This window comes from Streptomyces flavochromogenes (genome assembly GCF_000717595.1).
Taxonomy (GTDB): domain Bacteria; phylum Actinomycetota; class Actinomycetes; order Streptomycetales; family Streptomycetaceae; genus Streptomyces; species Streptomyces flavochromogenes.
Window position 1 is genome coordinate 226,367 of the sequence record NZ_JNZO01000008.1, and the last position, 55,846, is coordinate 282,212.

Consider the following 55,846-nt stretch of genomic DNA (forward strand, 5'->3'; position numbering starts at 1 on the left):
CCCGAACAGGTACAGGACGTTGTGGGTGTCGAGCGAGATCCGGCCGAAGTCGAAGGCCACCGTGGTGGCCGACTTGGCGGCGACCCCGGCGGTGTCGTCGACGGTCTCGCCCGCCTGCGTCATCGTCTCCTCGGTGTTCAGCGGACGGATCTCGCTGACCGAGCGGACGAGGGTGGTCTTGCCGACTCCGAATCCGCCGACGACGACGATCTTCAATCCGTTGTCGGCGGTGCTGTGCAGGGTCTGGCGCTGTTCAGAGGTTACGGAGTCCAACGAGCACCTGCTCCAGGATGTCGTGATCGGGAAGGCGGTACGACGCACGGGGATGCCGGGCGCTGATCCGGCCGGTGTCGTGCAGGTCGGCCAGGAGGATCCGGGTGATCGACACCGGCAGACCGAGCCCGGCCGCGACCTCCACCACCGCGGTGGGGTACCTGCACATACGCAGGATCGCGGCGTGCTCCGACTGCATGCCGGGGACCGGGTCGCTCTCGGAGACCACCAGCGTGACCAGGTCGAAGGCGTCGGACCCGGCGCGGCTGCGGCCGCCGGTCAGGGTGTAGAGCCGGTCGGGGGAGTCGTCCCGGCCCGGCCTGCCGCGGCTCATCCCCGGGGCCTCGCGACCAGGTGCTCACCCAACTGCTCCACCAGCTCCGACATGTTGTGGCCCACGAGGCCTGCGTCGGCGTCCTCGTCGGCGACGACGGCGAGGTGGGCACCCTCGCCGGCCTCCACGATGAAGAGGATGCCGCCGTAGAACTCGGCGATCGCGGAGCGGACCCCGCCGGTGCCGTCGCCGAACTCCACGGAGGCACCGTGCGACAGGCTCTGGATGCCGGCGGCGATCGCGGCGAGCTGGTCGGCCTGGTCGACGGAGAGCTCGGGGGTGCGGCAGAGCTTCAGGCCGTCACGGGAGAGCACCAGGGCGTGCCGGGTGCCCGGGGTGCGTTCCAGCAGGCCCTCGAGGAGCCAGCTGAGCTTCTCGTCGGTGGTGGAGCCGGTCATTACGAGGTGCCTTCCGGGTACGGGGGGTTCGAGGTCGGTGACGGCGTCCGCGGAGCGGACGTCGGGCCGGCGGGATCGGTGGGTACGGAGGGGGAGCCGGGACGGTCGTCGCCGGCGGACGCGTCGGGGGCGGACGCGATCTCCGGCGCGGGGCCGCCCTCAGGCTCGCCGTCCGGCCGGTCGGTGGTGCCGCGGACCGCGCGGCGGAAGGTGCCGAAGCGGTTCGCCGCACCGGCGGCCGCGCCGGTGCGCGGCCCTTCGGCGGGCGCCTTCGCGGCGGCTTGCGGCCCCTCGGGGTGGGCGGCGGCCATGGCCCGGCCGCGGCGGCGCTGGGGCAGGCCGCTCTCACCGAAGCGCGGGTGCTCGCCGGTGCTCTCGGCCGCGCTGTCGTGCACGGTCTCGGGCTCGCGGGCCGTGGCCGGGGCGCCGGTCGTGGCGGGCACGGACAGGCCGCGGCCCGAGACCGGAGGCAGCGTGTCGGCGGGCGTGGCCGCCGGCTCCGCGGGTGCGTGGCTGATCAGCTCCTGCGGCAGCATCAGCAGGGCGCCGGTGCCGCCGCGCGCGGAGGGACGGAACGACACGGTGAGGCCGTGCTTGCGCGCCAGCCGGCCGACGACCGCGAGGCCGAGGCGGGTGCCGGAGAGGCCGGCCAGGTCCTGCGGGGCGGAGCCGACGGCGGCCTCCGCGCGGCGCTGCTGCACGTCGCTCATCACGAGGCCGCTGTCCTCGATGGCGATGATGACGCCGGCCGGGACCTCCTCGACGTAGACGTGCACCTCGGCGGTGGGCGGCGAGAAGTTCGCGGCGTTGTCCATGAGTTCGGCCAGGGCGTGCATGACGCCCTCGGCCGCGTGCCCGGCGACGGCCGCGTCGCTGCTGGAGTGCAGCCGCACCCGCTGGTAGCCGCTGATCCGGCCCATGGCGCCGCGGAGGATCGACTCCATGACGATGGGGCGGGCCCAGCGCCGGCCGGACCTGGCCCCGCTGAGCACGGCGACGGAGTCGGCGAGCCGGCCCGCCTGCGCGGTGCGGTGGTCGAGGTGGAGCAGGTCGGTGAGGACGTCCTCGTCGGCGTGCCGGTTCTCCATCTCCCGGAGGTCGGCGAGCATGCTCGTCGCGAGGGCCTGCATGCGTCCGGCGGCGTTGGCCGCGGCGGCCATGGCGGCGGACCGGCCGGACTCGGCGCGCCGCAGCCGGGTTTCGAGCCGCGCGGTCTCCGCGGAGTGTTCCCGAACCAGTACGGCGACCTCGGCCGCGTGGGACCGGGCGATCTCCTCGGCCTGGGCGGCGTGCGCCGCACGGGAGGCGCCGGTCTCCGCGTCGTGGCGGTCCTTGAGGACGGCCGCCTCGCGTTCGGCGGTGGCCTGGAATCCGGCGAGGTACGCGTCCTTGGAGGCGACTTCGGCGGCGAGGGTCTCGGACCTCCGGGCGAGTACGCGCGCGGTTCGCCCGTACCAGGTCACGGCGAAGGCCGCGGCCGAGAGCAGGAGGACGCCGCAGGCGGCGAACCAGCCGAGCGGCTCACGGACTTCGCCGGGTGCCGCGGCGACTGCGGCCGCGGCGAGGGCACCGCCCGCGGCGGCGGTCAGCAGCGAGGCGGTCAGGGCAGGACGGAAGGGGGTGGGTGACGCCGACATCAACCAGACTCTCGGGAGCGGGCACACGGGGAAGGGAGTCGCAACGACGGCACTATAGATGTGTTGTTGATCAGTTCGGAACTCTTGTGATCGGATCGGCATTCATGGGCGAGCATACTTTTCCCGTACTGCGCCCAAGAAGGTCCGAACTTGTTGGCCCCGCAGGAAGTACCGCGGGGTAAGCGCTTCCTGACTTTCCCTCGGTTCCGCACTCCGCCCTACACGCCCCGGCGCTGCGGATGGTGGGGCTTCGCGCGTACTCGGCACCGTCATCGCGGTCGTCTCTCACGACGCCACAGCAGCGGCGACGCTGCGATGCGCGGGGCGAGACGGCCGTCCGGGCGGCCCGGTCCCAGCATCGAGGTGGCAGGATGACGCGGTGTCCGACTCCCTGCATGAACCGTGGCTGCGCGGCATCGCCTTCAATCCGGCGGCGCCCTCCGACGTCCTGATACGCCTGGTGGACCCGGCGTCCGGTGAGACCGGCCTTTCGATGTGCGAAGGTCGTGACCTACCTGACGCCGTCATCGACGCGGCCCTCCACCACCCGGCCGAGAAGATCCGCCGCGCGCTCGCCCGCAACCGGCACGTCGACCCGGCGCGGCTCGCCCCCCTGGCGACGGACCCGTCCGGGCTCGTCCGCGGGTGGCTCGCAGCCGGCCCCCGTCACTTCCCCCGACGGGTCCGACCGCTGCCGGACGACGTCATCGTGACCCTCCTGACCGCCCGGGACGGTGGCGAGGACGGCATGCTCACCGAGAACGAGATCAGTGCGGAGCTCGACTCGTCCCGGCAGATCCCCCGGTCCTTCCACCACTCCATGGCCGCCAGCGAGCACCCCGAACTCCGGATACGGGCCACCCGGAGGTGGCAGTCGCTCACCCCGGCGCAGCGGGAGGCCCTCCTCGACGACCCGGACCCCGAGGTCCGTCAAGCGGCGCAGGACGGGAGCTGGGAGCTGGACCCGGAACGGGTGGAGGCCCAGCTGCCGTCCATCGGCTCGCTCAGCAAACCGCACACGCTCGGCACGTGCGTCCTGTCGCCCGCGCTCGTCGAGCAGTGCTTCACCGACGGCACGGTGCAGCCCCTGACCTGGAACCGGCACACCCCTGCCGACGCCGTCGCGCGACTCGCCCGCCACCCCGAGGCGAAGGTCCGCGCGATGGTCGCCGCGCGGCCCGACGTGGGACCGGACCTCGTGGCGGAGCTGAGGGACGACCCGGACGCGTACGTGCGGATGCGCGCACGACTCCACCCCTTCCCCCGCACCTGGGCCGAGTACGGGGAGATCCGCCGGGTCCTCGGCCACGGTCCGGACTGCACCTGCCCGATCCCTGAGCCGGCCACCGACCCGTCCCCCGACTGGTTCGCCGCCTGCGCGGTGTCCGAGGAACCGGTGCTCCGCCGGGTAGCGGCGAGCCGGCCCGGCCTGCCCGCAGAACTCGTCGCGACACTCGCACAGGACGAGGACGAGGAGGTACGGATCCGGCTGGCCTGCCACCACCCGCTCGCCCCGCCACACCTCCTCCTGGACGTCTTCGTCACCCGCCCGGCCCACCGTCCGCACCTGCTGACCCTGCCCGACTTCCCGCGCACCGGCCTCACCCACCTCGTAGACCACCCGGATCCCGAGGTACGGGCTCTGGCCGCAGCCGATCCCATCCTGCCCGTGCCCCCGGTGGAAGACCCCGACGAGTCGGTGTGCAGGGCAGCCGCCGCCAACCCGAGCCTGACACCGGAGGCTCTGGAGGCCCTCCTCGCCGACCCGCGCACCGCGGAGGGCGCCGCGGCCAACCCGTCCCTTCCCGTCCCCCGCATGCACGCACTCCTCGACCGCTGTCTCAGCGAAGCCGCCAACTGAGCGCCCACAAGGCGACGACGCATCAACGTCTGCCGCAGCGACCGGTCGAGCCCCAACGGGCTCACTGCCAAGTCCGTGTCGACGAGCTCACGCCTGCCGCGACGACCAGCCCGCCTCCGCTCGCCCCAGGGAGTGTGGGCGTGGAATCGGCGGGACAGAGGCCCGGACCAGGGACTTTTGACGGGCGGCGACTACCATCCCGTACGTCCGGGACCGCCGCGCGGCCTCTCGGGCCGTCTGTCGTACCTCCGAGCATGGGGAAGCGTGTGTCCGATCTGTTGGCTGACGACCCGAGGACCGCTGCAGCCGCGTCGGGCGAGAGCATCTCCCTCTCCGACAGTCACAAGAAAGTCCTGCTGCAGGAGCTCGGGGCGGGTGAGGTCGTCCGGTCCGTCTATCACGACGGTTGGGGCTACGCCGTGCTCACCGGGAAGGGGCTCATCCTTTTCCGGAACCTTCTGGCGCCGAAGGCGAGCCGTGTGGCCGGACCGCTGCGGATCCTGCGGAGCGCGTACGGGATGTTCGACTCCGTCGAGATCCTGGTGGACGGCAAACCACACAAGCTGCACGGCTCGAAGCTCGATCCGAAGGGAGAGTTCCTGGAAGCGTCGGGAACGCTTCTGCCCCCGGACTCGCCCCTGCGTCCCGGCGGCGGCAGGCGGACCTCCGCATGGATACGGCGGCACCCGGTCTCGGTGGTCGCGGGGGCCGTCGCGGTGCTGGTCGCCGGGCTGAGCGGGCCCGGGCAGCCCGATGCCGTGGCACAGGTCGGGACGGACCACGCGCCGGCCGTGCCCGACTTCCGCGGGGCCTCCCTGGCCGCCGCCGCTGCGACGGCGCGCCGCGGGGCATGGCGGGTGGGGGCTGCCGACGCCTCGTCCGCGTACCGGTCGGTGACGGCCTCTCAGGCCGGCTGGCGTGTCTGCTTCCAGAACCCTTCCCCTGGCGAACGGCCCGACGGGTACCACGGGACTCTGACGCTCTACGCCGTTCCGGAGGCGGAACTGTGTCCCTCGCAACTGGACGGCACTCGGCGTGTGCTGATGCCGGACCTCGTCGGCGAACGGCTCGATGCCGCGTCGCGGGCGCTCGCCACGCTCGACCTCGACCGCGTCACGCGCTTCCACGCGCACACCGGGCAGCGTCTGGACGACCGGAGCCAGGGCCTGGCGGACTGGCGGGTCTGCCGGCAGCAGCCGGAGGCGGGCATCGAGGTGCCCCTCACCACACAGGTCGACCTGTGGCTGATCGGCCCGAGCGTCCCCTGCACCGCACCCAGCCCGACCCCGGCCCCGAAGCCCAAGCCCAAGCCCAAGCCGAAGCCGAAGCCCGAGTCGGGTTCGCAGGCGACCTCGCACCCCAAGCCACGTGCGCAGCCGTCCCGTGACTCCGCCTCGGACGGCGGTACGTCGGGAGGGAGCGGCGACGAGTCGCGGGACGACGGCTCCTCCGGAGGCTCGGACGGCACGAGCGGCGGCTCCGGCACCGGCTCCGGCGTTGGATTCGGACAGTTCTGCTCCCCCGTGGGTGCCACTGCCACGACGTCCGACGGGCGTCCGGCGAAGTGCTTCATGGGCAAGGACGGAGCGGCCCGGTGGGGGTACCGCTCCGGCTGAGCGCGTCACCAGGGCGCCCGTCCGGGCGGGCGCCGTCGGAGCTCATCAACGCGTCGCGGTCCCATCAGGAGCGGCGCGAGGGATCGGCTGTGGGGTCGACGGTCAGCGGCGTTCGTAGGCCGTGAAGGGCCTGCTCCGTGCCGGGTACGAGTCGTGGTGGCGCCGATGGGTCGGCATCCGTACACGAAGATCGTGCCCACCGGAACGTCCACGGCGTGCAGCTCGCTCTGCGTGAGCAGGACGGCGACGCCGCTCCCGACGGACACCGGAGAGGGCCGGAGGCGATGGAGCCCGGACTCGCCGGCGGCCGGAGGGACCTGCCAGATCTCGCGGCCGTTCTTCATGTGGATCGCGACGGCGGTGGCGCAGGCTCCCCCTTGGCCGCGTAGGGAGCGCCGTCCCCATCGCGGGTGAGGACCAGGACCGAGTCGCCCCTGTCGGCGGGACCGTGGCAGACCGCCGAGCGGCCGGGTGGCACGTACTCCCAACTCCGTTCGCCCGTACGGGCGTCGTAGCCGCACTGCGTCGAATCGGCTGTGGACCAGCGTATCGCCGGACAGCCAGGCCCCGTTGCCCTGCTGTTCGGCCTTGCGGTTCGCAGGAGTGACCCAGACGACGCCCAGGTCCTCGGGCCAGGCTCGGGCTCGGGCTCGGGCTCGGAGGAGCATCCGGCGATGTGCGCACAGGGCGGACCAAGGGACTTATCGCGTTCTCGGCGGCGATCATCATGGAGAGCCGGTCTGCCCAGGCGGAATACGCCTCCGCTGCTGGTCAAGAATGTGGCCCATGGTTCGCACTGCCGAGCAGGGACGACTCCGCAGAGAGCGACGCGGGCGTGGGCGGCCGTACTCTCCGTTCGGCAGGTAACGCCCCTGCACGCCGGTCCGTACCCGGCGCAGGGGGTCCGTCGATCACCTGCCGGTGATCCCGCCGCCTGCCGCAACGACGTTCGGCTGACCGGAAGGCCGGCCGTAGCCGTCCCACTCGGAACCGTCACATCAATGCCGCACGAACGGCAGATCCGTCGGCTTCACGTGCTCCCGCGGCCCCGCTGCCCGCAGAACCACGTCCAGCACCCGCGCCGGGTCAGCGGCGTACGCGTGGGAGAACCACGCCATATTGGCTTCCACCACAGCCCACCGATGGCCCGGGCGGTAGGTGTCGAGCAGCTGTCCGACATCCACGACGACGGCGCTCGGCAGGGCGGGCCCGGCCGCAGCGACCAGGCGGTCGACGAACTCGGCGATCTCCGCGGCGATGGGCCCGTGCCTGTCGAGCGGGTGTGGGTCGAGCCGGCCGAACACCGCGTATCGACTGCCCGCGGCGATCTGTCCGTCGAGCAGGAACAGCCGGTACTCGGCGGCGAAGGTCACCACATCGGAGAGCAGCACCGGCGTGCCAGGGTCCAGATCGGCGGGCAGCCGGGAACCGTCTGCGTAGACGTCCGCCGGGAAGGACTTGTCCCGTGGCGGCTTGACGAACGTCGGCCGCTCGATCGCCCAAGCATCCAGGACGGTCGCGGCACGGACCTCCCGTCCGGTGAACTCCTCCGGCAGCTCGGAAAGCCAGTCGTCCGCCGGTTCGAGCAGCGCGAACCCCAGCCGCCCGGCCAACCGCGCGCCTGCCACCGGCCCCCCGTACCAGTACGCGGGTCCCGGCGCCGGAGAGACCTCCTCAGCGGCGGCGACCACCATCCCCCGCCCCGCCGCCTCAACGGCCAGCAGCTCCATCGTCGACGTCCGCCGCCCAGGCATGACCAGCACCGCAACTCTCCTTCGCGACGTGCAAAGACGCCAGCCTAGACCCGACCCGGTCCCGGCCGCCTGCCGTTTGAAGGGGCAGGACTGGCGGGGCGCGTGGGCCCGAGGAACTGCAACCCAACGCTGATACGGGCTTCGCGGCCGACGGGCGACGATGCCGTTGAGCGGGACCGTGCCGGGCTCGCGCCCAGGCCTGTTGCGAATGTGGATCTCTCTCTACAGTGATCACGGCGTAGCGCGAGGGGACATGGCAGACCGGAATGAAGCAAGAGCCGAAGGCGTGGTACAGCGTCAGAACCTTCTACAGATGGCTGACCTGGGAGAACCGCCCCTACGAGGAGCGTGTCGTCCTGTTCCGAGCACAGTCCCTCGACGATGCCCTCACCCTGGCTGAGCGGGAGTCGGCCGAGTATGCACGGGAGGGCGACTTCGTCGTCCTCGACATGATGCAGGCATACCGGATCTCCGACCTCGACGAGGAGCTGGGCGCGGGGACGGAGGTGTTCTCCCAACTCCATGCGCTCGACCTCACGTCGAGCGAGTTCCTCGACCGCTACGACTCAGGACCGGCACACACCCAGATCGGTGAGTGATGTCCTTCGGGCCGGCAGCGGGACGAGCCGTTGGCGCTCGGCGTCCTCGCCTTTCACCGACTAGGGTGCATTGCGAAAGTACTGGTCGGAGCCACCCTCGTAACAAACGGCGAGTTCGTCGTCATGTGGCCGCGGGCGGCTGCCTCTTGAGGCGGCTGATCCCGCACTCGACCGCCTGGCGTGGGCAGCAGCAATGGCCCGCCGGCCACCGAAGGTCCTCTGCTGTGAGCCAGAGGGCTATGCGGCCTTGCGCGGCTTCCTCCTGCGGGTTCGTGGGGATGACATCGGCCATGCGCGTCACCCTGTCCAGGTCCGAAGCGTCCACGACGCGGAGCGATGCGGGTGGGTCGCGTAGTCGCTGGCGAGGCGACGGTGGCTCATGCACCACCGACGCCTGGCCCGCGACTACGAAGCCCTGCCCTCCCGTTCCGAAGGCATGATCCGATCGTGATGATCGATCTGCTGAGCCGTCGCCTCACCCGAGAAGCCGCACTGGACTTGCGCGGTACATGGCTCACCCGGACGGGCCGCAACGAAAGGGCATCAGCCCTCGTCGAAGCCGCGGAAGGTTCCTGATTCATCAGCGGCGTCGGCGAACTCCGCGAAGTCCATGTTGGCGATGCTGAGGTTGGTCGAGATATCAGGGAACCAGCGAGCGGGGACCCTGAACGTCCGCCCAGGCTCGTCCGAGAGGTCCACGGCCAGGAGTGGGTGACCCGGATCCTTCATCGCGGCTGCGTCCGCCAGAAACATGTAGACGATCTGCTCGTCTTCGTGGGCAGCAGCCTCTTCAGCCATCAAGGCCTGGACCCCCACGCCGGCAAAGCGAAGCTCGCTGACACACGTGGCATGGGGGTAATCGCCCGCCGCGTCGAGCGCGACTCGAAGCGATTTCCAGGCCTTCTCGTCACCGAAGTCGGTACGCAGAACCAGCGAGGTCAGATCATCGGGCTGAGGCAGAGGCATCTCGCGATCCTCTCATCCGCCGCTGACTCGGCTGTCCGGACCTGGTAGCCACCGCACCGGCGGAACTCCTCAAGCAACCCGGCGATACCAGACGCCCCAGCCGGGATAAGGCGCTCTGTGAGGACTCCTCGAAAAAGTGGTGGGCTTGACCTGGTCATGGGCCACTGTCGCGCACGAGGCTGCCCAGGTAGCGGAACGCGGTCAGCTGCGTCATCGCACGCGATAAAGCCGGCGACGTCGGCGATCACCTCCGGAATACTGATCGCCCATGGATGAGGTCGAGGTCGTCGTCGCCCATTCCGAGCGTGCGACCCTGCGCGTGGGCGACGTGTTCCTGAAGGTGGACGCCGACCAGGCGCGTATCGACGTCGAGGTCGAGGCGATGTCCCTCGCGCCCGTCCCCACCCCGGAAGTCCTGTGGCGTAAGCCGCCCGTGCTCGCGATCGCCGCACTCCCGGGGACGACGCTCGGCCGTCTCGGCAGACCGTCGACCGGCACGCCGGCGGCGTGGGCCGCGGCGGGCGCTGTCATCCGTACGCTGCACGACGCGCCGCTGCCGCCCCGGTCCGGCCGGGCCGGCCAAAGCATCGTCGCGCTGGCGGCGGAACTCGACGCCGAGTGCGAGTCGCTCGTCACGAACGGCCTCCTGCCCGCCGACCTGGTCACCCGTAACCGCCAGGTCGCCGAGGCCGCGCTCCGGCCGTGGACTCCGGCGTTCACCCACGGCGACCTGCAGATCGCGCACGTCTTCGTCGAAGGCGACGAGGTCACCGGCATCATCGATTGGTCCGAGGCGGGCCAGGGCGATGCCTTGTACGACCTCGCCACCTTCACGCTCGGGTACGAGGAGCACCTCGACGACGTCCTCGCCGGCTATGGCACCGACATCGACCTCGACGTGATCCACGCGTGGTGGTCGTTGCGAAGCCTGCTGGCAGTTCGCTGGCTGATCGAGCACGGCTTCGACCCGTTCGCGCCAGGCTGTGAGGTCGACGTGCTGAGATCCCGGATGTGAGGCTACGCGGGCCCGACTGCTACGAGTGCCTCGGACGCCCCCCGGCCCTCGCTCTCAACAAAGCGTGGTGCGGAGACGTCTCCGGCAGGTGGCGGCGCAGTCAAGGGTGACGAACGCGTGGTGGATGTCGTCGCGGATACCGCGATCAGACACAGTTCAAGATCCACTTTCCGTACACGCCCTAGTGGGCCAGGCCTCCGTTCGGGCACCATGAGCCGGTCGGGGCCCCGGGTCGTACGCGCGGTCGGGGGACCGTTGTTCGAGGACCGGGGGAGTTGGTCGTGGGCAGGTTCAGGCGGGGTGGGCCGACCATCGAGACGGATGCTCAACGGCGGGTGCGGCGCAGCCCGTTGCTCTTCACGATGCCCATCGTGCTGCTCGTCCTGCTGACTGCGGTGCTCGGTTGGGAGGCCGTCCGGGCCAACCTGACGGCGGAGGCCCGGGCCGAATGGCCGTGGCGGCTGCAGCTGCTCGACATGGAGCCGCTCGGCAGCCTGCTCGCCGTCGCGGCCGGCGCGGTCCTCGCCAGGGCCCAGTACGCCCGTACCGTACGGCCGATGCTGGGCTGGCGCGCCGACTGGACGACCGGGCACCTTCGGGGCGGCGTACCCGAGTGGCAGGTCGGGCTGCTCAACGGAGGCTCGCACACCGTCGTGATCGAGGCCTACGAGTGCCGGGCCGTCCTGCGCGGCGAGGACCCGCAGCACGCCGCCCCGTGGACCGACATCCAGGGTGTGGCCGAGGTGCTGACCGGGGCCGGGCTCACCGTCGGGGAGGACTTCCAGCTGATCACCATGGGGAGATTCCCCCTGGTGGGCACCGGCTCCTACGAGACGACGATGCTCGGCGCCTTCTCCCAGCGCTTCGTCGACGAGGTAGAGGCGCTCCACATCAGGGTCCGCGTCGGCGATGTCGTCGGGGACAGCCACGAGCGGATCCTCGACGCCTTGAAGGGCGCCCGCTCGACCTCGTATCAGCGCCCCGCGCCCTGACCGTCCAGCCAGCGCAGCACATCAGGCAGCGCCCACTGGGCGGCGAAGTGACCGGCTTCCGGTACGAGCACGAGCTCGGCGCCGGGGATCCGTCCGGCCAGCCAACGGGTGTGCGTCACAGGCGAGAAGGCGTCGTCGAGGCCGTGCCACAGCAGCACGGGTGAGGTGACGGAGGAGACGTCGAAGCCCCACGGGCGGACGAAGGCCAGGCAGTCGTCGAGCCAGCCGTGATGCGAGACCCGCAGGGCCTCCTCGTAGGTGCGCAGCAGCACCGCCCGTACCCGCGGGTCTTCGACGACCGGCAGGTCATGGGGGGAGAGATCGGCACGCAGGTCGTCGAGGAGACGCACCGGGTCCTGCCGGATGGCGACGGCCCGGGCGGCCAGGTCCCGTTCGAGCCCATCGGGGTCCCGCCCGTCCAGATGCGCACGGGCCAGGCCGTACTCGTGCACGTTGAACGGGGTCATGCCCGCGTACCAGTCCAGACCGGCCGCGTCCGGGGGAGCGAGCCCGACGAGTACGGCGGCCGCCCGGACCCGCTCCGGCAGCAGCGCCGCGCAGGCGAGCGCGTGCGGGCCTCCGCCGGACCGGCCGACCACCGCGAACCGCTCGACGCCGAAGGCATCGGCGACGGCCGCCACATCCCGGGCCGCGTCGGCGACCCGGCGGCCCGGGGCGCGCTCGGACTCCCCGTAGCCGGGACGGTCGTAGGCAAGGAAGCGGAACCCGGGATGCTGCGCGGCGAGCCCGGGCAGCAGGGTGCCGAGACGGGTACCGGGCGTCCCGTGGAGGAGAACCACCGGGGTGCCCGAAGGATCGCCCCATTCCTCGGCCACCAGAAGCCGGCCGTCGTCGGTGCGCACAGGGTGTCCCATGGGAGGGAGCCTAAGGCTTGTCCCGTAAACGATCTCTGACCCCGTGCGGATGCGCGTGGGTCGTGGGCCGAAGTTGAGAAGGGGCTCGACACGTTCTTGTGCACCGCGGGAGCGTCGCGTGAGTTCACCCAGGTGCGACTGATCGGATACTGCTACAACGAGACCTTCGACGTGGGCTGAGGCTGATCATCTTGAGCGAATACGACATCTACGCCGGCTTCCGGGGGCCGCAGGCCCCTGGGGCCACCCTCGCGGAGGCCCTGCGGGCCGACCTCGAAGTGGCCTTCGGCATCGAGTTCTTCTGTGACACCGATGGGCAATCCCCCTCCTTCACCTGGGGGGACAACGAGCACTGGCTGAGCTGCTGGGTCGCCGTGCCGCCAGACCTGGACGAGCCGTACCATTCCCACCCGGCCCGGGTCACTGCCAATCAGCCGGACTCGGACGCCTGGGCCCACCGGGTCTTCGAAGCCCTGGACGCAACGGGCCGGTACTCGCTGTTCATGATCGAGGACGACGAGGACCTGGTCCGGACGAACATGGAGCTCGCCCGCACCCAGTGGGAAGAGCGCTGATCCCCTGACCCGCAGCCAAGGATCTGTGCCTGTCCAGGAAGTGATCAGCGCGGCAGTACCGACGGGAACCGTGTGAGGAGCTCGCCGTGACTGGTGTGATCACGGCGTCGCAGCCGTCCTGGATAGCCCCGTTCACCGGGCTGAGCGCGCGGCAGTTCGGCCAGCTGATCACCGCGCTGCGGCGCGAGGGCGCTGATCCGGTCCGCGAGGGCCGGCCCCGGAGCCTGCCCCTGGAGGACCGGGTCCTGCTGGTCGCCGCGTACTGGCGCACCAACCTCACCCTGCGCCAGCTCGCCCCGCTGTTCGGGGTGTCGAAGGCGGCCGCCGACCGCATCATCGACCATCTCGGGCCGTTGCTCGCGCTGAACCAGCGCCGGCAGTTCCGCAAGGACACCGTCCTGATCGTGGACGGCACCCTGGTCCCCACCCGCGGCCACAGCGTCGCCGAGCAGTCGAAGAACTACCGGTACTCCACCAACCACCCACCGGCCCGGTCATCCCACACCGCTGCGAACCCGGCCAGCCCGAGCTCCTGGCCTGGAAAGAGGAGCACAACGCCTCCCACCGCATGGTTCGAGCCCGCGTCGAGCACACCTTCGCCCGCATGAAGACCTGGAAGATTCTCCGCGACTGCCGCCTCCAAGGCGACGGCGTCCACCACGCCATGCTCGGCGTCGCCCGCCTGCACAGCTTCGCCCTCGCCGGGTGACGGAAGGAGGCGCAGGCCATCCAGCAGGCGATCCCACTCATGTGTAGGTGACCGTCACCCGCTCGAAGCCGAGGCCGAGCAGGAGCTTCTGGAGCATCTCGGTCGTGTTCCGCTCCGCCCGCGACGTCAGGCCGGACTCGCGGGCGGCGTCGCTGATCCGCTGGGCGGCGAGGACGTTGACAGCCTGCTCGCTCGCCGGATTGTCCGAGAAGAGATCGCCCAGCCGGTCGAGCAGGCCGCGCTGCTTGGAAACGGCGTACGAGCGCCCGGGATCGAGCGCGGGAGCGGCCAGCCGGGCGTGTGGCAGACGCAGGGTGGCCTCGGTCCGGTCCGCGTCGACGGTCACGGCGTCGTTCCCGAGGCCGCCCAGTTCGACGTAGGCGCCGACGCTGCCGTTCGCCACGTAGAGCGTGCGGGTTCCGCGGATCGCGTCCGGCAGGAACCGCGCGTCGCGCTCCAGGTCGACCACGACCTGGTAGGTCCCTGCCGCGCCCTCGTACCGGCTCAGGTCCTGGACGGACTGCAGGACGGCGGGACCGGAGCGGTCCTTCACCTGCGTCCCGAAGACGTCCAGACCGGGGAGCCTGAGGAACTGACCGATCAGCATGAGGGCGACGGCGAGCACGAGCAGAGCGCCGGTGACGAGGCGCCACTTTCCTCCGGATCGCCGCCAGGTCCGGTGGGGCGGTGAGGGGCTGTTCTCGGTGTCTTCTCCCATGGTCGCCTCGTGCCCGCGTCTACGTATCCCATTCCCAACTCCGCTGATAATGCGACGGGTTGATGCTCCTGAGGAGGGTGTGCCGGACGTGCGGACCCGATGAACCACGCGGCATACCGCACGTGGTCGCGGGTACGCGGGGTCTGTCCGCAGGTGGTGATCCGGAGGAGGAAGAGGGGCATGATCGATTGGAGAGCGGTGCGGAGACAGGCCGGAGGGCTGCGAGGCAGGGCGGCGCGGCCCGGCGAGACGAAATCGGCAAAGGTGAGGCCGGGCGGGGGAGCAGGAGCCGACTCCGAGCCGGCCGACACCGGCGGGGGAGGCGCCGAGCCGGCCGATGCGGGGCCAGGCGGGGCGGGGCCGGGGACCCGAGCGACGAAGGCGAAGGCAGCGGTCCCGGTCCGGCGGGGCCCGGGGCGGTTCGTGCGGGCGCTGGTCACGCTGACGGCCCTCGCGGGCATGGTGGCGTTCGCCGTGGTCCTGGCCAGACTCACCCTTGAGGCCTCGCCGGCATCCGTGCCCCTCACCCACAGCAATCTGACACCGGGCCGGTCGATCGAGAACTACCTCAACCAGCCCGGCTTCGTGGACACCGTCAAGCAGCTCGGGGGGAACATCGCCCTCGGTGTCCCCTTCGGAATCCTGCTGCCGCTCCTGTCGCTCAAGGCGCGCGGATTCCTTCGGGTCGCGCTCATCACCGCGGTGACCATGCTGCTCGTGGAACTGGTGCAGGGCGCGCTCGTCACGGGTCGTGCCTTCGACATCGACGACGTCTTCCTCAACACGACGGGAGCGCTCCTCGGCTACGTGCTCGTCGGCCGTCGGCTGGGTCGTATCGTCCGCCCGCGCACTCGCCCCCGCTGGTGGCAGCGGCGCGCGCACACCCCGTCCCACTGACGCCGTGGCGGGGAGGCGGCGCGGTCGGCGGGCCGTCGTGCCTGGCGGCGCCTTGTACATGTGCGGCTACGTGCGACGCGACCGGCCGCCGTTCCGCATCCACTTGCCGCCGGTCGCCGCGCCGGAGGGCCCCGCGGCCCGCGCCCGTGGAGGTGAGCCGGCCGGCACGTCGGGCCCCACCCGGACCGGCTGCGGATGCGTGCACGGGGGCAGAGTGTCGAGGGCTCGATCTTCCCCGGACCTGTCGGCCGCCCAGAGGCACGTCCAGCACTCGCCGGAGTCCGGGACGTCCTGCATTCCGACGGCCCACCAGAGCCAGTCCCAGCCCGCACGAAGCACCGCGAGCGCGTTGGTCGCTCTCCCGGTTCACCGATGACGCTGATGTGCCGGGACGTGTGAAGCGCGCGAGCCTCATCGCTCGATCCGGGGCGACAGGCCGTTGCGGAGCAGTCGGATCAGAACGGCTCAAAGCTGGGCGTGACCGGGCCGATCTCACCGCGCTCCGCCAGTTCGTTCAGGTCTTCCGGCTCGAGGAACTCCAGGGCGTCCGGGTCTATCCCGTAGTGCGGGTCCACATCGCGCATGCGCTCGGCGAAGGCGAGCACGAAGTCGGAGAACGGTCCGTCGAAGACCTCGGGGTCGACCCCGTCGCTGTTCGTGACGATCTTCCAGCGGTCCGGGTCCGGGTCGCATGGCCAGAAGAAGTGCTCGTCGCCGAAATAGTCGTAACCCCAGGAGATGAGGCCGTCCGGGTCGGGGTGAAACCGGAACGGGTACTCGTCCGAGTCGCGGCGCCATGACCGGCCGAACGTTTCGTGGACCTGCCGCATACGTTCCAGCAGCGGGCTGGGCCCGCTGGGGTGGAAGACGACCAGCTCTCCGCTGATCACTCCGGTGCCGTAGGCGTCGAGGAACGCCTTGAAGTCGCGGGGCAGCGCTGAGCCGATATAGCTCTCCACCTCGGCCCAGTCGTCCGGGGACGACTCCCGGACCGGTGGTGGGCCGAACAACTGCACCAGGTCGCCCACACTCGCCATACGCCCCACCTGCCTGATCGTCGATTCTCAGCGGGCAAACCCAGTCACACGCGGCGGCGAGGATCAAGGGCGGACCCGGGCCGGTGACTGCCTTCCGCCGAGACCTCTCGCCACATTGATCGCTGCGGTACGACCAAGAGGTTACGCATCGCTCACGCCGCCCCGCCACCAAGACCCAGCAGCGGCAGCGGCTCAGCGGTCTGCATCGGGTTTCGCCGGTATCAGCTGTTCGCGGCCTCGAACGTATGCACCGCGGTCCGGAAGGTTCCCTGCGTGGACTGAGCGGGGTTGATCAGCACCACGAAGTCCGGCAGGGCTCCCGGAGCGGGCCGCCCGGCCTCGTCCTGACCGCCGGCTTCGGCCTGCCAGTCGATCAAGTGGACGACCACGGCATGCCGGCCTTCCGGCGTGGGGTGCTCGACGGAGCCGTCCGAGGCGTCTCCGCCGACGTCTTCGATGCCACCCATGAGCGCGCGACCTCGGGAGACGAAGAGGTAGGGCTGGGAAACGATCAGCTGATGGGCTGCCTCCCGTTCGGTCAACCGGGCCGGCGCGGCCTCGGTGCCCGACCGGATCAGAACCCCGAACGCGCCGTCTCCGCCTACGTTGAGCGGGACAAGAGCACCCGCCTGGATGTGCCGGACGATGTCGTCCTCCTCCAGGAGTTCGTCCTCCCAGCTGTCGTCGTCGACGACGGTCTCGAACCGCTGCGGATCCCACAGAGCGAGCATTCCGGCTTCCGTGGCCACCGTCACCGGAACCTCGTCACGGGGCTGCTGAGCAGTCACTCATTCCTCCGGTCGTCTCGCTCGCCGCGTTCGTATCGGCTGCTCCCAGGACAGGACGACGAGCAGCCTCTTGGACAGAGTCTCATCCGACCATCGGTCGACGCGCACCCCCTCCAGGGTTCGTCGCCGCGTCGGTCTCGGCGGCCGTCTCCTCCGCCCAGCGGCGGCTCCAGGCGTCGAGTGGACGGAGCACCTCGACGAGGTTCCGGCCCAGCGGGGTGAGCCGGTACGTGTCGTCGTCCTCCGTGAGCAGCCGGGCCTCGGTCATGCAGGCTCCGCTGCCGTACCTGGAGCAGGGGCGCCCCCGGCGGCAAGCCCGGCCGGGACGCGGTTGAGCCGCTCTCCAGGGCCGTGGACGACGCCCAGACGCAGGATGCCGTCGTCGCCCGCCGCGATGTCGGAGGCCACGCGGGCCGTGTGGTCGGCGGCGGCGAGCACCGCGCGCCTCCGGCAGCATCCGTTCCCCCGCCGCGGAGAGCCGCACGCGCCGGGTCGTGCGATCGAAGAGCACCACGCCCCAAGCGCGCTCCAGCCTGGCGATCTGCTGACCGACTGCCGCCGGCACCATGCCGAGTCGCTCGGCGGCCGGGCCGAAGCCGCCCTCCTCCGGGACGGTCACGAAGGAGCGGAGCCGACTCGGTTCCATGCCATCCCTCCCCGGTGGTTCGTCACGAACAGTGAGCGGGCCAGGAGGGGGAGCGGTCGAATGTGTCACCGCGAAGGTCGTACGAGGGGTCCGGCACCGCCGAGGAGGCCGCCTCGACAGTGCCGATCGCCCGCGGCGGCAGAACCGCCCCCGAGAGCCGGTACGTCGTCAGTACGCCCCGAACGACCAGAAGACGCCCACCTCGTCGTCGGTCACCGCGATCAGACCCAGGTCTTCGAGGAGATCGAGGCCGTTGATGTACTCAGAGGTGAGGAAGCCGTGGGATCGAGTCCCCTGGAGGCCTGCCGCGAGGAAGTCCGGAGCGGGGGCAGAGGCGGCGGCCGTCGCGTTGGTCCAGTAGCGCGCGGCGGGCCCGTACCGGTCGAGCAGGGTCCGGGCATCCGTCAGCACGGCGTTCCGGTCCGGGCGGGAGCGGACGGGGGCGTGTTCCGACTGCCATTCCTCGGCCATGACGGCGAGCGCGGCGACCGCCGCCTCGGCCTCGAGGGCGTACAGGCGACGGCGCAACTCTGCGGAGTCCGGCGGGTCGAAGGGGTACGCGGGCACCGTGTGGCGGGCGGTGTTGGCGCGGTCCCCGTCCAGTCGTACCCAGCCCCGGGGGTCGGGGACCGACCGATGCAGCACGGCGCGGACGTCGTGCGCCCAGTCCTCGTACCGCCGCGGGCCGGTGGCGGCGAAGGTGTACGTGGCGCCGAGCAGCCGCAGCGCCGCCGCGTTCCAGGGACAGCGGCGGGAGCGGAACTCTTCCAGAAGACTGCCGACGCGACGGGCGAAGGCGTCCTTCGGCTCGCTGGGAAGGCGCCGGAGCCGGTCCAGGGCCCAGCGGACCAGCTCGTCCCCTTCCTCCGCGGCAAGGAGGACCGGCCCCTCCAGCAGTGGGGGGTCCGTTCCGTCCCCCAGTGCCTCCAGGTGCGCATCGAGCAGGTCCAGGGCGGGCTGGTCCGCGGATGAGGGCATTGCGTCACTGTAGGCCGTCTCTTCCGGATGCTCTGCGGACGAGAGGGAGCAGCGGTGCCGGCGAAGACCAAGGCCGGGCGGGCGCCGATTCTCGTACGGGCTCATCCGATAGGTCGGATCTTCCGGTGGTCACGCTGGGCGCGGCAGGGCTGAGGTTATGGATGCGTCACCGGAACATCCATGAACATCAACCGCAGGAGCCCCTTCATGCGCCCCATCAGAGCAGTCTGTCTCGGAACGGCCACTGCGCTGGTCGGCCTTCTCGCCGGTGCCCCGGTCGCGGCCGCTGCCGCGACCGACGCCGGTTCGGCCCACGGCAAGGTCATCACACTCACCGGCCGGCTCGCGGAGCAGACGCGCTTCCCCGTCAACCCCGGCGGTGCCCCCGCTCAGGGCGATCGGACCGTCTTCCGTTCGATCCTCTTCGACCAGGAGGGCAAGCAGGTCGGCGAGACCGGCGGTACCTGCGACACCACCCGGGTCGACAACGGCGGAGCGGAGGTGTGCGTCGTGACCTACACCCTTCCGGGCGGCCAGCTCTCGGTGCAGGGGATGGTCTTCGGCATTCTCAACCCGGGCCCTCCCCCTGCGTTCGACAACGGGATCACCGGCGGCACCGGGATCTACGACCGGGCTCGGGGTTCCGTCCACGCCGAAACGATCGCTCCGGGCACGAGGCGCTTCACGATCGACCTCGAATGAAACACGGGTGCCACCAGGTCCGTTCAGGGTGGCACGGTCACTGACACGCCGTGGTGGTGAGCTTGTCTCCTCGCGCGCCTGTGGCCTCCCGTGGGGAGCCGGGAGGCGGGCGCGGCCATCGACTGCCGCGGACGACGCGGAGCACGGCCGGCGGCCGGGTCCGCGGGGGAGCGGTGCGGAGGGCCGCTTGCAGGTCACCCTGCCACCGGGCCGGTCGGGTACGCCAGAGTCGTGCACGAACCGGCCTCCGCCACGGGTGTCAGGGGCGAGCGGCGGTCGTCGGGCCCGTGGTCGTCGTACGAACCGTTCGTGGATGTCACCGCGGGTCTACGAGCGCGGTGAACGTACACACGACGGACGTCCCTGCGGTTGGCGGACTCCATGCCGGGGAGCCGGTGATGAGCCGGCCTCCGCCGGATCCGCCGGTTGGACCCGCTGGCCTGCACTGACGCGCGGTCGATGTTCAAGAGCACCCACTGAGCCCGCCGCGCCAGGGAAATCGCCTCGTCAGCCACCACCATGGCGGGTACGTTCACCCTGTGTGTCTCTACGCCGAGAAGTCCTACAAGCTGCATCACGTGTGCGTGCCCTGCCGCGTCGCGTTCAAGCGACACCCGGGACCCGGCGGGCACCGATGCCCCTGTTGCTCCGGGCCGATGGTCTGTGCCGGCCATGACTTTGCGGCACCGCGGCGCCGGGACGTCAAGGCGTGGACCGTCGTGGGAGTCGTGCTGGACGCCGGGCTGCGCTACGAGGGCCGCGAAACCTGTGGCTGCGGGAAGGACCCCGCGTTTCGACCCCGTACCCGGGCCCAGGTGCGAGAACGCCGCATCGCAGCGGCACGAACCGGGGCACCGCTCGCCGACGTGCTGGGACGCGTGGATCCGCAGAATCCCGCTTGAGCCGCCCGGTGAAGCTGCGCGTCGCATGATCCGCCGTGCCGTTCCGCTCCGGGCCGGCGCCGACCCGGAGACCTCGTCACGACCGGCGCCGCCCCCTTCGCGCGCAGGCCCGAGTATGGGACGGTGAAGACATGCCCATCCCCGTGATCCTCGACTGCGATCCCGGTCATGACGACGCCTTCAACATCCTGCTGGCCGCCGCGCACCCCGCCATCGAGCTGCTCGCCATCACCACCGTCGCGGGCAACCAGACCCTGGAGAAGACCACGCTCAACGCCCGCCGGGTGTGTGCGGTCGCCGGGATCCGGGGCGTACCGATCGCGGCGGGAAGGGAGCGACCGCTCCACGGGCCGATCCGGGTCGCCGAGAACATCCACGGCACCTCCGGCCTGGACGGGCCCGGCTTCGGAGAGAGCGAGCCTGAGGTACCGCAGGACCCGCGTGACGCACTCACCGTCATGCGGGAGACCCTGCTCGCCTCCCCGGCGCCGGTGACGCTGGTGCCGACCGGACCGCTCACCAACATCGCGGTCCTCCTGCTCGCCCACCCCGAGCTCGCGTCGCGGATCGAGCGGATCGTGCTCATGGGCGGCTCGACGGAGCGCGGCAACACCACGCCCGCGGCCGAATTCAACATCCTCTGCGACCCGGAAGCCGCGGACATCGTCTTCCGCAGCGGGCTGCCGGTGACGATGTTCGGTCTCAACGCCACCCACCAGGTGCGGGCCACCCCCGAGGTGGTCGCCCGGATCGCCGGGCTCGGCACCCCGCTGAGCGGGCTCTGCGTCGACCTTCTCACCTACTTCGCGTCCACCTACCGCGAGGTCTACGGCTTCGACGCGCCGCCGCTGCACGACCCGCTCACCGTGGCCCACCTGATCAACCCCTCACTGGTCAGCCTGGTGCGGGCGGCGGTGACGGTGGAGCTGACCGGCACCCACACACGGGGCGCGACGGTGGTGGACCTGCACGGTGTGACCGGCAGGCCGGCCGTCACCGAGGTCGGGATGGAGGTCGACACGGACGGGTTCTGGGAGCTGATCGTGGAGGCCGTGCGGGTGCTTGGCAGCAGGTGAAGGTACGAACCTCTGCGGGCGTTCCGCCGCAGGGCCGTGACCGCTGTACACCCGCCTTCGGACAGGTCGCCGGAGCGAGTCCCGCGGCCCTCTGTCACTTCTGCCGTCGTCGACCGCCCGTACCCCCGGGGACCGTCAACGACGAGCATCCCAACCAGCACGGGCGGTTTGGGGATGGCGCCCACACGGCTCAGCTCACGAGATCGGGCGCACGCAACATCTCGGGCGGGATGCCCCACGCGTCGACGAGGTCGACCGCGAGGGGCCGGACCTTGCGGCAGAGGTCGTTCACCTCACGGCTGATCGCCTTGGAACGCTGCACGGTCAGTCGACCGTGCTCCATGAACCAGGCCCGGTCCGCTTCGATCGTCGACAGGGCGAACAGGTCGCACAGCAATGCCAGCGCGACCTTCTCGTCGCCCTCGGGCATGGCGCGTACCTTGTCGACGAAGGCCTCCGTCACCAGCCGTTCGACGTGGGCGCGGGCGAGCGCGACGACGTGGTCCTGCACCTGTGAGAAGACGACACCGGGATCGCGCTTCTGGTCGATCCCGCGTTTGATCCGGCGGGCCAGGCCGGCCAGCATGTGCTCCTCCCGGAAGCGGACCATGGCGAGCTGGTACTCCGAGTCGAGGAGACCGGCTTCGCGGTCCCACTCGTCGCCGCCGGGCAGCAGGTCGCGTACTCGCTCGAGCATCTTGTGTACGGAGGCCCGCTCGAGGAGCGTCTCGAGAGCGAGGCCGGTGACGTAGCGGACCATGCCGGCCTGGTCGAGGTCCTCGAACGCGCTCGCCTGATCGGTGAGCAGTCCCTTGGCGACGAGCTGCAGCAGGACGTGGTTGTCGCCCTCGAAGGTGGTGAAGACATCGCTGTCGCCCTTGAGCGCGGCGAACCGGTTGACGGTGAGATAGCCGGCGCCGCCGCACGCCTCGCGGCACTCCTGGACGACCCGGGTGGCGTGCCAGGTGGCGAGCGCCTTCATGCCCGCGGCCCGCGACTCGAGCCGACGCCGCGCCCCCGCGTCGTCCGCGATGCCGGAGAACACGTCGTGCAGGTGCGAGCGGACGACGTCCTGCGCGAAGTGCAGCGCGTAGGTCCGGGCGATCAGCGGCAACAACCGGCGCTGATGCAGGCCGTAATCGAGCAGCACCTGCTCCTCGGCGTCAGGGGCCGCCTCGAACTGCCGCCGCCGTACGGCGTACTTGGTGGCGACCGCCAGGGCGACCTTGGAGACGCTGATTCCGGCGCCGCCGACGCTGACCCTGCCCTGCACGAGCGTGCCGAGCATGGTGAAGAACCGCCGGTGGGGGTTGTCGATCGAGCTCTCGTAGACGCCTTCCGGGCTGACGTCGGCGAACCTGTCGAGCAGCGCCTCGCGCGGCACCCGCACCTCGTCGAACCAGATGCGGCCGTTGTCCACGCCGTTGAGCCCCATCTTGCGGCCGTCGTCCTCGATGCGGACGCCTGGCGCCGGTGCGCCGCCGACCCGGACGGGCACGACGAAGGCGTGCACGCCGTGGGACTTCCCGGCCACTTCCAGCTGGGCGAAGACGACCGCCAGTTCTGCGTGGCGGGCCGCGTTGCCGATGTAGTCCTTACGCGCCTGATCATCGGGGGTGGTGAGGACGAACTCCTGATGTGCGGCGTCGTACCGTGCGACGGTGCCGAGGGCCTGGACGTTGGAGCCGTGCCCTGTCTCGGTCATCGCGAAGCAGCCCATCAGCTCGCCGCTGATCAGGCCCGGCAGATAGGCGTCGTGGTGGCGTTCGGTGCCGAGATGCAGGATCGCGCCGCCGAAGAGACCGAACTGCACACCGACCTTCACCAGGACCGACAGGTCACCGAAGGCCAGCGTCTCGAACGCGGCGATCGAGGCCCCGACGTCGCCGCCACCGCCGTACGCGGCCGGGAAACCCATGCCGGTCTGGCCCGTCGCGGCCATCCCGACCACGACCTCACGCACCCGATCGCGGAACGCGTCGATGTCGAGTTCCTCAGCCTCTTCGAAGAGGGAGGCGTACGTCGTCAGGTTGGTCCGGACGAGGTCGCGGATCTCGGCGTACTCGCCGTCGAGCACCGCGGACAGTGCCCGGACGTCGATGTCGGGCTGTACGTAGCCGGTCGTCGCGGTGGTGGATGTGTTGTCGTGGGCCATGCGGCTTGGCTACCCCGCCGCGGAAGGATCAACCAGCCCGTCGATCTCCGCCCGGCCACGGCCGACGTGCTCACCAGGGCCCGAATGCGCCCGGCTGCCACGTCCCGGTTCCCGACCTCGCCCCTGAGGATGCCCGCGGAAATCGTCGGCCCCTCGTTCCCTCAGGAGCCGGTCAGCGCCGTTACGCACGCCGTTGCGCGGCGGCGGTCGGGAGGCGTTCGACGACCTCGTCGCCCAGGCGTTCGAACTCGGCCCTGAGGAAGGGTGTGGCGAGCCTCGCCAGCCCCTTGAACCGCAGTGACGCCCGGTAGGTCAACCGGGTGAGCGAGGCGGACTCGGCCTTGAAACCAAGGTCGTCCGTTGCGGTGACCGTCTTGTTCTCCCCGACGAACATCAGACGGGAGGGCTCGCGCGTCACCAGCCGGTACTCGAGACGGGTGGTGCGGCCACGAAAGCGCGAGGTGTTGCGCCACCGCGCCCCGGGCAGCACCGGCCCCTCGTCCAGACGTACACAGCGCACGGTCCCGGGATCCCACTCCTCCGTGCGGCTGAAGTCCTCCAGATACGTGACGAGCTCGTCGAGCGGCAGCCCGACGACGAAGCTCCGTTCCACCGTGATCACCGTGCCGACCTCCGTCTTCTCCTGACCGGACGAGCGCTTGCGGCGCAAACCCGCCTCGATTGACTTCCCGGTCCGGGGCAGCGACGGATGCACCCCTGTCGATCGTGCGCCGAGCCGAGAAGCCTCGGAGGTCAAGATCGGGCGCCGTCTCTCCTGTCGGCCAGGACCTCTCGCGCGGCCCGGGTGCCCGAGGCGAGAGCGCCTTGAAGGGAACCCGTGGCGCGGTGGTCACCGCATACGTACCGGCCCGGTGCGACGCGAGTGGTCAGCGACAGGGGGTGGGGGGCGGGCATCGCGGGCAGGGCGTCATGAACGGTGACCCGGTGGACGAGGTCCCACGAGCCCGCGTCCGTGTCGTACACCTCGCTCAGAGCACGTACGACGGCGGTCACGGCCTGGTCATCGGGCGCACCGAGGATCGAGGTGGACACCAGTGCCCTGCCGTCGGGGGAGTAGTGAGGGTGGACGGCGGTGAGGACGCAGCTGTTGAGGAACCGGCGTTGTGAGTCGATGACGAGGACGGGCTCGGACAGGGGCGGATCTGCGGGTGCGTGGTAGAGCGTGGTGACGGTCCGTCCCCGCGGTACGGCGAGCCCCGGAAGGAGTTCGGCGGCGGCCCGTTGTCCGGTCGCGACGACGACGACGGGGGAGCGGACCTCGGCGCCGTCGGTGAGCGTCACCCCATGCGGATTGAGGGCGGCCACGGGGGTCTCGGTCCGCAGCACGTCCGGGGGAAGTCGGGAGGCCAGTTGAGCGGGGACGGCACCGATGCCGTCGGCGGGGAGGCACAGCGTGCCGCGCAGCATGGTGCGCCACACGAGATGGAAGAAGCGGGCCGACGTCTCCAGGTCGTCCTCGAGGAAGACTCCGGAGAGGAAGGGCCGGAAGAACGTCTCCACGAAGTCGGCGGACACCCCGGCGTCGGCCAGGGCTGTGAGGGTCGTGCCGTCGGGGCGCGCACGCAGCCGGGCGGCCGGTGCGAGCACGTCATGTGCCGTCAGCGCACCGAGGGCAAGCAGGTCACGGCCGGATGCCAGCCGTCCGGGCAGGAGGTCACCGCTCTCGCGGAAGCGCCGACTGGGATCGGTGAACCGGCGCATCCCGTCCTCGGTGTACACGAGGACGCCGGGCGTGAACGGCCGCAGCCGCAGCGCCCGCAGGTCGAGGCGGCGCTTCACTTGCGGGTACGCCGTGTTGAAGACCTGGAATCCTCGATCGACGGTGAAACCCGCGACCCGGTCGGTACGCATCCGCCCGCCCACGGTGTCGTCGGCTTCCAGCAGCCGCACACGCAACCCGCCGGCGGACAGGTCCGTAGCGCAGGCGAGCCCGGCGGCCCCGGCGCCGACGACCGTCACGTCGTAGGGCTTGTCGTCCGTCGTCGCCATGCCGACCGTCACTCCTCGTCCCTCGTCCCTCGTCCCTCGTCCCGGGTTCCGCCGGCCGTCCAGGACCGTCCCGGGGCCCGCCACGTTACGCGGGGAGGGCCGCCGCCGAACCGGGGCGCGCCGCACCGACCGCTGTCGTCGGAGAGGTCCTCGCGCCGGTCCGCCGGGTCCGTCAGTGCAGGTCGAGTCGCATCAGGACCCGGGGGTGACCGGCCAGCACCGAAGTGGTGTCGGCGGCGTGGGTGAACCCGGCGCGTTCGAAGTTCTTCCGGATCCCGGCGTACGCCATCGTCATGTCGACCCTGGCGTCGCCGTTGTCGACCGGGTACGCCTCGATCGCCGGTGCGCCGTGGCTGCGGGCGAACTCGACCGCGCCGGCGATCAGGGCGTGCGAGATTCCCTTCTTGCGATGCCCGGGGCGCACGCGGATGCACCACAGCGACCAGACCGGCAGCTCGTCGACGTGCGGGATCTTGCGGCTGTGCGCGAAGGAGGTGGCCGAGCGCGGTGCCACGGCGGCCCATCCGACCGGTTCGTCACCGTCGTAGGCGAGCACCCCCGGAGGGGTTGCCGCCCGGCACAGCTCGGCCACGTACTCACCGCGGGCGGGTCCACGGAGCTCGTTGTTGAGCTTGGACGGGATCCGGTAGCTCAGGCACCAGCACACGTTGGCCCCGGGCGACTTCGGGCCGACCAGGGTGCGTACATCCTCGAAGACCGAAGCCGGGCGAACCACGATGGTCATGGCACCACGATGTCACGCAGACGGTTCCCCTGGGGCCGTGCCGGTCACCCACGAGATTCAGCGACAGATATTACTGTCGACACTCTCTCTCGACAGCTAAACTTGTCGCATGACTGATGTGAGTGCAGTTCCGACGCCCGACAGGAACGACGAGAACTTCTGGACCGCCGCCTCGGCCCTGGTGGAGCCCGCCTGGAGCGAACCCGCCCAGAGCGACACCTTCACCATGGACGAGAGCGTCCACGATGCCGTGCGCGCCCTGGCCGAACGGATCTCGACCCGCGCACTGGCCTACCGCGCCGCCGGCAAGCCCCTCGACCCCGTCCTCATGGCGTCGCCCGATGTGCAGCTGGCGCTTCTGCGCGCCCTGTACGAAGCCAAGCTTTCCGTCGAACGGCTGGCGGAGAGCGCCGCCACCGTCGCCGGCCGCAGCGGAGCGAACTACGCCCAGCTCGGCGCTGCCTGGGGCGGCATCAAGCGCCAGTCCGCCCGCCTCAAGTGGCCCCACGCCGTCGTCAGGCGAACGGCCAGCGAGTCCATCCCCCTCCACTACGCGGGTGGCACCGCCGTGGTGCACCACGATGCCGAGACCGACGCCTGGTGGTACGCCGCCACCGCCGCGGACCATCAGGAGACGGAGTCCGAACCCGTCCACCGCACGTATGCCGAGGCCATCGCCGGAGCGACCGAGTACCTCCTCGCCCACTCCCTGCCCGGCGGGCAGACACCCGTGTGAGACGCGGCGAAGCGGGGGAGGAGCCGACTCTGATGACCACCGGGGTGCTCACCTGGCCGCGGTTGTTCTGCGGGGCAGACGCATGCCGAGGCCGATGACGTCGATGGTCGGAGCAGTCGATGCGTTCGGTCAGGCGGCCGCGGGTCCCGTGCCGGCCGCGGCGGTATCGGTGCGCACGTCGCCACGGGCGGTCACGACCCGGGCGTTGCCCACGGACAGTGCGTAGCCGAGACCCACCACGGCGACCTCCCCCGACGCGACCTGCTCGGAGAGGAGCCGGGACCGTTCGAGTATCAGATCCACGGTGTGCCGGATGTGCTCGTCGATGATGTCGCCGTCCGCCGTCAGTCCGGCGGCCCGGGCCGCAAGGATGCTCGGCGTCACCCGCTCCACCACGTCACGGACGAATCCGCCGGCGGAGAAGCCGTCCTCCACGGCAGCGCGGGCGGCGGCGACCGCACCGCACGAGTCGTGGCCGAGAACGACGATCAGCCTCGCACCGAGCACGCTCGTCGCGTACTCCACGCTCCCCAGTACCTCCGTCCCCAGGACGTGGCCGGCGGTCCGTACGACGAACAGGTCGCCGAGTCCCTGGTCGAAGATGATCTCGGCGGCGAGCCGTGAATCGGAGCATCCGAGGATCACGGCGAAGGGATCCTGGCCGGGGGCCAGCTCGGTACGGCGGGCGGCGTCCTGGTTGGGATGCAGGGGTACGCCCGACACGAAGCGCGTGTTACCGGCGAGGAGGGCGTCAAGGGCCACGGCAGGAGAGGTTCTCGGCATGGGGCCACTCTATGATCCGGCAGTCAGGCCCGCCTCGGCGGATGCCCCCTTCGGGACTCGCCTCTCCCGTCTCCCGGAGCGATGCCGCGACCGAGACCGTCCGGCCCCCGTTCGGCTGCGGCAGCGTCACCGCCCTCGGTGCACGACGAGCTCGGCTGCGTGGATGGTGCGAACACGTCGTCGTCGCGGCGATGCGTCTCCTTGCTGTCAGGACGGGGCGTCGGGCCGTGTACCTCGCGATCCAACCGTTCGGCGACACTCCATCGCGTAGTGGTGTCGGACACGGTGGAGCGCTCTACGCGCGTTGAATTCGATGGCGGCATAGGGGAAAGCACCAGGTCCCGCTGCTGCCATTGGAGAAGTTTCCACAATCTCCGAGCAAGGGGCGCCATGCGTGCCGAGCCGGGAGAGGATGCCGGACGCACTGTCCAGAGAAATCAAGAGGAACGATCCGTGCGACCAAGACTCACCGGTGCGACCGCCTCCGTGGCCGCACTCGGCCTACTGGGCTCATTCGTTACCGCCTGCGGCTCGTCAGAAAGCGGTGACGGGACGACGTTGCGCTTGGTGGCGGCCGAGTACGGCAACAGCCCGGAGACCAGCTCCAAGGCGTACTGGGACGGACTGACCGCTGATTTCGTCGCCGCGCACCCCGGTAGGAAAGTCGAGGTGACGCTCTACCCGTGGGCCGACGTCGACCGCGAGGTCACCCGTCTCGTCGAGGAAGGCAATGCCCCGGACGTGGCGCTGATGGGCGCGTACTCCGACTTCGCCGCGCAGGGCCGGCTTTATGCCGCGAGCGAGTTGCTGCCGGTGAGGGTGGAATCGAATTTCCTGCCACCGCTGGTGGAGGCGGGCTCGGTCGACCACACACTCTACGGCTTGCCTTTCGTGGCGAGCAGTCGGCTTCTCTTCTACAACGAGGAGCTGTTCGACAAGGCCGGAGCGAAACCGCCGAAGACGTGGACCGATCTGGCAGAGGCGGCCAAGGCCCTGAAGAAGGAGGGTGTGCTCTGCCCGTACGCCCTGCCGCTCGGCCCCGAGGAGGCCCACGCCGAGGCCCTGATCTGGGAACTGAGCAACGGCGGAGGGTACGCCGGTGACACCGGCGGATACGACATCGCGTCCGAGCGGAACACACAGACCTTCCGGTGGATCAAGAACAACCTCGTCGAGCCCGGCCTGACCGGCCCGGTCCCGCCGGCCAACTTCAACCGGAAGGATGCCTTCGCCGCTTTTCTGCGAGGCGATGTCGGCATGCTCAACGGCTACCCCTCGCTTCTCCACGAGGCCAGGGCGAAGGGCATGAAGGTCGGCACGCTGAGAATGCCGGTGTCGGACACACGTCAAGACGCCCAGCCTGCCGCGTCCGCGGGCGTCGCCGACTGGATGATGGCTTTCAAGCGCGACGGCAATCGCGAACTGGTCGGGAGTTTTCTGGAATTCGTCTACGAGGACAAGAACCTGAACGCGTTCGCCGGCCGCTACCATCTGCTGCCCTCGACGGTGTCCGCGAGCCTGGCGTCAAAGGACGCGGCGGACCCCAGCAACGAGCAGTTCCTGGATGCCCTGAGCGGTGCCGAGCTCTACCCGGTCAACGAACCGTCGTGGCTGCAGGTGAGCAACACCATCAAGCGGAACATCGGCCAAGCCGTCGCACCGTCGGCCGATCCGGGAATCGTTCTGGAAGGAATCGCCGACGAGGTTCGGGACATAGTGGACGAGTCGTGAGAGACGGGTTTCCTGAAAGGGGGGAAGCTCTCGGGGCGGCGGGGCGGGAAGGTGCTGCCGTCGCCGATCCCGATCACGGTGGCGGCCCCGACGCCGACTTCGGAATCGAGGCCGAGGCGTGCGGTGGCGAGGGAGGAGCCTTTCAGTCCTGCGCGGATCCCTTGCTGTCCCGGACCGCTGACAGCGGTTCGGCGATGTCCTCCAGCGACCGGCGCTCAGCGTTCACCGCGAGGAAGGCCGCCACGATTCCCGCCGCACACATCAGCCCGGCGCCGATCTGGAAGGCCAGCACTGTGTCCCCGACCACGCCCGACTCGGTCAGCTCGGCGAAGACCAGCGGGCCGCTGATACCGCCGGCCGCTGTTCCCAGCGCGTAGAAGAACGCGATGGCCATGGCGCGGGTCTCCATCGGGAAGATCTCGGAGACGGTCAGGTAAGCGCTGGAGGCGCCCGTCGAAGCGAAGAACAATACGACGCACCAGCAGGCCGTCAGAGTCGCGGCCGACAGCGATCCACGGCCGAAGAGCCAGGCTGTGCCGAAGAGTAGCACGCCCGACAGCAGGTACGTGCCCGCGATCATGATCCGGCGACCTACGGTGTCGAAGAGCCGGCCGAGGAGCAGCGGTCCCAGGAAGTTGCCCGCTGCGATCACCGCGAAGTAATAACCGGTGCTGCCGGTGGGAACGTCGAAGAAGGTGATGAGGATGGTGCCGAAGCCGAAGGTGATCGCGTTGTAGAGGAAGGCCTGTCCGATGAACAGGGACAGCCCGAGGACGGCCCGGCGCGGATAGCGGCCGAAGACGGTCGTTGCGATCGTGCCGAAGCCGATGCTCTTGCGCTGTTCGATGGTGATCTCGCCGGCAGGCGGCGGCAGCTCCGTGCCCTTCTCCTTCTCGATCTCCCGCTCCACGGAGGTGACCAGCTCCTCGGCCTCCTCGCTGTGGCCGTGGATGAACTGCCAGCGGGGACTCTCCGGAACATGTCGGCGCACCAGCAGGATGACCAGACCCAGCACGACGCCTAGGGCGAAGCTGAGCCGCCAGCCGAGGTCCTTCGGGAAGATGTCGGTGTCGAGCATGACGATCGACAGCAGGGCGCCGCCGATGGCGCCCAGCCAGTAGCTGCCGTTGATGATCAGGTCGACGCGTCCCCGGTAGAGGGACGGGATCAGCTCGTCGATCGCGGAGTTGATCGCCGCGTACTCGCCGCCGATGCCGAAGCCGGTGAGGAAGCGGAAGAGGAAGAACCACCACGACTCGAAGGACAGGGCCGTCATCGCCGTGGCGCCCAGATAGACCGCCAGAGTGATCATGAAGAGCTTCTTGCGGCCGTAGCGGTCGGTCAGCCACCCGAAGAACAGGGCGCCCAGGCAGGCTCCTGCCACATACAGGGCGGCGGCCACGCCCGTCACCTGGGCCGCGGTGATGTCCAGGCCGCTGCCTTCCTCGGCCAGCCGGCCGGCGACGTTGCCGACGATGGTGACCTCGAGACCGTCGAGAATCCAGACGGTGCCCAGTCCGATGACGATCATCCAGTGCCACCGGGACCAGGGAAGCCGGTCGAGCCGCGCCGGAACGGCGGTGGTGACCGTGCCCGTCCCGGAGCCTGCTGAAGAAGACGTCGGACGCATGGTTCTCCTCTCTGTACCCGCGCGGGTGTCCCCGTCGCGAGCGGTCATCCGTCGGCGCGGGTGGTCCGACGCGACTCCCACCGGTCACGCAGGGCGAGACGGCGTCGGCGGTCACTGCGCTCTCGAACCCGCCGGTCCAGCTCCTCCATCAGCCGGTGGCCCCGGTGCTCCGGGTCGAGCTCGTCGAGGATCCGGTCGACCTCGGTGAGCAGCGCCCCGTACAGCTGCCAGCGACCGGGGTCGGCGAGGGCGAGGGCGAGGAGCCGGTCGGCGGCGTGGTCTCTGCAGACCCTGGCCGCCCGCAGCTCGCCCGCGAGCCGGGTCTCCGCGGCCTCGGCGTCCTCACTGCCGGGTGCGGTGACCAGGACGGCGAAGCTGACGATGGCGTCGGCGGTGTACTGGGCGGTCTCCCGGATGGACAGGGCGGCCGGTTCGGGCAGCAGCTGGTGCCCGCCGCGGTGTTTCGCCAGGTCGGTGAGGGTGCGGGCGAGGACGCGCAGGACGACTGCGCAGATCTCCAGGGTGTCGAGGCCGGTCCGCAGCACCACCCGGTGCAGGAGGCCTTCCTTGACACGGGGGTTGAGGCGCAGGCTGTCCTCGGCGGTGCGCAGGGCCCCGTCGACGTCGGCGACGTCGTTGTCGAGGCGGCGGGCCTCGTGGAGCCGGGTGGCGGCCTGCTCGACAGGGGGTGCGCCGGTGAACTCGTCCGCCACGTCGAGGAGCAGCAGCCGCATCCGTCGGGCGAGGTCCTCGATGGAGTCGCCTGCGGTGTCCACCCAGACGGGCGGGGCGAGAAGCAGGTTGAAGAGCATGCCCACGACGGCGCCGATGAGGGTCTCCAGGACGCGGTCCCAGGCGGTGTCGGAGACCTGGGTGACGCCGAGGACGAGCATGGCGCTGATGGCGACCTCGGGGATGAACTCCTCGACCCGGACGAGCCGGCCGACGAGCAGCGACGCGAGGATGACGAGGGCGAGACTCCACCAGGAGAGGCCGACGACGGCGCTGAACGCGATGGCGATCAGCACGCCGACGACGACCGAGTTCACCCGGCGCAGGCTGGTGGTCACGGTGGAGTAGAGCGTGACCTGGACGACGAGGAGGGCGGTGAGGGGGGCGGTGAGGGGGGCCGGTTCGCTGCTGAGCTGGAGGGCGACGACGTAGCTGAGGGTGGCAGCCGCCGCGGACCGCACCGTCTGGACGGCGAAGGGGTCGCGCCGGAGGCGCGCGAACAGCCCGCCGACCCGGTCGTGCCGTCCTTCGCCGCGTGCCACGCCCCACCTCGTCCCGTCGCCGCCCCGCAGAGCTCTCTGGACAACCCGCCTGCCCGGACGACCCCAGGCTCATGCACGGGTACGCCCGGGCGGCCGAGGGATCACCCCCCGCCGGCTCCGGCCGTCAGCGTGGCGGCCGTCCCACCGGGCGGCGTCGCGGTATGGCAGACACAGAACGAACAGGACCTCGAAACGGACAGGACCTCGATCAGGAGGCCCGCCGGGCTGGAAACGCCGGCGGTGCGCCGGCCGACCGGGTTCGGGGCGTCTGCCGGGTACGGGCCAGGGCCCCGGAAGGGTCGGTTCCCACGTAGCCACGGCGCGGAGCCCGGGATGAGCGACGGCCCGCAGCCCGGTCGATTTCCGGCGAAGCGATCAGGCCGCGTCGGGTGTCTGGCGGCTCATCCGTTCCTGCATGTGGCCGAAGAACTCCTCGGGTGGCGTCATTCCCGCCGAGACTCTGACGAACTCATCGGATGCCGAGGGGTCCTGGGACACGGCCAGGAGCATCTGTCGCATCTCGGGGGGCGGCGGTTCCATCGTCGCGAACTGGGCTGTGAACTCGTACATGCTCATGACCTCGGCGTCCCTGGCCTCCTGGGAATCCCGCATCGCTTCGTCGAGGGACCGGCGGTCGGCGAGTACGTCGTCGAGTGCGCGGGCGCATCGCTCCGCGTCCCGGAAGGAGTCCTGGATGCCCTGGGCGGTGATGGGGTCCTTGAGGTATCCGGCGTCACCGACGAGGACCCAGCCGGGGCCGTACGGTTTGCGGAAGTAGTTGGGGACGGCCGTGCCGACGAATCGTTCGGTCCGGGTGGCCTTCGCGATCCGTTCGGCGAAGGCCGGCGCACGGGCCAGCGTGGCGTGGTAATTGCCTTCGATGTCGCTGCGGTTGCCCTCGAAGTCACGCATGGGCCAGCCGCTGACGACCATCGTCAGGTCGTCGTTGGTGGGCCACGCGGCGAAGGCGCAGTCGCCGCGGTCGTACGCCTCGTACGTTCCGTGCATGGGCAGTCCGGCCCAGTACGCGTAGTAGTAGGCGTTGATCTTCGGCTTCTCCGCGTAGCAGGCGGCACCGGTCGCCCTGGCGACGGACGAGTGAAGTCCGTCCGCGCCCACGGTGACCCGGGCGTGATCGACGGAGGTGTCGCCGCCCTTGCTGTGGCCCTTGATTCCGGTCACCGTAGGACCGTCGAACAGGAGTTCCTCGACGGTGAACCCCTCGCGCACCTCGGCACCGGCTTCGGCGGCGGCGTCGACGAGAATCTTGTCGAGGGCCGTGCGTCGCGGTGCGTAAGAGGCGTCCAAGCCCTCTCCGGCCGGAGAGCCGACGATGGCGAACGGCCCGAGGTCGAACGCGTAGGTGTCGATGGGGGGACATCCGGTCGCCACGACCTGCTCCAGCAGTCCCCATCGGCTCAGCGCGGCCAGTCCCGGCGGATGGATCAGATGAGTGGAGATCGTGTCGCTCGGGAAAGTCGCCCGGTCGACCAGGAGAACCCGGTGACCCAGACGAGCCAGAAGCATCGCCGTCGGCGCGCCCGCACAGCGTGCCCCGACGACGATCACGTCGTGGTGGTGGTTTCCGTCGCCGGATGGGCCGGCCGTGCCGCTCATGGATCTCACCTGCCGATCGGAGCATCGCACGAAGGGCGGGCGGCTGGACGAGGGAACCGACGCCAGTCATCGCCGCTGCGCGGTGCGTGTCCTCTTCCACGCTAGAACACCTTCCCGCTGCAGTCTCGGCAGAGCGGCGTCGTGAGGGGTGGCGGAAGCGCCGAACCGAGTCCTTGGTCGCGGCGGCGCGTTTGCGGCGGCTACGCCGGCGACGCGGCCACCATCGCTCTGACCCGCCGCGGACCCGCGGTTCCGCTGTAGGCACTCGTACCCCCCTCCCCGTACACGATCACCGGTCCCGCGAGGGCGAGCCGCACTCTGCTCTCCGCCATCACGGCCGTAGGATTTCCGTCATCCCGGTGGGCCTTCCGCTCGGAGGTCCGATCGCGTGGAATGGCCGCAGAAGGAGCAGTTCGCGCGCAGAAGGCGGGGCACGTGGTGAGAAATCGGTGGCGGGCGGGGGCTGCGGTGTCGGCCGCGGCCGTCATGGTGGCCGGGCTGGTGTGGTTCAAGCCGTGGGCGCTGTGGGTGGACGAGACGGTGAACGAGGCGCTGCCGACCGTCTCCGCGACCTCGCTCTCCCGGACTCCGAGCGTGACACCGTCCGCCACGGCGACGACCGCGCCCACCGGTCCCACGACTGTGGTTCAGGGCACCTTCATCAGCCACGAGCACACGACCACCGGGACGGTGAAGCTCATCCGGCTGCCGGACGGCTCGCACGTGGTGCGCTTGGAGAACCTGGACACGAGCAGCGGACCCGATCTGCGCGTCTGGCTGACCGACGCCCCCGTCAGGGAGGGGACGGCGGGCTGGCGCGTCTTCGATGACGGGACGTACGTCAGTCTGGGCAAGCTGAAGGGCAACAAGGGCGATCAGAACTACGCCGTACCCGCCGACACCGACCTCGCCGGCCTCACCAGTGTCGCCATCTGGTGCGACCGCTTCGATGTCTCCTTCGGCGCCGCCGAGCTCGCCTGACCGGAGCCCACTCAGGCGTGCCGAGCAAGACGGGGATGCCGACGGGGCGGCCTTGCGAGGAGATCGCCGTCATCGGTGCCGGAGTCTTCCACCACCCACCCCTCAGCCCCGAGGTGAACGACATCGTGAGGGACGTGGTGCTCGGCGAAGCCCTGTGCGGTGAGCGCGGGCGGCAGCCCGACCACGCCCGCCCCGCCCCGACACTCCGTACGGAATGTCTCCTCCTGTGGTGAGTGGGGGGCACGGGTGGCGAGGCGGGCGTGGGTGTGTCCGGGCGTGCGGGGCCGCTTCCTGGTTACAGAGTGTGGGTCAGGCGGTCGGTGAGCAGCCGGGTGAAGCGGGCCGGGTCGGGCAGGTCGCCGCCTTCGGCGAGCAGCGCGCTGCCGTACACCAGCTCGGCGATCTCCGCCAGGGCGGGGTCGTCCGCGTGGTTGTCGTGGGCCGTGCGCAGGGCGGTGATCAGCGGGTGCGCGGGGTTGAGTTCCAGGATCCTCTTGACGGTGGGCAGTTGCTGTCCCATGGCCCGGTACATCTTCTCCAGGGTCGGCGTCACGTCGTGGGCGTCGCCGACGATGCATGCTGCCGAGGTCGTCAGGCGTGACGACAGGCGCACCTGCTTGACCTGCTCGGACAGCGTGGTGGTCAGCCACGGCAGGAGGGCGGCGAAGTCCTGCTCGCGCTGGGCCTTCTCGGCGTCGGTGTCCTGGTCGCCGTCGGCCGAGGCGTCGAGGTCGACCTGGCCCTTGGCGACGGACTGAAGACGGTGGCCGTCGAACGCCGGGACCCGGTCCACCCACACCTCGTCGACGGGGTCGGTGAGGATCAGGACCTCGTACCCCTTGGCGGCGAAGGCTTCCATGTGGGGGGAGTTCTCCACCATCGCGCGGGTCTCGCCGGTCAGGTAGTAGATGGCCTCCTGTCCGTCCTTCATGCGCTCGACGTATTCGCGCAGCGTGGTGGTCTTCTCCGGGTCGTGCGTGGAGGCGGCCGACACCAGTTCGAGCAGGGCCTCGGTGTTGTCCGTGTCCTCGACCAGGCCTTCCTTCAGAGCCCGGCCGAACTGCGCCCACACCTTCGCGTAGCGCTCGGCGTCCTTGGCCTGCATGGTCTTGAGGGCGCCGAGGACCTTCTTGACCAGGCGACGACGCACGCCGCGGATCTGACGGTCGTGCTGGAGGATCTCGCGGGAGACGTTCAACGACAGGTCGTGGGCGTCCACGACACCCTTGACGAAGCGCAGGTAGTCGGGCATGAGCGCTTCGCAGTCGTCCATGATGAACACCCGCTTGACGTACAGCTGCACGCCGCGCCTGGTCTCGCGGGAGAACAGGTCGAAGGGTGCCTGCGAGGGGATGAACAGCAGCGCCTCGTACTCGAAGGTGCCTTCGGCGCGCATGTGGATCGTCTCGGCGGGCGCCAGCCAGTCGTGGCTGATCTGCTGGTAGAACTCGTTGTACTCGTCCTCGGTCACCTCGGCGCGCGGCCTGGCCCACAGCGCCTTCATCGAATTGAGCGTGTCGACCTCGTGGGTGGTCTCGCCCTCGGCGTCGGTACGCTCGGTGGCCATTCGGACAGGCCAGCGGATGAAGTCCGAGTACTGCTTGACGATCTGACGGATCTTCGACTCGGACAGGTAGTCGGCAAGCCCGTCCTCGCTGTCGGCGGGCTTGAGGTGCAGCGTGACCGAGGTGCCCACGGGCAGGTTGTCGACGGTCTGGACGGTGTAGGAGCCCTCGCCGTCGGACTCCCACTCGGTACCGGAGTCGGTACCCGCCCGCCGGGTGCGCAGGGTGACCTTGTCGGCAACCATGAACGCGGAGTAGAAGCCCACGCCGAACTGCCCGATCAGGCTCTCGGCGGTGGCGGCGTCCTTGGACTCCTTGATCTTCTCCAGCAGGCCGGCCGTGCCGGACTTGGCGATGGTGCCGATCAGCTCCACGAGATCGTCCCGGGTCATGCCGATCCCGTTGTCACGGACGGTCAAGGTGCGGGCGTCCTTGTCGACCTCCAACGCGATGTGCAGGCCGGTGGTGTCGATGTCGACGAGGCTGGAGTCGGTCAGTGATTCCAGCCGCAGCTTGTCCAGTGCGTCCGAGGCGTTCGAGATCAGCTCGCGCAGGAAGATGTCCTTGTTCGAGTAGATCGAGTGAATGACCAGTCGGAGCAACTGGCGTGTCTCAGCCTGGAATTCCAGCGTCTCGACACTGCTACCCATGGGGGGCCCTTTCTGTGGGAACGTCATGAACGGTCAGGTATGGCGTCGATGTGAGTCGTTGCCTGCCGCCGGCGTGCTTCGCGGCGGCCGGGATCGCACCGGCATTCTGTGACTCTCCGTGCGAGGAGTCAGTCATCGTCAGCCGCCGTCGCCGTGAGCTGGTCGTCGAGGGCGTCGAGGCGGGTGACGAGGTCGGCGTGGTGCGTATCGAGGTAGGGGCGCATGTCCGTCAAGGGAGCGATGAGCTCGGCGGCATCCGTGGCGCCGAGGGCGGCATGCAGGGCGGCCTGAGCTGAGCGTGCTTCGGGCGCGAGATGGGCGAGCGCGGTGATCTGCCCGGCGAGGCGGCGCAGGTCGGCGGCGTTGGCGCGGGCCCACGTGGATGTGGCGCGTTCGGCGGCCCTGGCCTGGCGGGTGGCCGTCACGCGCTGCTCGCCGGTGGCGCCGACGGCGCCGGGGCGGCCCCGCAGATATCGGCGTTCGGCGGCCTGACGGCTGGAGACTCCGAGGGGGCGGGCGAGGTCGGCCCAGCTGGCGCCCGCCTCGCGGGCGGTCTCGATCAGCCCGGTCTCCCAGCCGGCGAGCTGCTCGCGCACCTGCCGCAGCAGCATGAGGGAAGCCAGCGCCTGCTCAGGACCGGGGCCGGTGGCGTCGGAAGTCTCGTGCTGGGCATCGCGCATGGCGTCGTCGATGGCGGCAAGGGCCGCCGCGGCGGCGAGAAAGGACGCCGGGCCGTGGGCGCCGGTGCCGGTCGTGGACGGCTGGTCGGCTGCGGTCACGGGCACCTCCTTCGACTGTCATCATATCGACGACATTGTAACCTGTCATCCATCAGATGACAGGCATTGGAGCGCCTCGGCAGCAACCGGCCGAACCTGCTGCAGGTGTCACGACGCCGGCCCCGACGTGGTCACTCGCATCGGCCACCAGTTGCCCGGTTCTCCGTAAGGGCCTGGGCGCGGTCCGGCGGCCCCGGCCGGCGCTCGATGCCGATCGCCGGACCGCATGCGATCCAGCCCCGGCGTGCCACGGCCGATCGCCTCGCCACGCGCTGGAAGTCCTCCGCGCCCCTGGGCATTGGGCACAGCCGGACAGCCGGACAGCCGGACAGCCGGACAGCCGGACAGCCGGACAGCCGGACAGCCGGACAGTCGGTCGGCCGGACAGTCGGTCGGCCGGTCGGCCGGTCAACCGGTCAGCCGGCGTGGCGGGAGCGCGTCAGAGCGAGGCCGCCGAGGGCTGTGCTGATCAACCCCAGCAGCAAGGCCACGTAGGCGCCCCCCAGCCCGTTCCCGGTGCCGAGACCACCCTCGGCGGTGGCCGCGACCAGCCCGCCGAGGGCCATGGCGATCAGCCCCGCCGTCATGGCCGTGCGCGACCGGCGGGCAGTGGCGAGGGGACCGGCAGGCCGTACCAGCGCAACCACGGCGATGACCACGCCGACCAGCCCCAGCAGCCCGCCCGTGGTGGCCCCCAGTCGCCCGAGGCTGAAGTCGTAGACACCGGCGGCGACGGCGACCGGCTGGACGGAGGCGTGGGCTGCTGCCGGCACGGCAAGACCGAGACCGAGACCGAGACCTCCGAGCAGGGCGGCCGAGGCGGCGACGAACAGGCGACGAGCGGACATCGAGGTGCTCCTTCTCTTCCCACGACTGGATGTGTTCCGAGCATGTCGGGCGGCCTGCGGAAGGTCGTCCAGCAGACGCAGGCATCTCGCGCTACCGCGGAAGCGGCAGGAGCCGCGAAGGTACTGCGTACGTGGTAGTCGGCCGCTCGTCCCGGCGCGGGATTCGCCCGCGGCGGCATCCGGCTACGGTTCGCGCATGAGCAAAGGACGGTTCGGCGTTCGCGCCGGGGTCAGAGACTGCCTGACCGCCGGCGGTGTGGCGGCGGCGCTGATGGTCACCGGGATGTCCTCGCACCACTCCTTCACGGGCCTCGACGTCCTCGGATTCGCCCTGCTGGCGGGCGGCGGCCTGGCGCTGGCTGCCGGCCGCCGGGCTCCGGTTCCCGTACTGGCCGTCAGTGGGCTGTGCGCGGTGGGGTACCAGGCCGCCGGGTTCGACGTGCCCGCCGTCGCGTTCCTCTTCGCGGTGTACGCGGCGATGCGGGCGGGACACCGCCTCGTCACGGTGGTGACGAGCGTGGCCGTACTGGCGGCTCTTCCGCTCGCGGCCCTGGCCTCGGGCCTGCACGACACGGGAGAGGCGTTCGCCCAGGCCCGAGGTGCCCTTGAGATCGCCTGGCTGATCGCCGCCGGCGCCGCGGGCGAAGCGCTGCGGCAGGCCGAGCGGCGAGCGGACGAAGCCGAGCGCACCCGCGAGGAGACAGCGCGGCGCCGCGCCGACGAGGAGCGGCTGCACATCGCGAGGGAGCTGCACGATTCGCTCACCCATCAGATCTCGGTCATCAAGGTGCAGTCCGAAGTCGCCGTCCACGTGGCCCGCAAGCGGGGCGAGCAGGTGCCGGAGGCCCTGTTGGCGATCCGGGAGGCGGGACGAGAGGCGGCGAGGGAGCTGCGCGCGACCCTGGAGGTGCTGCGCGACGACGACACGACCCCGCCGCCCGGGCTCGGGCATGTCCCTGAGCTGGTGGAGCGGGCCGGGAGGAGCGGACTCGCGGCGACGCTGACGATCGAGGGGCAGCGGCACGACGTACCGGCGGCGGTGGGCCGGACCGTCTACCGAATCGTTCAGGAGTCGCTCACCAACATCGCCCGTCACGCGGACGCCACCCAGGCATCCGTCCGCATCGCCTACCGCCCGGACATGGTCGCCCTGCAGGTGGACGACGACGGCAAGGCCACGCCGGACACCGCCCCGCCGCCCGGCATGGGACTGCTCGGGATGCGAGAACGCGTCACCGCTCTCGGAGGTCGGTTCCAGGCAGCGCCGCGCGGCGACGGCGGCTTCACCGTCCAGGCCGAGCTCCCCGTGGAACGGGCCTCGTGATCCGTGTCCTGCTGGTCGACGACCAGCCGCTCATCCGCAGCGGATTCCGCGCACTCCTCGACCTCGAGGACGACATCGAGGTGGTGGCCGAGGCCGCCAACGGCGAGGAGGGCCTGGAACGTGCCAAGGAACACCTGCCCGACATCGTGCTCGTCGACGTCCAGATGCCGGTCATGGACGGCATCGAGGCAACCCGCCGCATCGCCGCGGACCCGGCCCTGGCCGCGGTACGAGTGGTCATCCTGACCAACTACGGCCTGGACGAGTACGTCTTCAACGCGCTCCGCGCAGGCGCCGCCGGATTCCTCGTCAAGGACATCGTGCCCGAGGACTTCCTGCACGCCGTACGCGTCGCCGCGCGTGGGGACGCCCTGCTCGCACCCTCGATCACCCGCAAGCTGATCGACCGGTACGTCACCCAGCCGCTCCCCACCGACGCCGGCACAGCGCTGGAAGGGCTGACCGGTCGCGAACGCGAGGCCGTCGTCCTGGTCGCGAAGGGCTTGTCCAACGACGAGATCGCGGACCGCATGGTGATCAGCCCGCTGACCGCGAAAACCCACATCAACCGCGCCATGACCAAACTCCACGCGCGTGACCGGGCCCAACTCGTCGTTCTCGCCTACGAATCGGGACTGGTGACGCCGCGCAACTCGTGACAGCCGCGGTCGTCCACTCTGCCAAAGGGGAGTGTCATGTCCAGGGGGCAGCCCCGTCACCGCCGCGAGCGCGATCAGGCGGCTGCGCTCGACGCTCGCACTCGGACGCGATGCCCTCCCCGACGGCGCTCTCCCCGTCCCCGGCGTCAGTTCCTCCGCCGGTACGAGCCGGGGGCCAAGCCGTGCGTGCGCTTGAACGCATGGGCGAAGGCGAACTCGGATGTGTAGCCCACCTGGGCGGCGATGGATCTCGACGGTGCGTCCGATGTCCGCAGCAGGCGCGCCGCCGCGGTCATCCGCCACCAGGTCAGGTAGCCGATGGGTGGTTGACCGATGAGCAGGGCGAAGCGCCGGGCGAAAGGCCCGGGAGAGCCCGGCCTCCGCCGCGAGTGTCGCCACCGTCCACGGCGATGCCGGATCTCGGTGGATGGCGTGGAGGGCGGCGGCGACCGGGGGGTCGTTGAGCGCGGCGGCCCATCCCGTGGGGTTGGCCCGGGAGGACTGTTCGTCGAACCAGATGCGCAGGATGTAGAGCAGTAGCGCGTCCAGCAGCACGGGGACGGCGGCGTCCGTGCCCGTGCGCGGTTTCTCGAGCTCCGCGGCCAGGAGGGTGACGGCGGAATGCAGCTCCGGATGTGTGCCGGAGGGCGGCGATACCGGCGGGCGCTGCGGCGTCGAGCGGTCGCTGTCGGACCGAGCGAACAGTGGGAGCCGCTCCGCATCACCGATGTGCGGGCGACGCGCCAGACCGTGCCGTACGCGATGGACGAAGTCCCCGGTGACGAGCATCAGCCGGTGGGAGGATGCCTGGCCATGGGGACGAGAGACGCAAGCGACGAGGCCTACGTGGTGGGCCTGTGCAACCAGGTCCTGGGCGAAGCCGCGCTGACACAGCACAAGTTCGACTGGCTGCTGGGCGATCCCGGAACGAGCGGCCGGCAGGCCAGGCTGCCGGTCGACGCCTACTGGCCAGGCCACCGGCTCGTGGTCGAGTACCGCGAGCTTCAGCACGACCAGGCGATGCCTCACTTCGACAAACCGGACCGGATGACCGTCAGCGGCGTCCACCGGGGTCAACAGCGGGCCCTGTACGACTCGCGGCGGGACACAGAGATCCCCGCACACGGCCTGAGGCTGGTGGTCATCCGGCCTGCCGACCTCGACGCGGACGGTCGGGGACGGCTGCGACGCAGTGAGGAGGCCGACGTGGCCGTACTGCGACAGCTCCTGGCCCGCCACAGCGACGAAGACCGCGTCGTCGACTCCTTCCGCACCTGGCTGCTTTCCGAAGGGTGGACGCCGGTCGACCCCACGGACCGCTGGACCGACGTCGAAGCCGTACGAGGGGACGACCGGTTGATCTGCGAGGTCAAGGGCCGCACCTCGGAGAGGGGCATCGACGCAGACATCGCCTACGGGCAGCTGCTGCGCCGTATGACGAGCGAAGCACCCGGCACACGGTACGCATTGGTCGTGCCCTCGACGTCCGTCAAGGCCGCGGAGCGGGTGCCCGCGCGCGTACGCAGACTGCTGCGCATCGACCTGTACGAGGTCACCGACGACAACACGGTGCACCGGCTTTCGACGTAGACGGCCCGAGACGCCCGGACAGGTACGGCCGACGATCCCTGCCGGAAGGCACCGGTGGCCGTCACGGACGAGACCTCGCGAGGCTCTCCGGCGTTCGACGTACGACGTCCGCCTCGGCGTGATGCCGAGGGCCCGATGACAGCTGCCAGCCGACCTTCGTGACCCCGCCTCCCGTGCACGAGCTCGTCAGGCTCTGGCGCTGATGGAGATGATGCCGAGGGGCTCGGTGGTCGGCTGCTCGGAGCCGCCCGCGGGTTCCACGGTGATGCCGACGGCGACCGCGTCGCCCAGGGGACCGTCGAGGACGCGTGTGGCCCGGTCGCCGGTGTTGTCCAGAAGGCCGGCCGGGCGCAGGTCGCCGGCCTCACCGGCGTACCAGAGTTCGTACACCGTGCCGCTCGGCAGCGCCGGGAGGTCCCGGGCGGTGAATGCGGCCTTGGCCTGCGCGCGGGACACGACGACCGCCGCCTCGGCTCCGTCGGCGAGCTCACCGGTGTGCACGGTGGCGTCGGGCGCGGTGAGGACGCCCGCGAACGCTTCTCCTGCGGTACGGGCCTGCTCCTGGGCCAGGGCTGCCTGGGCGCGTGCCTCGTCGGCCTCCTCGTGCTCCCGGACGGCGAAGGCACCGAGCGCGGCCGCCGCCGCGATGCTCGCGGCGAGGGCGAGACGCAACCCGTTCCGGCGGAGGGATCCGCCGCGGGGCCGGACGGTATGACGCTGCCGGTCCTGCGGAGTGCGGGACACCTGCTCCATGACACGCACACGCAGCTCCTCGGACACCGGTGCGGTCTCGGCGGCGGCGAGCCGGGCGGCAGTCCTCTCGAACGCGACGACATCCCTGCGGCAGACCTCGCAGCCGGCGAGATGATTCTCGAAGGCGGCCTCCTCCGCTGGTGGCAGAGCGTGCAGAACGTATGCCGCGGCACTGAGGTGCGGATCCTCCGGCGTGGTCATGATCCGGCCTCCAGACAGGCGCGCAGCTGATCGAGGCCCTTGCGCATCCGGGACTTCACCGTTCCCTCGGGGGTGGACAGCGAGCGCGCCACCTCGAGACAGGTCATTCCCTGGTAGTAGGCGAGCACCAGCGGTACTCGCTGCAGGCGGGCCAGCTCCGCCAGGCAGCGATGGACACGGCGCCGCTCGTCGAGGCTCTCGACGGTCTCGGCGACCTGGTCGAAGTCCCGGTCCGCCGACAGCATCCCGGCACGCACCTCGCGGTCCTTGCTCGCCTGGACGGAACGCACGCGGTCCACGGCGCGCCGGTGGGCGAGGGTGAGCACCCATGCCTTCGCCGTTCCGAGGTCGGGCCGGAAACGGTCCGCTGTCCGCCACACCTCGATCATGACGTCCTGCGTCACCTCCTCGGCCTGGCCGGCGTCCCGCAGGATCCGGCAGGCCAGCCCCATCACCGGCTGGGCCAGTGCGTCGTAGACGCCGGCGAACGCGTCCCGGTCCCCGTTCGCCGCCCTGAGCAGGAGCGTGTCGAGGTGGGCGTTCGATTCGCGTGCGTGAGGCAATGGTCTTCCCCCATCGTGCCTCTGGTGGTCGGTCGCCCGGGCGTGCGGCGCCGGGCCGCCCTGCTCGGAGTGGCCCGACGCGTCCGACTCTGCCGCCTGCGACGGGCTCGTGCCGCGTGGCCGTGCCAGCCGAGTGAGTCCAGCTCGGGCCTGGGCCATCACGGCGGCCTCCGGCGGTCGCGTGCGGGTGTGTGGACAGTGTGGACCTGCAGTGCGACATGCACGGTCTTGCCGCCGATGCGGGGGACCACCCTGACGGAGTCCCCGAGCCGGCGCATGATCTCCAGGCCGAAGCCGCCTCGGTGGTCGCCGCCTGCGGGCTGGTGGACGTCGGGCATGTCCTCGCTGTGGTCGGTGACCGCGATGTCCAGGTACGCGCCGTCATCGGTCAGGGTCAGGAGGCAAGGGCCGCGGGTGTGGCGGACGGCATTGGTGACAAGCTCGGACACGACGAGGACGGCGTCAGCCGTTCGGGCGCAGTCGGCCGCTTCCAGCCAGCAGACCGCGAGGCGACGGGCGACGGCCGGACTCCGCAGGCCCCAGGGCAGGGCCACGACAAGGCGCGTCGCGCTGGACGTTGAGGGTGATGCGGTGAGGGTCATGACCGCTCCCTGGGGACGGGGACCTCTTGTGTGAGGGATTCGTAGCCGCCCCGAGCGCGGATGACGGATCGACGGCGAGAGCCTCCCGCACGCCGGCTCGTGCGGCCACGGTCTCGCACACGGTGCGCTCCTTCTCGGCTCGGATTCGCAGCCTTCGGCGCCTCTCGCCTCCGACGCCCTGCCCACGAATTCCGGCGCTTCTTCATCTGCCGCCGGTCCGGCTCCGAATCCCTGGTGACCCCGCACGGCGAGTCAACCGATCGAACCCGACGGCACCACTCGACGTGCTCACGGAAGTCGATCCATCGAGGGAGGTGCGTCTGATGACCGCGTCCATGCGCGCCCGTCGTCTGGTGGCAAGCGCCGCCGCGGCGGGACTGCTGGCCGGCGGCGCCGCGCTCGGCATGTCCGGCACGGCGACGGCGGCACCCGCGCCCACATCCGTCTCGACCGTCGTGGCTGGTGGTCAGGACCGCCACGACCGTCACGACCGGTGCGAGTGGAAGAAGGGGCACTGGGAGAAGAAGTGGGTGAAGGGCCACTGGGAGAAGAAGTGGACCCACCACAAGACGTGGCACCCCGGCCATCACGACAAGCACGGTGACTGGCACAAGGGCTATTGGAGCCACGACCGCCAGCACAAGTGGGTCTACGTCCCGGCCCACTGGGATCACCACTGGGTGAAGGGCCACTGGGACTGCCACCACCGGTGATCACCGGTGAACGGTTCAACCCGTACGCCTGCCGCTGAGGGCCGGGCCCCGCGCCTGGCCCTCACGGTGGCCTGTGAGCGGAACGAGGCCCACCTGTGGCCGTTGAATCCGCTCAGTCGCGCCCCGGATTGATGAATCCTTCCATCGTAAAATCCGCCAGAGGCAGAGGCCGGCATGCCGAGCCTCGTGTCAAACGCCGCTGTTACGTTGACGTGAGGATCTCGCCTAGACCTCTGGAGAGGGCACATGTACGACGAACGGCTCGCCGAGTTCTCCCGCGAGCGGCTGGACGGCCGTCCTATACCCGATGATCTGCGCGTTCTGCTCGTGGCGCAGTGGGAAGGCCGCACCGACTTCACCCGCCTACTCGACCTCGACTTCTTCGAGGCGGGAGAGGTCCACCCGCTCCTGGACACCAGCTATCTGAGCGAAAAGGAACTCGCGGATCCGGAGCTGCAGGCCATCAACGCCGCGACCGCGGAGATGGCCACGTACGTCAAGCTCGTGGCGAAGGGTGGAAAGGGGTGGATCGGCTACTGGCTGCACCCCGACGAACCCGCGGATCGTCCCTGGCATCTCACAGAGCTGGACACCGAGTTCACCTTCTGGAGTCTGGGTGGCCTCACCCTGACCGAGGGGGTCGCGGCCGAGCGGGCAAGCTACCAGGATGAGCCCGACGAGCGAATCGCGTTCACACAACTGGCCGCCGAACTCGCCGACCTTGGCCTACCGCTGAGCACCCAGGACTACGAGGCCCTTGATGACACCGCGTACAAGGTGGTCCCGGAGGAACTCATGGAGGAGCTGATCGAAGCCGAACGCGCCAGGCTCGGTCTTCGCTGAGCGGGGAGCGCACAGGCGGTCGCTGCTCGGGCGTCTCCCCGTTCGATCGCGGTCGCCGGAAGCGATCACCTGAAACACGATGACGACGCCACGCAGGCCTTGGAGCGCTCAGCCGCAGCTTCTGTCAGATCCGGTGTGGCACGCACTCCGCGACCCCTGCGGCGCAGAGCGGTCACGCACACCGCTCAGGGGTGCGCGGGCGAGGAGGCGGCGCTCTGGTCGGCCGTCACCGGATCGTGGCCCGAGGGGGGGCGGTCGACAACGCCCGGACCGCTCTGCGCCATCGGCATGAGCGGAAGTTGGAGTTGCTGGAGGTGGCGAAGCAGGAGCGTCTGGCGCTTGAGGCCGTACACAAGGCGCCGGAGCCAGTGTGCGGGTGCACGCACCATCTGGCGAAGCACGACAATCAGGGCCGGTGCCATGAACGTGTCGAGGTGCCGACGGCCTGGGACGAGAACAAGAAGCCGGTCCGCTACGAGGCAGGCCAATGCAATTGCCAGCAGTACGTGGGACCACAGCCGTTGTCACAGGTGTTCGCGGAGGAACTGACGGACCGGGCCTGAGAGGCGGCGCCGGACGTCACTCGCTTCCGCGCGGAATTCGCCGGCGCGCCGGGCCCCACTTGACGGATACGGAGTGAGAACGGCTGCGCCTGTTGCTGCTGGTCAGCAACAACCGGTGTGGCCGGTGGAGGGGCCATCGCATCGGCAGGTGATCGACGGTATCTCGCACCGGGTGCGAACCGGGGTGCACTGGCGTGGTCTTCCTGGGAGGTTCGGGCCGTGGAAGACCGCAAATGACGTCATCGGCAGTGGTCGGCGGACGAGCGTGGCAGCGGCTGCTGCAACAGGTGCAGGCCGCGGCCGACATGGCCGGTGAGTGTTCCTGGGCGGCGCGGTCGGCTCGGTCCTGGGCGGGTGGCTGGCCAACCGCTACGACCGCGTCCGTGTCTCCCGCTGGTCCTACCTGCTCTCGATCGCCGCGGTCACCGGAGTGATCTACATGCCCGGCCCGGCCATGTTCCTCTTCGTGGCCCTCACCTCCGCCGGCCTGTACGTCCCCTTCTCCCTCCAGGTCACCCTCGGCCAGGACTACCTGCCGTCCCGCATCGGCACCGCCAGCGGCGTCACCCTCGGCCTCACCGTCAGCATCGGCGGCCTCATCAGCCCCCTGTGGGGACACCTGGCCGACTCCACCTCCCTGCGGATGGCCCTGACACCGCTGATCGCCATGCCCGCCCTGAGCTGGCTGCTGTTCCGTACCCTGCCCGAACCCGCCGCCCCCGAGCCGCAGGCGGCCGCACCTGTACGGCAAGACGCGTAGGTCGAGCGGAAGGTGTCTCGACGGGCATTGGCCGAAGGGGTGGGCGTCCGCTGCCAGACCATCGGCGCCATCATGCGCGGACAGTACGACCCCGGCCTCGACCCGGCGTCGGCTTGCCGTCAAGGCCATGTCGCCCTCACCGCCGTCGGGGGTCGGCGCGTGTGAACCGCCCCGCAGTGGGGGATCCGAGGCCGCAGGGGGTGGAGCACTTGAACGAAGACAGTCGCAAGGAAAGGGAGTTACGTGAAGACGAGGCCGTACGGGAGCGGCGCGGGGCCCTGCGCGGCCAGATCAGCACCGCCGGCATCACCGCCCAGGACATCCTGTGCTGCGAGGACAGAACGGGATTCATCGGGCCCGGGCACGCGGACGGGTACACCGTGGTCCTGGCCCGGTCCGGCGGCTACCTCCGCCGCATCGCCGGCGAGGAGTTCTTCGTCGACGCGAGCGGCGGTTACGTCACCCGGCCCGGCGACGAACACCGGGTCGCCCACCCGATCGGACCCGGAGACCGGTCCACGGAGATCCGGCTCGGCGCCGAGCTGTTCACCGACCGGTTCGACGGCCCACCGCACTCCCGCCGTTTCACGGTCACCGGCACCACCGACGTGCACCACCGCGCCCTGCTGGCCGCGGCACGTCGCGGGGCCGACGACTTCGAACTGGGCGAGCGGCTGCACCGGTTGCTCGACGGCGTGGCCGCCTCCGCCGCGCCCTGGCGCACGGACACGTGCCGACGTCCCGCTGCCGCCCGCGCCCACGCCCGGCTGGTCCGCGACGTCTGCGCCGTCCTGGCCGACGGAACCCCAGGGCTCCACCTCTCCTTGGAGGAGCTGGCCCGCGCGGCAGGCGTTTCGCCGCACCATCTCAGCCGCGTCTTCCGCGCTGTCACCGGCAGGACCCTCACGCACCACCGCAACGAGCTGCGCGTCAGGGGCGTCCTGCACGCGATCGAGGAGGGCGAGGACAGCCTGCGCACCCTCGCGTACGACTACGGATTCGCCGACCAGGCACATCTGACCCGTGTGTGCCGCAGCCATACGGGGCGCGTCCCCAGCGCCTTGAGGGGGGTTCTCGCGGATCGCGCATGAATGTCCAACGCCCCAGGGCGGGGCGGGCCGCAGACTGGCGGCGGCCGGAGACCCGGCCGGTGCCGTGCTCCCCGTGGATGCTGTACGGCGCCCCTCTTCCTCGTGGGGGAACGTGACGATGACCTTTCTGACCAGAGCCGCCACGACCGTGGCGGCAGCGCTGACGGCCCTCGTGTGCGTGAGTTCCGCACCAAGCGCCGCACCAGCCTCGTACCCCTCATTCCCAACCGCCCTCTCCGCTTCCTCAGTCGCCGCACCGGGGCTCACCGATCCGCGTCCCTGCCCGGGACAGACCGACGTGACCTGCGCCGATCTCGCCGTGCCTCTCGACCGCACGGGCGCCGTGCCGGGCACCTTGAAACTCCGGACCGCGGTCTTCGGCGCCCCAGACGCGCCCAGAGGGACGCTCCTCTTCCTCACCGGTGGCCCCGGACAGCCGGGCATCCCCTTCGTCCAGCGCATCCGCGAGCGGCTCCCCGAAGCCCTGGCCCAGTACCGGCTGGTGATGATCGACCAGCGCGGTACCGGTAATGCGGCCGTCGACTGCCCGCAGCTCCAGCGAGAGGTGGGCAGCAGCGACACCGTCGCGCCCACGGCCGGCGCCGTCACCGCCTGCGCCGCAAGCCTCGGTGTGAAGCGGAACTTCTACACCACCGCTGACACGGTGGCCGATCTGGAAGACCTGCGGCGCGCCCTCGGCGTGGGCTCCTGGACGCTCGACGGAGTCTCGTACGGCACGTTCACCGCCGGCCAGTACGCCCTGACCCATCCGCATCGGGTCCGCAAACTCGTCCTCGACTCCGTCGTACCGCTCGACGGTGCGGGCGTGTTGTACGAGGACGCCCTCGGCCACTCCGCGCGGGTGCTCCGCGCCGCCTGCCGTGAGCAGGCGTGCGGATTCGACCCGGCCCACGACCTGGCGACGGTCGTACGGCGCGATGGCAACGGGGTCGGCGTGTTCAACCTGCTCGTCATCGCGAGCATCATCGACCCGAAACTCGACAACCCGCGGTTCGGCATCCTCGCCGCCATCCACGCCTCCGCATCCGGCGACCGCACCCGCCTCGACGGTCTCGTCGCCGGGTTCTCCGCACCGTCCGACGAACCGCCTTCGGAGTTCAGCTCAGGACTGCACGCCGCGACGCTCTGTGCCGACTCCCGATGGCCGTGGGGCGATGCCGCCGCCCCCGTCGAGGGACGGGAACGAGCCCTGAAGCGGGCCGTTCAACGGATCCGGCCTGCGGCGGTGTGGCCCTTCGAGCCGGAGACGGCGGGCGCGCAGGGCATCCCGCGGACCTGTCTGCACTGGCCCGCCTCGCGCCCCCACCAAGCCGCGCCTCGCCGCACCCTGACGATGCCGGTGCTGATCCTCGCCGGCGACAGGGACCTGTCGACGCCGGTGCGCTGGGCTCGCGACCTGGCCTCCGTGACCCCGCGGGCCGAACTCGTCGTTCTCGCGGGGGCCGGCCACTCCACCCAGAGCCGCAGCGACGGCGGCGCCCGGGCCGCCGAGGAGTTCCTGCTGCGCCAGGCCTATTGATCACGACCCCGCGCGGGGCACCCTCCGCCGCCGAGGCCCGGGTCCGACACCTGCGGACCCGGGCAGGGCCGGTGGGGCGGGACGGGGTTGGCGGCGACGGCTGGCGCGTGGGCCGACCGGTCATAGGATGACCGACCTGCCCGCCATCGGACTCGTCACCGACCTGGTGCGGGCCGAGGACTACGCGGCCATCGACGGCACGGCGACAGTGACATCGAAACGTCACCGCCCACCGCCCCCGAACCCGATGCCACTACTGGAAGCGGGAGACGAAACGACGTTGCCAGGGTGTCTCGACGGCGCGCGGAGCGTAGTGCTCCCGGACGTAGGCGACGGCCTCACGGTTGGGTACACCGTCGAGAACGGCGAGGCATGCCAGGGCGGTCCCGGTTCGTCCCTGTCCGCCCGCACAGGCGATCTCTACGCGTTCGGTCTCGGCGCGCGCCCACGCCTCGCGCAGCGCGTCGGCGGTTGCGCCGCGGTCGGACGGCAGCCAGAAGTCAGGCCAGCGGAGCCAGCGGCTTTCCCAGTCGACCGGGGGTGGCCGGTGGCCCAGCAGGTAGAGCGCGAAGGTGGGCTGCGGGCCCTGCGGGAGTGGTCGACGCAGCCCCCGGCCGCGGACGAGTCGGCCTGACGGCAGTCGCAGCACGCCCGCCGTCGTGGGTTCCCATGCAGCAGTCACGGTGCGAGGGTAGCCCCCCGTGGGGACCCCCCGGCCTCCACGCGCCCGTCGTGGATATGCACGGCCCGCTCACCCGGCAACGTGCTGCGCACCGGGTCTCAGGTGCAGACGAGGGGGCAGCCGCGTCGGATCGAGTGCTGGGCGGCGCGCAGGAGCATGCGGCGTAGAACGCCGTGCCCAGGTCCGCCGTCCACGGTCCTGGTCGAGCAGGGGCCAGTTCCTTTGCCTGGTGCATGAACCACATGCTCAGGTCGAGGTTGTCGCATGTCGCCGGGGTCTCGGCGGGCAGACCGATGGCTGCCGCCGGCTTCTCTGCGAGCGATAGCACCTGAGGAGCGCCGGCCACCATGGACTCGTGGTCGGCTGAATCGATGGGCAACCAGATCTCCTCGTCGAGCGACAAGGGCACGATCACGGTCCAGCCGCAGAGGATCTCCGATTCCTCTCGTGACAGGTGCGTCTGACACAAGGCGAGGAACCCGGTCATGGAGGGGGCCGGTTTCTCCTCGAAGAGGGCACGGGGACGAGGAGGCGGAACAGACCAGGGTGGGCGGTCCGCGCCCGCTGGAGGTCGCCGCGGTGTCATCGCGGGCGGCGCCTGCGGCCTGTAGCGACAGGCGAGTGACCGGCCCGCTCACCTCGCTGCGGGTTGCGGCAGGCGCACCCAGGGCCGTCCGGGCCCGCGCGCTTGCAAGGGCGACCGGGCGCGCGTCACCCTGTAGTCGAGGGCAGGTGCCGACGTGCACACCAGCGACGAGATCTACCACCGGGTGCTCTGGGATCCGCGCTTCGACCCCGAGCGGTTCGTGATGGGGATCGCCGAGCGCGGGGCCCCGCCGAAGCGGGTCCTGCTCGGCGACTTCGTGCCGGGCGGGGAGATCCCCTGGCACCGGGTGGTGTTCTTCGAGGCGGACGGCCGGGTCGTCTGGGACCGCGCCTCCGGCGTCGACCGGCTCGACGAGACCCTCGTGGGGCAGGTTGGTCCCGTGCCGGACCCGGCACCCGGCGACGTCCTCGCCGTCCCGTCGACGAACCGCACCGCCGTCGCCTGGCTGCCGCCGGCGGAGTTGTGGCCGCCGATCCAGCACGTTCGCCGCGCACACGACCGGCAGATCCGCCGCTGGCCGCCGCACGTCAACGTGCTCTTCGGTTTCGTCCCCGAGGCCGAGTTCGCCCGGGCCCTGCCGCTGGTCGCCGCGGCGCTCGCCGAGACGCCGCCGTTCACCGCCCGCCTGGCGGGCGTCCACTGGTTCGGGCACCGGGAGGACGCCACCGTCTGGCTCGATCCGGCCGCCGCCGACCACGAGCCCTGGGCGCGACTGTGGGAGTCCCTGGAGCTCCGCTTCCCGCTCTGCGGATCGCACTCGCACGGCTTCACCCCGCACCTGTCCCTCGGCCGTACCCCGGACCCGCACGCCCTCGCCCGCAAGGCGGAGGCGCTCCTCGGCACCATGACGGCCCGGGTCGGCGAGCTGGTCCTCCTCTCCCGGCGCGGCGAGGAGCCGATGCGGGTCCGGGCCCGCGTCCTGCTCGGCAGCGGCGACGTACGTCACCCGGAGAATCCGGCCCTCCCGGGCAATCCTCCGCCGTCACCGCCCGTCTAGCCAGAGGCGGTCACGGGTTTCGGCCGGCCCCGCGGAGTCCGAGGCCATCTGCAGTGGGGGTTCGTCGGCCCCGGTGACGTCACCGGGATGGCCGCCCGGACCTGATCAAGCACGCGGCGTGCCGGGCATGTACGTCCACGGCTCCACGGGCTCCCCCACGGCCCGCTTCGGGCGCATGTCGATGTTGCCGTACGTGGAGCAGGGACGAAGTCGACGAGTTCTTCCGATCGGACGTACAACCTTTCGGTTCCCCCGGAAGTCCTGTGGCTACGGCGAGAATTCGCCATGCCCGCACTCTGAAGAGGAACACCCTTTTGACCCCGATACGCACCCCCCGCGTCCGGCGCGGCGCGGCTGTCGCCGTCGTTCTCGCCGTCACCGGGGGCGGCCTGGCGACCGCCGGCCCCGCAACGGCCGCCGTTCCTTCGGCAGTCGCAGCCTCCGCCTCGGTGGTGGTGCCCTACCCGAAGGAAGGCGCGGTCGTCGTCGGCGCCGGCACGACCGGATTCCTGACCTGGTCCCGGACCGACGAGCGCCTGCACGTCGTCTGGACGCGCTACGACGGCACCACGGCGGAGCCGTGGTCCCTCGACGACTCCTGGATCACCGCCTCGCGCGCCTCCGACGTGATCGTTCGGGTGGGGAACGACGGCTTCATCACCCTCCGGGACATGGCGACCGGCCAGGACGTCCTGTCTGTCCGCGCCAGGGACACCAGTTTCGTCGGTGCCGTCGGCCGGACTCTGTTCGTCAAGGCGTCCGACAGCCAGGGCGGAGACGCCGTGCACCTGCTTGCCCAGGGCGACGACGGCAAGGTCGGCGACCGCGTCGTGACCGGCCTGCCGGCCACCGCGACGGACCCGAAGGTCAGGGCCGCGACACCGGACACCGCACTGCTCACGTACACGACCCCCACGGGCGCGCAGTGGGCCACCGTCGACCTCGCCACCGCCGAGGTCACCGACACGGGTGCGATGACGGGCGACCCCGCACAGGCCCGGGTCGCGCTCTCGGGCACGCACGTCGCCTGGATGGGACCCGCCGGCGGAGGCTTCCGGACCGCCGTGGTCGCCGAGCGGAAGCCCGGCACCGCCACCCAGCGGATCACCCTGCCGGGTGCGGTCGACTCGCTCGGTCTGGTCGGCGGCTGGCTGACGTACGGGCAGACCGGCGGGTACGAGGAGCGGAACCCCTCCTCGGCGTACGCCGTGACCGCGCGCTCGCTCGCCAACGGCACGACCCGCAAGCTCATGGACGACTCGGACTCCTCGGCCGTCGGTCCCGACGGATCCCTCCTCGTCCAGGGCGGCACCGTCCAGGGCGGCGAGGGCCTGTACCGCATCGCCCCTGGGGCGAACGGCGAACCGGCCGCCACCCAGGTCGCCTCCTCCGGCCTGTCCACCAAGGTCACTCTGCTCGGCCACGCCATTCCGGCGGTCGTCGACCTCGACAGGACCGGCGGCCGCCTCAGCATGGTCTGGCAGCTCAGCCGGTCCGAGGTCGAGATGACCGTCAGGATCCGCAACACCCGGACGGGCGAGACCCTGACGGACGGGGTCTATCCGCTGAACGGCGACTACGACCCGCACCGGGCGGCGTACACCTGGAACGGCCAGCTCACCTGGAACAACACCCGCGACATGTGGACCGGGGCGCCCAGCGGGCCGTACACCTGGGAGATCACGGCCAAGCCGCTGAACGGCATCGGACCGGAGCTGAAGTCCTCCGGTGCGTTCACGGTGACGAGGAAGCCCGGCGCGCACGACTACGACGCCGACGGCTCACCCGACGTGCTGGTCCGGGACACCACGGGCCGCCTGTGGATCGACGACACGTTCCCCAACCCGTACGAGGGCTACATCGAGCAGAACCCGGGGCTCCTCGTGGGCGCCGGCTGGGGTGCCTACGACCGGATCGAGGCCGTCGGGAACATCGCGGGCTCGGCCGTGAGCGACGTGGTGGCCCGGGACAAAACCGGTGTGCTCTGGCTCTACCAGGGCACCGGAAACGCCAAGGCCCCGCTGGGCACCCGGGTCCGCATCGGCTCCGGCTGGGGCGCGTACACCCGGCTCACCGGCGGCAGCGACCTGACCGGTGACGGACGGGCCGACCTGGTCGCCACGGACAAGACCGGCGGCCTGTACCTGTACAAGGGCACGGGCTCGGCCACGGCCCCCTTCGGCGCCCGGAAGAAGATCGGCACCGGCTGGGGCGCCTACAACCAGCTCACCGCCACCGGCAACCTCGCCGGAGCTCCGGCCGGGGACCTCGTCGCCCGCGACACGGCCGGCGTCCTCTGGCTGTACCTCGGCAAGGGAGACGGCACCTTCGCGCCTCGCGTGAGGGTCGGGGCGGGATGGGGGACGTACGACCGTCTCCTCGGTGTCGGCGACGCGAACCGTGACGGCCGCCCCGACCTGTACGCCTCCGTCAAGGGTGGCGGCGGCGACGCGTACGTGTACAAGGGCACGGGCTCCTGGAAGCAGCCCTTCGGCACGCGGGGCGGGGTCTCCTGGTACAGCGCCGACCCGGACATCCGGTACGACCTCCTCTCCTGACCCGCAGGTCCCCTGAGCCGCCCGAACGGCCCTACCGGCGCTCGGGCCTCCTTGGAGTCAGGTGCGGGCGCGGTGGATGCTCCATCGCGCCCGCACCTCCGAGGCGGAGCACGCCTCCTGACAGTCTCTTCGGAGGGCGACACACCCGGCGGCGAACGCCGGTACGGAGACGTCGCCGTCCGGGTCCAGGGCACACCCGCGTCCGGGTCAAGGCCACCACCCACACGCACAAGAGGGCGTGATCCGGCCAACTTGACGCGGTGTGGGGAGGACGGGCCGATTCCCCACCGCGCCGGGATGGACTCACCGGCGCGGACTGGTCATGCTGACACCTTCGGAAATCCTCGCGGAAGGCATCACGGACGGTCATTGCGGCCGGCCTGTCACTGTTCTTGACGATCCATCGGGAGCGAGAGCAATGAACTCTGCACACCAGCACCGCGACCCCGCACACGAGAACGCCTCCGCCGCCGCGGCGGACGCGCGCGACCCCGAACTGCTCCTCGTCGACGCCGGATCGGTGCGTGACGTCACCCTCGGGAACTGGTCGCACGGCCACCCCGACGACACGCAGCACTGGACGCCGACCGACGACTGATGCGCTGGGCGGCCGGGTTCCGGGCAGGACCGGACACGAGCAGGACGCCGGTCCCGGCGCCTGTCGCCGGAGAGGGGATCCCCGGCTTCGCCACGGCGTGGACCGTCGGACCCGTCCTGGTGCGCACGGTCGAGGGCGACGGCCCCGGACCTTCCCGGATCGCCGCCGTCGGCGATTGCCCGCCCACGCATGCCGAACTCGCCGCCACGCTCCACGCGATACGGGCCGGACAGCTGGACCGGATGCCGGAACGGCCGGGTTCGTGCCTGCTGGTGGCCGAGACCCGCGACCGTACGGTGGTCGTCGGCGACCGCGCCGGTGTCTGGCCCGTGTTCTACCGTGCGGATCTC

52 protein-coding genes and 7 pseudogenes (2 of these 59 cut by a window edge) are annotated in these 55,846 nt (G+C 70.7%); 29 read left to right on the forward strand and 30 right to left on the reverse strand.

All coding sequences use genetic code 11. From position 1 onward, the window contains the following. The 4 genes in view from IF00_RS0112055 to IF00_RS0112070 are tightly spaced (each overlapping or abutting the next) and all read right to left on the reverse strand, a layout consistent with a single transcriptional unit that may run on beyond the window. Positions 1-273, reverse strand: partial view of a GTP-binding protein gene (locus IF00_RS0112055; RefSeq protein ID WP_030317243.1) — the start only. Its footprint begins 357 nt before the window's first position; only the first 273 of its 630 coding nucleotides appear in the window; the start codon lies at positions 271-273; the stop codon falls past the left edge of the window. Next, positions 254-607 carry a DUF742 domain-containing protein gene (locus tag IF00_RS0112060; RefSeq protein WP_030317245.1) on the reverse strand — a complete coding sequence of 118 codons (354 nt, stop codon included), beginning with the start codon at positions 605-607 and terminating at the stop codon, positions 254-256. Before IF00_RS0112060 ends, IF00_RS0112055 begins: the two co-directional genes overlap by 20 nt. Beyond that, entirely contained in the window at positions 604-1,005 is a 402-nt protein-coding gene (locus IF00_RS0112065; protein WP_017236514.1) for a roadblock/LC7 domain-containing protein, read from the reverse strand. The genes IF00_RS0112060 and IF00_RS0112065 overlap by 4 nt, the downstream gene beginning before the upstream one ends. Next, the gene (locus tag IF00_RS0112070) at positions 1,005-2,642 is read right to left on the reverse strand and encodes a sensor histidine kinase (protein ID WP_063740650.1); all 1,638 of its coding nucleotides are present in this window, start codon (positions 2,640-2,642) and stop codon (positions 1,005-1,007) included. The genes IF00_RS0112065 and IF00_RS0112070 overlap by 1 nt, the downstream gene beginning before the upstream one ends. Positions 2,643-3,021: 379 nt before the next feature. Here IF00_RS0112070 and IF00_RS0112075 point away from each other — a divergent pair, with 379 nt between their 5' ends. Both IF00_RS0112075 and IF00_RS0112080 read left to right on the forward strand, forming a co-directional pair. Continuing rightward, positions 3,022-4,503, forward strand: a complete 1,482-nt coding sequence (locus IF00_RS0112075) for a hypothetical protein (RefSeq protein ID WP_030317257.1) — start codon at positions 3,022-3,024, stop codon at positions 4,501-4,503. A gap of 266 nt (positions 4,504-4,769) precedes the next feature. Next, the gene (locus IF00_RS0112080) at positions 4,770-6,119 is read left to right on the forward strand and encodes a PASTA domain-containing protein (RefSeq protein ID WP_030317258.1); all 1,350 of its coding nucleotides are present in this window, start codon (positions 4,770-4,772) and stop codon (positions 6,117-6,119) included. Positions 6,120-7,117: 998 nt separating this feature from the next. On the opposite strand, the gene IF00_RS0112085 is transcribed toward IF00_RS0112080, so the two are convergent. Continuing rightward, positions 7,118-7,849, reverse strand: coding sequence for an ATP-grasp domain-containing protein (locus IF00_RS0112085; protein ID WP_051820178.1), 732 nt, complete (start codon positions 7,847-7,849; stop codon positions 7,118-7,120). A 290-nt stretch (positions 7,850-8,139) separates the two neighbouring features. Between IF00_RS0112085 and IF00_RS0112090 the strand changes: the two genes are divergently transcribed. Both IF00_RS0112090 and IF00_RS46850 read left to right on the forward strand, forming a co-directional pair. After that, positions 8,140-8,472, forward strand: a complete 333-nt coding sequence (locus IF00_RS0112090) for a hypothetical protein (RefSeq protein ID WP_030317260.1) — start codon at positions 8,140-8,142, stop codon at positions 8,470-8,472. A 373-nt stretch (positions 8,473-8,845) separates the two neighbouring features. Continuing rightward, positions 8,846-9,048, forward strand: a pseudogene (locus IF00_RS46850) (hypothetical protein); the annotation flags it as partial. Here the strand turns inward: IF00_RS46850 and IF00_RS0112095 are convergent. Continuing rightward, positions 9,016-9,438, reverse strand: coding sequence for a DUF6924 domain-containing protein (locus IF00_RS0112095; RefSeq protein WP_051820131.1), 423 nt, complete (start codon positions 9,436-9,438; stop codon positions 9,016-9,018). The pseudogene IF00_RS46850 and the gene IF00_RS0112095 sit on opposite strands and share 33 nt — an antisense overlap. Positions 9,439-9,706: 268 nt before the next feature. Between IF00_RS0112095 and IF00_RS0112100 the strand changes: the two genes are divergently transcribed. Further along, on the forward strand, positions 9,707-10,453 hold the full coding sequence (locus IF00_RS0112100; RefSeq protein ID WP_030317263.1) for a phosphotransferase family protein: 747 nt from the start codon (positions 9,707-9,709) through the stop codon (positions 10,451-10,453). 362 nt (positions 10,454-10,815) lie between these two features. Continuing rightward, positions 10,816-11,445 (forward strand): hypothetical protein, encoded by a 630-nt coding sequence (locus IF00_RS0112105; protein WP_245234496.1) that lies wholly within the window; start codon positions 10,816-10,818, stop codon positions 11,443-11,445. Here the strand turns inward: IF00_RS0112105 and IF00_RS0112110 are convergent. After that, positions 11,427-12,320 carry an alpha/beta fold hydrolase gene (locus IF00_RS0112110; protein ID WP_030317265.1) on the reverse strand — a complete coding sequence of 298 codons (894 nt, stop codon included), beginning with the start codon at positions 12,318-12,320 and terminating at the stop codon, positions 11,427-11,429. The two genes, IF00_RS0112105 and IF00_RS0112110, sit on opposite strands and share 19 nt — an antisense overlap. Positions 12,321-12,511: 191 nt before the next feature. Here IF00_RS0112110 and IF00_RS0112115 point away from each other — a divergent pair, with 191 nt between their 5' ends. Next, a complete protein-coding gene (locus tag IF00_RS0112115) occupies positions 12,512-12,895 on the forward strand; it encodes a hypothetical protein (RefSeq protein ID WP_030317266.1) in 384 nt (127 codons plus the stop codon). Positions 12,896-12,981: 86 nt separating this feature from the next. Continuing rightward, positions 12,982-13,604: pseudogene (locus IF00_RS41120) on the forward strand (transposase family protein). A gap of 37 nt (positions 13,605-13,641) precedes the next feature. Here the strand turns inward: IF00_RS41120 and IF00_RS0112125 are convergent. Beyond that, on the reverse strand, positions 13,642-14,322 hold the full coding sequence (locus IF00_RS0112125; protein WP_030317270.1) for a DUF4230 domain-containing protein: 681 nt from the start codon (positions 14,320-14,322) through the stop codon (positions 13,642-13,644). A 423-nt stretch (positions 14,323-14,745) separates the two neighbouring features. On the opposite strand from IF00_RS0112125, the gene IF00_RS0112130 reads away from it, so the two are divergent. After that, positions 14,746-15,219, forward strand: coding sequence for a VanZ family protein (locus IF00_RS0112130; protein WP_342451038.1), 474 nt, complete (start codon positions 14,746-14,748; stop codon positions 15,217-15,219). 455 nt (positions 15,220-15,674) lie between these two features. On the opposite strand, the gene IF00_RS0112135 is transcribed toward IF00_RS0112130, so the two are convergent. The 6 genes and pseudogenes from IF00_RS0112135 to IF00_RS0112150 all read right to left on the reverse strand — a co-directional run bounded on the left by IF00_RS0112135 (position 15,675) and on the right by IF00_RS0112150 (position 18,668). Beyond that, positions 15,675-16,256 (reverse strand): SMI1/KNR4 family protein, encoded by a 582-nt coding sequence (locus IF00_RS0112135; RefSeq protein ID WP_030317275.1) that lies wholly within the window; start codon positions 16,254-16,256, stop codon positions 15,675-15,677. 221 nt (positions 16,257-16,477) lie between these two features. Continuing rightward, positions 16,478-17,044, reverse strand: a complete 567-nt coding sequence (locus IF00_RS0112140; RefSeq protein ID WP_158710448.1) for a hypothetical protein — start codon at positions 17,042-17,044, stop codon at positions 16,478-16,480. An 82-nt stretch (positions 17,045-17,126) separates the two neighbouring features. Beyond that, positions 17,127-17,312, reverse strand: coding sequence for a hypothetical protein (locus IF00_RS46855; RefSeq protein ID WP_037638007.1), 186 nt, complete (start codon positions 17,310-17,312; stop codon positions 17,127-17,129). Next, on the reverse strand, positions 17,309-17,482 hold the full coding sequence (locus IF00_RS46860; protein WP_245234505.1) for a hypothetical protein: 174 nt from the start codon (positions 17,480-17,482) through the stop codon (positions 17,309-17,311). The genes IF00_RS46855 and IF00_RS46860 overlap by 4 nt, the downstream gene beginning before the upstream one ends. A 34-nt stretch (positions 17,483-17,516) precedes the next feature. Further along, a pseudogene (locus IF00_RS46865) lies at positions 17,517-17,690 on the reverse strand (helix-turn-helix domain-containing protein); the annotation flags it as partial. Between the two features lie 168 nt (positions 17,691-17,858). Beyond that, entirely contained in the window at positions 17,859-18,668 is an 810-nt protein-coding gene (locus tag IF00_RS0112150; RefSeq protein WP_030317279.1) for a hypothetical protein, read from the reverse strand. Between the two features lie 207 nt (positions 18,669-18,875). Here IF00_RS0112150 and IF00_RS0112155 point away from each other — a divergent pair, with 207 nt between their 5' ends. Beyond that, positions 18,876-19,370: an allene oxide cyclase barrel-like domain-containing protein gene (locus IF00_RS0112155; protein WP_245234497.1), complete on the forward strand. Its 495-nt coding sequence runs from the start codon at positions 18,876-18,878 to the stop codon at positions 19,368-19,370. 1,033 nt (positions 19,371-20,403) lie between these two features. After that, positions 20,404-21,348, forward strand: a complete 945-nt coding sequence (locus IF00_RS0112160) for a nucleoside hydrolase (RefSeq protein WP_030317283.1) — start codon at positions 20,404-20,406, stop codon at positions 21,346-21,348. A gap of 190 nt (positions 21,349-21,538) precedes the next feature. Here the strand turns inward: IF00_RS0112160 and IF00_RS0112165 are convergent, their stop codons facing one another. The 4 genes from IF00_RS0112165 to IF00_RS0112180 all read right to left on the reverse strand — a co-directional run bounded on the left by IF00_RS0112165 (position 21,539) and on the right by IF00_RS0112180 (position 26,258). Continuing rightward, positions 21,539-23,503, reverse strand: a complete 1,965-nt coding sequence (locus tag IF00_RS0112165; protein WP_030317285.1) for an acyl-CoA dehydrogenase family protein — start codon at positions 23,501-23,503, stop codon at positions 21,539-21,541. Positions 23,504-23,684: 181 nt separating this feature from the next. Next, positions 23,685-24,125, reverse strand: coding sequence for an SRPBCC family protein (locus IF00_RS0112170; RefSeq protein WP_030317287.1), 441 nt, complete (start codon positions 24,123-24,125; stop codon positions 23,685-23,687). Positions 24,126-24,256: 131 nt separating this feature from the next. After that, entirely contained in the window at positions 24,257-25,513 is a 1,257-nt protein-coding gene (locus tag IF00_RS0112175; RefSeq protein WP_030317291.1) for an NAD(P)/FAD-dependent oxidoreductase, read from the reverse strand. 172 nt (positions 25,514-25,685) lie between these two features. After that, a complete protein-coding gene (locus IF00_RS0112180; protein ID WP_030317296.1) occupies positions 25,686-26,258 on the reverse strand; it encodes a GNAT family N-acetyltransferase in 573 nt (190 codons plus the stop codon). A 109-nt stretch (positions 26,259-26,367) separates the two neighbouring features. Here IF00_RS0112180 and IF00_RS0112185 point away from each other — a divergent pair, with 109 nt between their 5' ends. Next, positions 26,368-26,994, forward strand: coding sequence for a hypothetical protein (locus IF00_RS0112185; RefSeq protein WP_030317298.1), 627 nt, complete (start codon positions 26,368-26,370; stop codon positions 26,992-26,994). Positions 26,995-27,123: 129 nt separating this feature from the next. On the opposite strand, the gene IF00_RS0112190 is transcribed toward IF00_RS0112185, so the two are convergent. Next, positions 27,124-27,777: a carbonic anhydrase gene (locus IF00_RS0112190; protein ID WP_030317300.1), complete on the reverse strand. Its 654-nt coding sequence runs from the start codon at positions 27,775-27,777 to the stop codon at positions 27,124-27,126. A 567-nt stretch (positions 27,778-28,344) separates the two neighbouring features. Here IF00_RS0112190 and IF00_RS0112195 point away from each other — a divergent pair. Further along, positions 28,345-29,508: an extracellular solute-binding protein gene (locus tag IF00_RS0112195; protein ID WP_245234499.1), complete on the forward strand. Its 1,164-nt coding sequence runs from the start codon at positions 28,345-28,347 to the stop codon at positions 29,506-29,508. A gap of 142 nt (positions 29,509-29,650) precedes the next feature. Here IF00_RS0112195 and IF00_RS0112200 read toward each other — a convergent pair whose 3' ends face one another. From IF00_RS0112200 to IF00_RS0112210, 3 genes are all read right to left on the reverse strand, one after another. Further along, the gene (locus tag IF00_RS0112200) at positions 29,651-31,138 is read right to left on the reverse strand and encodes an MFS transporter (RefSeq protein ID WP_030317303.1); all 1,488 of its coding nucleotides are present in this window, start codon (positions 31,136-31,138) and stop codon (positions 29,651-29,653) included. A gap of 44 nt (positions 31,139-31,182) precedes the next feature. Further along, positions 31,183-32,412, reverse strand: a complete 1,230-nt coding sequence (locus tag IF00_RS0112205; RefSeq protein WP_037638011.1) for an FUSC family protein — start codon at positions 32,410-32,412, stop codon at positions 31,183-31,185. A gap of 375 nt (positions 32,413-32,787) precedes the next feature. Further along, positions 32,788-34,029 (reverse strand): NAD(P)/FAD-dependent oxidoreductase, encoded by a 1,242-nt coding sequence (locus IF00_RS0112210; protein ID WP_051820133.1) that lies wholly within the window; start codon positions 34,027-34,029, stop codon positions 32,788-32,790. Positions 34,030-34,515: 486 nt separating this feature from the next. On the opposite strand from IF00_RS0112210, the gene IF00_RS0112215 reads away from it, so the two are divergent. Next, positions 34,516-35,010, forward strand: a complete 495-nt coding sequence (locus tag IF00_RS0112215) for a DM13 domain-containing protein (protein WP_051820182.1) — start codon at positions 34,516-34,518, stop codon at positions 35,008-35,010. 17 nt (positions 35,011-35,027) lie between these two features. Further along, entirely contained in the window at positions 35,028-35,243 is a 216-nt protein-coding gene (locus IF00_RS0112220; RefSeq protein ID WP_030317310.1) for a hypothetical protein, read from the forward strand. Between the two features lie 62 nt (positions 35,244-35,305). Here the strand turns inward: IF00_RS0112220 and htpG are convergent, their stop codons facing one another. The 3 genes from htpG to IF00_RS0112235 all read right to left on the reverse strand — a co-directional run bounded on the left by htpG (position 35,306) and on the right by IF00_RS0112235 (position 38,852). Then, positions 35,306-37,225 carry a molecular chaperone HtpG gene (gene htpG, locus IF00_RS0112225; protein WP_030317311.1) on the reverse strand — a complete coding sequence of 640 codons (1,920 nt, stop codon included), beginning with the start codon at positions 37,223-37,225 and terminating at the stop codon, positions 35,306-35,308. A gap of 128 nt (positions 37,226-37,353) precedes the next feature. Further along, positions 37,354-38,004, reverse strand: coding sequence for a hypothetical protein (locus IF00_RS0112230; RefSeq protein WP_037638016.1), 651 nt, complete (start codon positions 38,002-38,004; stop codon positions 37,354-37,356). 416 nt (positions 38,005-38,420) lie between these two features. Next, the gene (locus IF00_RS0112235) at positions 38,421-38,852 is read right to left on the reverse strand and encodes a DUF6223 family protein (RefSeq protein ID WP_030317313.1); all 432 of its coding nucleotides are present in this window, start codon (positions 38,850-38,852) and stop codon (positions 38,421-38,423) included. Between the two features lie 196 nt (positions 38,853-39,048). Here IF00_RS0112235 and IF00_RS0112240 point away from each other — a divergent pair, with 196 nt between their 5' ends. Next, positions 39,049-40,176 carry a sensor histidine kinase gene (locus tag IF00_RS0112240; protein ID WP_030317314.1) on the forward strand — a complete coding sequence of 376 codons (1,128 nt, stop codon included), beginning with the start codon at positions 39,049-39,051 and terminating at the stop codon, positions 40,174-40,176. Then, a complete protein-coding gene (locus IF00_RS0112245; protein WP_030317316.1) occupies positions 40,173-40,835 on the forward strand; it encodes a response regulator in 663 nt (220 codons plus the stop codon). Before IF00_RS0112240 ends, IF00_RS0112245 begins: the two co-directional genes overlap by 4 nt. A 146-nt stretch (positions 40,836-40,981) precedes the next feature. Here the strand turns inward: IF00_RS0112245 and IF00_RS41130 are convergent. After that, positions 40,982-41,477, reverse strand: a pseudogene (locus IF00_RS41130) (helix-turn-helix transcriptional regulator); the annotation flags it as partial. Positions 41,478-41,648: 171 nt separating this feature from the next. Between IF00_RS41130 and IF00_RS0112255 the strand changes: the two are divergent. After that, entirely contained in the window at positions 41,649-42,425 is a 777-nt protein-coding gene (locus IF00_RS0112255; protein ID WP_030317318.1) for a hypothetical protein, read from the forward strand. A gap of 186 nt (positions 42,426-42,611) precedes the next feature. Here the strand turns inward: IF00_RS0112255 and IF00_RS0112260 are convergent, their stop codons facing one another. The 3 genes from IF00_RS0112260 to IF00_RS41135 form a co-directional block, all read right to left on the reverse strand. Beyond that, entirely contained in the window at positions 42,612-43,379 is a 768-nt protein-coding gene (locus IF00_RS0112260) for an anti-sigma factor (RefSeq protein WP_030317319.1), read from the reverse strand. Continuing rightward, positions 43,376-43,942: an ECF RNA polymerase sigma factor SigK gene (gene sigK / locus IF00_RS0112265; RefSeq protein WP_030317321.1), complete on the reverse strand. Its 567-nt coding sequence runs from the start codon at positions 43,940-43,942 to the stop codon at positions 43,376-43,378. Before sigK ends, IF00_RS0112260 begins: the two co-directional genes overlap by 4 nt. 158 nt (positions 43,943-44,100) lie before the next feature. Beyond that, on the reverse strand, positions 44,101-44,544 hold the full coding sequence (locus tag IF00_RS41135; protein WP_078944644.1) for an ATP-binding protein: 444 nt from the start codon (positions 44,542-44,544) through the stop codon (positions 44,101-44,103). A gap of 323 nt (positions 44,545-44,867) precedes the next feature. Between IF00_RS41135 and IF00_RS0112275 the strand changes: the two genes are divergently transcribed. The 7 genes and pseudogenes from IF00_RS0112275 (at position 44,868) to IF00_RS0112300 (ending at position 50,054) form a co-directional block, all read left to right on the forward strand. Further along, entirely contained in the window at positions 44,868-45,257 is a 390-nt protein-coding gene (locus tag IF00_RS0112275) for a hypothetical protein (RefSeq protein ID WP_030317324.1), read from the forward strand. A 246-nt stretch (positions 45,258-45,503) separates the two neighbouring features. Further along, entirely contained in the window at positions 45,504-46,100 is a 597-nt protein-coding gene (locus tag IF00_RS0112280) for a hypothetical protein (RefSeq protein ID WP_030317326.1), read from the forward strand. 215 nt (positions 46,101-46,315) lie between these two features. Then, positions 46,316-46,663, forward strand: a complete 348-nt coding sequence (locus IF00_RS43595) for a hypothetical protein (protein WP_078944650.1) — start codon at positions 46,316-46,318, stop codon at positions 46,661-46,663. 139 nt (positions 46,664-46,802) lie between these two features. Next, positions 46,803-46,984 (forward strand): annotated as a pseudogene (locus IF00_RS43600) (transposase); the annotation flags it as partial. Further along, positions 46,980-47,423, forward strand: a pseudogene (locus tag IF00_RS0112290) (MFS transporter); the annotation flags it as partial. The pseudogenes IF00_RS43600 and IF00_RS0112290, both read left to right, overlap by 5 nt. Positions 47,424-47,632: 209 nt before the next feature. After that, positions 47,633-48,514 (forward strand): helix-turn-helix domain-containing protein, encoded by an 882-nt coding sequence (locus IF00_RS0112295; protein WP_051820137.1) that lies wholly within the window; start codon positions 47,633-47,635, stop codon positions 48,512-48,514. 298 nt (positions 48,515-48,812) lie between these two features. Next, a complete protein-coding gene (locus tag IF00_RS0112300; RefSeq protein ID WP_051820141.1) occupies positions 48,813-50,054 on the forward strand; it encodes an alpha/beta fold hydrolase in 1,242 nt (413 codons plus the stop codon). Between the two features lie 253 nt (positions 50,055-50,307). Here IF00_RS0112300 and IF00_RS0112305 read toward each other — a convergent pair whose 3' ends face one another. Beyond that, positions 50,308-50,736, reverse strand: coding sequence for a protein-tyrosine phosphatase family protein (locus tag IF00_RS0112305; RefSeq protein WP_030317343.1), 429 nt, complete (start codon positions 50,734-50,736; stop codon positions 50,308-50,310). Between the two features lie 740 nt (positions 50,737-51,476). On the opposite strand from IF00_RS0112305, the pseudogene IF00_RS0112315 reads away from it, so the two are divergent. The 4 genes and pseudogenes from IF00_RS0112315 to IF00_RS0112330 form a co-directional block, all read left to right on the forward strand. After that, positions 51,477-52,286: pseudogene (locus IF00_RS0112315) on the forward strand (RNA repair domain-containing protein); the annotation flags it as partial. Between the two features lie 368 nt (positions 52,287-52,654). Next, positions 52,655-54,898 (forward strand): FG-GAP repeat domain-containing protein, encoded by a 2,244-nt coding sequence (locus IF00_RS0112320; protein ID WP_037638022.1) that lies wholly within the window; start codon positions 52,655-52,657, stop codon positions 54,896-54,898. Between the two features lie 418 nt (positions 54,899-55,316). Further along, positions 55,317-55,496 (forward strand): lasso RiPP family leader peptide-containing protein, encoded by a 180-nt coding sequence (locus tag IF00_RS0112325; RefSeq protein WP_030317348.1) that lies wholly within the window; start codon positions 55,317-55,319, stop codon positions 55,494-55,496. Further along, positions 55,496-55,846: the 5' end (the start) of an asparagine synthase-related protein gene (locus IF00_RS0112330; protein ID WP_030317349.1), read on the forward strand. Its footprint extends 1,545 nt past the window's final position; 351 of the gene's 1,896 nt are visible here — the first part of the coding sequence; its start codon is at positions 55,496-55,498; the stop codon falls past the right edge of the window. Before IF00_RS0112325 ends, IF00_RS0112330 begins: the two co-directional genes overlap by 1 nt.

What these genes read in the sequence shown, in the direction of transcription:
- IF00_RS0112060 (WP_030317245.1), bottom strand. Translation starts at nt 607, where the DNA reads ATGAGCCGCGGCAGGCCGGGCCGGGACGACTCCCCCGACCGGCTCTAC.
- IF00_RS0112065 (WP_017236514.1), bottom strand. Translation starts at nt 1,005, where the DNA reads ATGACCGGCTCCACCACCGACGAGAAGCTCAGCTGGCTCCTCGAGGGC.
- IF00_RS0112070 (WP_063740650.1), bottom strand. Translation starts at nt 2,642, where the DNA reads ATGTCGGCGTCACCCACCCCCTTCCGTCCTGCCCTGACCGCCTCGCTG.
- IF00_RS0112085 (WP_051820178.1), bottom strand. Translation starts at nt 7,849, where the DNA reads ATGGAGCTGCTGGCCGTTGAGGCGGCGGGGCGGGGGATGGTGGTCGCC.
- IF00_RS0112090 (WP_030317260.1), top strand. Translation starts at nt 8,140, where the DNA reads ATGAAGCAAGAGCCGAAGGCGTGGTACAGCGTCAGAACCTTCTACAGA.
- IF00_RS0112095 (WP_051820131.1), bottom strand. Translation starts at nt 9,438, where the DNA reads ATGCCTCTGCCTCAGCCCGATGATCTGACCTCGCTGGTTCTGCGTACC.
- IF00_RS0112100 (WP_030317263.1), top strand. Translation starts at nt 9,707, where the DNA reads ATGGATGAGGTCGAGGTCGTCGTCGCCCATTCCGAGCGTGCGACCCTG.
- IF00_RS0112105 (WP_245234496.1), top strand. Translation starts at nt 10,816, where the DNA reads ATGCCCATCGTGCTGCTCGTCCTGCTGACTGCGGTGCTCGGTTGGGAG.
- IF00_RS0112110 (WP_030317265.1), bottom strand. Translation starts at nt 12,320, where the DNA reads ATGGGACACCCTGTGCGCACCGACGACGGCCGGCTTCTGGTGGCCGAG.
- IF00_RS0112125 (WP_030317270.1), bottom strand. Translation starts at nt 14,322, where the DNA reads ATGGGAGAAGACACCGAGAACAGCCCCTCACCGCCCCACCGGACCTGG.
- IF00_RS0112135 (WP_030317275.1), bottom strand. Translation starts at nt 16,256, where the DNA reads ATGGCGAGTGTGGGCGACCTGGTGCAGTTGTTCGGCCCACCACCGGTC.
- IF00_RS46855 (WP_037638007.1), bottom strand. Translation starts at nt 17,312, where the DNA reads ATGACCGAGGCCCGGCTGCTCACGGAGGACGACGACACGTACCGGCTC.
- IF00_RS0112150 (WP_030317279.1), bottom strand. Translation starts at nt 18,668, where the DNA reads ATGCCCTCATCCGCGGACCAGCCCGCCCTGGACCTGCTCGATGCGCAC.
- IF00_RS0112155 (WP_245234497.1), top strand. Translation starts at nt 18,876, where the DNA reads ATGCGCCCCATCAGAGCAGTCTGTCTCGGAACGGCCACTGCGCTGGTC.
- IF00_RS0112160 (WP_030317283.1), top strand. Translation starts at nt 20,404, where the DNA reads ATGCCCATCCCCGTGATCCTCGACTGCGATCCCGGTCATGACGACGCC.
- IF00_RS0112165 (WP_030317285.1), bottom strand. Translation starts at nt 23,503, where the DNA reads ATGGCCCACGACAACACATCCACCACCGCGACGACCGGCTACGTACAG.
- IF00_RS0112175 (WP_030317291.1), bottom strand. Translation starts at nt 25,513, where the DNA reads ATGGCGACGACGGACGACAAGCCCTACGACGTGACGGTCGTCGGCGCC.
- IF00_RS0112180 (WP_030317296.1), bottom strand. Translation starts at nt 26,258, where the DNA reads ATGACCATCGTGGTTCGCCCGGCTTCGGTCTTCGAGGATGTACGCACC.
- IF00_RS0112185 (WP_030317298.1), top strand. Translation starts at nt 26,368, where the DNA reads ATGACTGATGTGAGTGCAGTTCCGACGCCCGACAGGAACGACGAGAAC.
- IF00_RS0112190 (WP_030317300.1), bottom strand. Translation starts at nt 27,777, where the DNA reads ATGCCGAGAACCTCTCCTGCCGTGGCCCTTGACGCCCTCCTCGCCGGT.
- IF00_RS0112200 (WP_030317303.1), bottom strand. Translation starts at nt 31,138, where the DNA reads ATGCGTCCGACGTCTTCTTCAGCAGGCTCCGGGACGGGCACGGTCACC.
- IF00_RS0112210 (WP_051820133.1), bottom strand. Translation starts at nt 34,029, where the DNA reads ATGAGCGGCACGGCCGGCCCATCCGGCGACGGAAACCACCACCACGAC.
- IF00_RS0112215 (WP_051820182.1), top strand. Translation starts at nt 34,516, where the DNA reads ATGGTGGCCGGGCTGGTGTGGTTCAAGCCGTGGGCGCTGTGGGTGGAC.
- htpG (WP_030317311.1), bottom strand. Translation starts at nt 37,225, where the DNA reads ATGGGTAGCAGTGTCGAGACGCTGGAATTCCAGGCTGAGACACGCCAG.
- IF00_RS0112235 (WP_030317313.1), bottom strand. Translation starts at nt 38,852, where the DNA reads ATGTCCGCTCGTCGCCTGTTCGTCGCCGCCTCGGCCGCCCTGCTCGGA.
- IF00_RS0112240 (WP_030317314.1), top strand. Translation starts at nt 39,049, where the DNA reads ATGAGCAAAGGACGGTTCGGCGTTCGCGCCGGGGTCAGAGACTGCCTG.
- IF00_RS0112255 (WP_030317318.1), top strand. Translation starts at nt 41,649, where the DNA reads ATGGGGACGAGAGACGCAAGCGACGAGGCCTACGTGGTGGGCCTGTGC.
- IF00_RS0112260 (WP_030317319.1), bottom strand. Translation starts at nt 43,379, where the DNA reads ATGACCACGCCGGAGGATCCGCACCTCAGTGCCGCGGCATACGTTCTG.
- IF00_RS41135 (WP_078944644.1), bottom strand. Translation starts at nt 44,544, where the DNA reads ATGACCCTCACCGCATCACCCTCAACGTCCAGCGCGACGCGCCTTGTC.
- IF00_RS0112275 (WP_030317324.1), top strand. Translation starts at nt 44,868, where the DNA reads ATGACCGCGTCCATGCGCGCCCGTCGTCTGGTGGCAAGCGCCGCCGCG.
- IF00_RS0112280 (WP_030317326.1), top strand. Translation starts at nt 45,504, where the DNA reads ATGTACGACGAACGGCTCGCCGAGTTCTCCCGCGAGCGGCTGGACGGC.
- IF00_RS0112325 (WP_030317348.1), top strand. Translation starts at nt 55,317, where the DNA reads ATGAACTCTGCACACCAGCACCGCGACCCCGCACACGAGAACGCCTCC.